Below are 52,033 nucleotides of genomic sequence, written 5' to 3' on the forward strand. Positions count from 1 at the left end.
CTGAAAGCTGGCAAGCTGGATCTTCAAACTCTGCTCGATAAGCGCGTCAACGCCAACAGTGTCAGCTGGCAAGAGAAGCTGGCTGCTGAGCAGGCTGAAAAAGAAGATCTGCGCAAGGCTATCGACAGCGAGCGACTCAAGTTGAAGCAATTCCAGATCAAGCAAACTATTGGTCAGATTGCTCTCAAAAACGAGCACTTCCACCATTCTGCGCTAGACGATCTCATGCCAGTTGCAGGCAATACTTGGCAGCTTAATGAAGCTGGGGAGCTCGAAGCTCGGGACTCCAGCGGCAATATCATCATGGGCAAGACCGGCAGACCTATCACGGCGGACGAATGGGTTTCAGGACTTATGCCTCAAAAGCCGCATTGGTTTAAGCAGGTGCCAGGCTCTGGCTCCCGTAGCGGACAGGGCAATGGCATGACGGTAAGCCTGGGCGACTGGCAGAAGAAACTTGCCATGGCTACGGGCGAAGAAAAAGCTGTATTGCTCGCAAAATACAAGTCTGGCGAGATCAGCATTCAACGTTGATCTCCTTTGCACCGACGTCCTGGGAGCCGCAAGGTTTACGGGGCGTTCAGATCTGCTGGCTGTGCCGGCAACCGCATGAGCTCTGTGAGCCAGCGTAGCTTCAAACCTTCCAAATAATCACCAATAAAAACAATAAAAACAGGTGAAAGTAATGACTGCAATGCTCCCTCTTGTTGCCCTGATCCGTCACGGTAACGACACCGAAGCCCTAATGACTGACGTGTTTTTGCCGCTGGCAATTGATCGCCTCTACGGTCAGCTGACAATGCCGAACCATGTGACGATCAACACCAGCGACGAGGCCAAAAACCACGGCGAGACCGTCCGCATCGCGAAGCCAGTGGAGTTCTCGGATGCCGATGATCACCCAACCGACTCCGCAGGCTCTCAATCTGAGGACATCAACGCTGGCAAAGTCGACGTTGTTCTGAACCGTCATCTGTACAAGCAGTTCGGTATGAAAGACCGCGAGTTCAGCGCACACGCTAACCAGTTCACTCTGCCATCTGCAGCTGAAGGCGCTCTCGATGCGCTGGGTCGCACCATCAACAAGCTGCTGTTCGAAGAGTACAAGAACATCCCTTACGTTTCGGGAAACCCTGGATCGACCTCTGGGCGTGACAAAGCAGACCTAATTGCTGCTCGTAAAGAAATGCAAAATCGCAAGGTCATGGGTGGTCGCAAGCTGATCCTGACTTCTGACACCGAGGCTGACTTGCTTCTTGAGTTCAGCAAGATCAACGAATCTGGTGATGTTGGCGTTGTTAGCCAAGGCTTGATCGGTCAGAAATACGGCTTCGACCTGTACTCTGACGTCCAAGCTCCTTACCACGTCGCGGGTACTGCTTCTGCTAACGCAGGTATCACCCTAGCGACTCAGGCATTGCTCGGCGCAACTGCACTGACTCTGGATGGTGTAAGCGGCTCCACTTTTGTGAAGGGAGATGTTCTGACTATTGCCGGCAGCCCGCAGACCTTTGTTGTCACTGCAGACTCCACTGGCCCAGCGGTTGGTATCTATCCAGCAGTCCTAGAGAGCATTCCAGTTGGCACCGCAGTGACTGTACTGGGAGACCACCCCGTTGACCTGGCATTCACCAAAAGTGCTTTCGTCATCGCTTTCCGCCAGATGGAGACCCCTGACGACACCCCTGGCGTGACCATCGCTTCCATGGCTGATCCGCGCACCGGTATCACCCTTCGCATGCTTCGCTGGTACGAGCCTCGCACCGAATCCACCCAGTGGAAGTTCGAGACGCTGCTGGGGATCAAGACTGTTTGCCCGGAACGCGCCCTGCGCCTCGGCGGCCACTGACAAACTGGGCCCTGCGGGGCCCTTTCTCTTCATCTTGCACTATTTGCCATAATATGTTCCACGTGGAACACGACCTTTTTTGAGAACAAACGTGAAGCGAGAAATCGAGACTTACAGCCTGCAGCTCAATGGGCACACCGTGATTGTCGACCGTGGAACATCTGCTGAAGGTCATTGGCTGGGCCTCGGGTATCAGGATTCGGCTGCTCTCGGATCTGTTCCTGGTGAACCTGGTATTGCTGATGAGAAGCCGAAGCGCCGGAGTCGGAAGGCCGTTGTAGAGGCGACTGGTCATGAGTAAGCGCCTTGGGTTGTTTACTGCTCAGACAAGAGAGCGGGAGCCGTTGCCGATCGTTGCGCCTGCAGAGCTGCTGGGGCGTAAAGAGCTTTCGGGGGCTGAGGTTTTGGTGGCGTTGCCGTGCGAGAGCGAAGCTGCATACCTGTTTTGCAAATCCCTGATCCATGTGTCTGCAGGCGCGGATGTCAGCACTGATTCTTCGCCAATCGATGCCAGGGGTGGGTCATTCATTGCCGTCGATCGAGGCTCTGTTCTCAAGGTGCGGCTGATGGATGGTGAAGAGAATGCGACCTGCTGGGTGCACGCAGTTAAATGATCAAAAACATTGGGCCAGCTGCGCTCTTTGGAATGCGCCTAGCGCCGAAGCAAGCCCACCTTTTTGAGGCCCCTGTTGAAGATGCTGTGCTGTTCGAGATGGCGGCAGGCAGCTTTACGGGTGAGCACACAGACGATTTAGAGCAACTTTTCTATGAGTTCGAAGAAGACAATCAGTGACCTTCCAAGCTGGGGCGGTGATCCGAGCATGCGGATGCACGTGCACAAGCCAGGGAGCTCTCAGGCACTGACCTTGAGCGAGTTTGCGGGCCTAATCACTACCGGAGAGGGCCTGCAGACTGGGGACATTGTTTTGCGGCCAAATGGGTCGTACAGCGATGCTCTGGAGTGCGATGGGAAGCTGAGGCAGACGGCTGATTTCCCGGTCTTGGCGGGCATGCTAAACATCGGGTCGTTCGGTACAACCCCAATCAGCGTCAACGCGAACAGCGGCACCCGCTTTGGCACCGCCAACGTGTACGGCATTGCTCAGTTGGGTCGGGTTAAAGTGGCTGGAGAGGCGGGTCAAAACAGGATTTACTTCGACAACGTTATCAGCTCGTCGATAGCGCAAAGCGGCCAGGCCAATACCGTGTTCTTAAAGTCTGAAAAGGCTCTGTACTTTAAAGAGCGCAAGGCTTCGGGGGCCGAGTCCGTGTACGCAGTGAGCAAGGAAGGTTTGGCATCGATCGTCTGGACAGCAACAGGGCTGACTGACGTTGTAGGGATTGTCTCGCTCAACAGCACTGTCGATGTTGTATTTATCAAGACGTCGACCGCCGTGATTGCTGTGCGATACGACACGACATCGGTCAGCATGGGTGTGCAGATCGGAGCACTGGAGGCCCAAGGATCGTTGATCCCGATTGTCTGTCAGGCTGAAAACGGCAACGGGTACTTTGCTGGGATTGCTGGCGGGGTTCAAGGGCTGCACAAGCTCACTGTGACTGCCAACGCCGTTAGCTCAGCTCTGATCGTTGCCGGGGCTTACGTGCGCCTAGTGGGCGGCAAGTCCAACTACCTGTTGTACGGAACCGGCAACCTGGAATTTAGGCTCAATGCTGAAGACGATACGAGCGTGAAAGTCGTGATGCCAGCCAGTTACTACAGCGGCCTGACCTACGGGGCCTCCTTCGTCGTCCTCAACAGTCTGAGCGGTGCCAGGCCAGTGATGAGTTTCGACGGCGGCAGCAGCTGGGAAAACGTGCCTGAGATGACTGGCTATCGCGCTGTCGACTACGACCACATGGTGGGTGAACTGATCGTTGCAGGTAACGTGGGCACGGCGGGATCGGTGAATGGGCAGTCTGGCTCGATGCAGAATAACGCAATGAATTTTCCGAGCAATGTGGTGTTCAGGACACCCAAACTCAGCAGCGGAGCGGCCGGTCTCAAGGCTTTTATCAAGACATGAAAATCACATACAACGAAGCCAGCGGCTACGTGACCGCGCTCACTTCCACCGGCCTGACAAACCTCCCGAGCCTCGAAATCCCAGACCTCCAAGACTACCTGGAGCAGCTCAACCTCGGCCTGGTACCTAGAGTTTTCAGCGGCGAGCTGGTCTGGGAGACAGACCTGGCAGCGGCATGGGACATGATCAGGACGAGGCGCGACGAGCTCCTGGTGTGTGCTGATCACGCGCTAAACATTGCCTATGATGAAGCCCGCATCGCTCAGGCCGACCCCGACCAGGAACGGATTCGGGCAATTGCTGAGTACAGGCAGGCCCTACGGGACATCACGCTTGCTGCTGATCCTGAGGCTGTTGTTTGGCCGCAAAAGCCTTGGTGATAGCATGTGGCTTCCACTCATTGGAGTTCAGCATGGAAGAGAATTTGCGTCGTCTGTTACTGGCATTCGAGGACTGGCTGGTGCGAGAGGGGCTTTTGGGGGACGCCAAATTCTACACGCCTGCTGAGTGGCAAAAGCGGGGCGAGGACTACCATAACGACGCTGTGGCGATCATGGTATTCGACGGCAGCACTGTCCACCACATGCTGAATTTCGGCTGTGATTTGACAGAGTTTGACGACATCTTCGAGTCCTTCGGTTTCTGGTATGAGCTGGGCCATAGCTGGAATTTGGGGATCTATCCTGAAGAGGATTTTGACTTCACGCCTGTGGCTCGCATGTCCTATTCGCAACTGCTCAGAGATCCTCGGTGGAGGCGCAAAGCTGACTTGGTCAAGAAAGTGGCTGAGCATCAGTGCCAGGACTGCGGGTCAGGAGGCAGGCTAGAAGCGCATCACTGTTACTACGCTCGAATGAGCAACGGATTCCATCCTTGGGAATATCCATTGGGCGCTCTGCGGGCGCTGTGCCCTGATTGTCATGAGAAGCGCGAAAAGGTCGAGATGAGCTTCCGAGCCTGGTCTGCAAAGCTCACTCACCAGCAGCTCGTTCAGCTCCAGACGGGAGTAGATCACGCCGGTTATTGGATGGGGCATAACGAGCTTTTTGAACTACTCAATGAATCTAGTAGAAATGAGTGTGAAGAACTCCAGGAATTACACAAAAGGGTCATGAGTAAGCCTACTCGGTAATATCGGCTGTGGTAATATAATAAGAAAGGGCCAAAGAGCTCTTCTGACTAATAATAAGAAGAATAACAATGTCAGCAAACCCTCCGGCGCCCACCAACGCCTCGAACTTGGTTATTTCCTTATACGCTCTGATTCCACTGCTTTCACTTGTGGTTAGTGGTGTGTGGGCCTATTCCGGGTTAGACAAGAAAATCGAACTCCTGGATCAGCGCGTCGACATCGTCTCAGCTCAAATTCAGACTTATCAAATTGAGCGCAAAGAAGACAGCAAGCGCATTGAAGACAAACTCGACAAGATCAGCGTGAGGATTGATGCCCTGATTGTTAAGGGGGTGTCGAAATGATTGCCATCGTATCTGCCATCTTCGGATTCTTGGGGCCGTTTGTTCCAAAACTCTTTGACTTCTTTCAGTCGAAACAAGATCACGCTCAAGAAATTGAGATGATGAAGTTGCGGATGGAATCGGCCTCCTCTGAGCACATGTGGAAGCTCGAAGAGATCAATGCCCAGGCTGACATTGCTGAAGCTGTCGCGGTGCATAAGCCCGAAGAGTCGTATGCCGACAAGCTGATTTCGAGTGTTGGGGGTGGGGCTCTGCCGGGGTGGGTTAAAGCGTACGTGGCTTTGATCGGTGTCCATGTCGATTTTGTGATTCGGATGTGTCGACCTCTGATCACCTATCTCATGGTCGGCTTCTACATGTTCTACAAGAACGCTGTGTTCCATGCCCTGCAGTCAATGGGATTGACGGGCTATGAAGCACTGAAGGGCAGCTGGACTGAGTTTGATGAAGCCATGCTGGCCGCAGTCATCAGCTTCTGGTTCGGTGGTCGTATCCTGCAACGTCATACGAAGGCCAAGTAATGGCTGGCTCGCTGCTCGAACAAGCGGTTGAGATCGCAGCCAGGTTCGTGAGTCGTCCTGAGTTTGATGGACTACATGATCCGGATCGCTCCACGGCTGTCATTGAGCCTTACTACGACCCAGTAGGGCTTCCGACGATCGGGTACGGCCATCTGCTTTCGCGCAAGGCTTGGGCGCCGTTGGAGCAGTTTCCAGCGATCACGGTTGCACAGGCTGAAGCTCTATTGCGAGCTGACTTGCTGAAGGCTGCCGGTGCAGTGATGCGCCTGGTCAAGGTCAAGCTCAATGCGAACCAGGTCGCGGCCCTGATCGATTTTGTGTTCAACGCGGGGGCGGGGAATTTCGAGATTTCGACGATTCGCAGAGTGATCAATCGAGGGGATTTGGCGGCGGTGCCGGCCCAGCTCATGCGATGGGTGTATGCCAAGGGCGTGAAGCTGCCAGGGCTCGTAAAAAGGCGCCGGGCCGAAGCCGAGCTCTGGGTAGCTTGATGGCGAAGTCACGAACAAAGGAAACCATCACCCGCCACATACAGCTCAGGGGTCAGTACACCCGCATTGCCCGAGGTGCTGTTGCTCAGCTCCAGCAGCTCAAAGAACAGGTTGCTGCGGAGCTTCAGGACGGCTTGAAGCGCAGCTCGATGCTCACGATCTTTCAGTCAAAGGCCAAGCTCAGGAAGATCGACCGGGCAATAGCTGACCAGTACAGCACAATGGAGCGTGATCTGGTAGATGAGCTGACGGAGCTTTACAAATCACAAACGGACTGGAATTCCGAAGCCCTCGAAGTCGACATTGGCGGTGCTCAGACGAGTGAGGACTTCATTCGATCGTTCATCGAGAGTGATCCCTTTGATGGCAAATTGTTGCGGGAGTGGGTCGGGGAGCAGAGCCTGGCAACGCAGAATACCGTGAAAAGGGCTGTTCGACTGGGTGTCGTCAATGGGTTGCCGGTGAGCAAGATCGTCGATGCGGTTACGAGCGATCCAGTGAATCCGTTCAACGCTTCGCGGCGGAACATTGAGATCCTGGTGCGTACGGCCTCGGTACATGTCACGTCGAATGCTGACCTGCTGGGGTTCGAAGAAGCTGGGGTTGAGCAGTACCAGTTAAGCGCGATCTTGGATACCAGAACGACACTGACTTGCGCTGCCCTCAACGGTAAGAAATTCAAGGTCAGCGATCCGAAACGAAAGGTGCCTCCGTTTCACCCAGGTTGCCGAACGACGATGATTGCAGTGTTCGACCCGGATGATGAACCAGTGCCGGACACGTTCGACGACTTTCTCAAGGGTCTGGATGAAGACGACCAAGTGAAGATCCTTGGCCCCTCTCGATTCAGGATGTGGAAAAAGGGTATGCCGCTCGATGGCTTCGTTGATCAAGACTCCTACCACGTCATCCCTTTGACCGAAATGAAAGGCTTGTCGCTGTCATAAAAAGCGGTTCTCTTAACCCAAAGAATCTTACTTCCACCCTCAACCCCCTCTCTTCTATTTAAAAAGAGAAGGTACCGTTGAGGGTAAGAAGCCCAGGCTAGGAGACCATAAACCCATTTCTTTGGTTAAGAAAAACTATGTACGCAACCTACCTTGATTACACCTCAGAATTCCCGAATGACCAGCTCCCCAGCGAAGGCGAAACTCGGATCGCCCGCGTCATCGAGAAGGCCTCCCGGCTCGCAGATAGCTACATTCGGTCTGCCGGCCTTGATGCTCCACTAACCGACGTCGAAGCGATCGAAGACATCAGAGGCTTCGTTTTAGACATCGCTCGGTACTACAGGTGGGACGAGAACCCCACGGACGAGCAGCGGCTCAGGTTCGAAGATGCCCGGCGATGGCTCGAAGGCCTCGGAACTGGCCGCAACCGAATCAGAACTGCGACTCAGGAATCCCGCAAGTCTGGCTTCCACAACGTTCGGTTGATCCGGTCATGATCACATCAGCAACCCAGCCCATCACCCTTGAAGTTGACGCGGCGGCCCTCCAGGAACTCATCAGCAAGGTGAAGCGCCTGGGCCCCGCGAACCCGCACGTCAAGAAAGGCCTGAATCAAATTGGCGTTCGTTGGATTGCCCGAGTCAAAACCTGCTTCCAGCGCAGCATTGATCCGTATGGCAATCCCTGGGCCCCCATTCAGCACCGCCAATGTCAACCATTGCTAGACACTGGCAGACTAAGAAACAGCATCAAACACAACGTCCGAGGCACGAATCTCGAACTAGCCAGCAATCTTATATATGCTGATAACCATCAATACGGCATCACCGTTAAACAAAGACGGTACCTGCCAGACAAACAAGGCCTCCCAAAAACCTGGCTCGCTGAATACCAAAATATCCTCTTGCAAAACATCGAAAATGCCCTAGCCACAACTCCGCCTGTGATAAAATAAGAAGAAAAACATGGCAATCACAGAAACCCTAGAAGCCTACAAATCCCTCATCGAAAGTTTGCCATCAAAGCCGAAGGTAGATCTTTTCTCCGGCAAAGTGGCTGATGAGACGCTGAAGAACATCTCGCTCCAGGGCGACCAGTGTTATGTGCTCTTGGCATGTGGCGGTGGGCCAATTGTCGCCGATACTCCCAAAATGTACTGTGATGCCATCTTCGGCGCGTTCATTATCTCCAGAGCAGACCAAGATACAAAGGGGGTCTCCCGTCGAGCCATGAGTTTGGGCGTTGAGATCTCTAGGGCTCTGAAGAAGTACCGTGGCGTCGCAAGCTCTAATCCAAATCTACCAAAGATCCAGTCATTTGAAGAGCTTCTATCTGGATTTAGGTCTCCAAATAATAACTTTAGCGCCTGGCAGTTGGCGTGGACGCACTATGTTGCGTTCGATTAATAAATGTCCACCACCCAAACAATAAGAACAAAGGTGATTACATGTCTGTAAACGTAAAAGACACAAGTATCGGCTGGATCGGCAACGGAGCCATCCTAATCTCCGTGCTTGATGAAAACGATGAGCCCACAGGTGGCTTTACCGCTGTCGCGCACTCGTCATCGGCTGTGTTGGCCCTGACCTCGGATAAAGTCGAGATGCAGGACACCACTTTTGGCACTCTGTCGACTGCGAAGAGCAAGGTCATCAAAAACTCCGGTGAACTGACCATCAACGCGAAAGATTTCAATTCTGAATTAATGCGCCTTGCTCTCTTTGGATCGCTGTCCAAGGATGCTGCAGTCGCGTCGAAGGTCTGGACTGGCAAAGCCTACCTGGGCAAGAGCGTGGTTGTGCCAGGGGTGATCGCATCCGTAACGACCGTAACTGTTGCCGGCGAGCCGCTGGATGCCGGGCTTTATCGCGTCTCCGGTGGCTCCATTGAGTTTGACGCAGATGCTGGTTTCGAGGATGGCGCTGTGGTCGAGGTCACGTATGCCAGTAAGGCCACCACTCGCCTCGAAGGCCTTGTGAACAGTGGCATCAACGTCCAGATAGTCTTCGATGGTTTCAACCTGGCGGAAGACGACAAAGAGGTGAAAGTGACCTATCACAAAGTCTCACTGTCGCCTGCAGCCCAGCGTCAGCTCATCACCAGCGACTACGGCGAGCAGGAGATCAAGGGCACATTGCTTGCATCTAAAGCCGTCAGCGGTAGCGGGCTGTCTAAGCTATTCCGGGAGGAATACGCCTAAGCCATTGCGGCTCCAAGCCACGGGCCTCAATGGCTTGTGGTTTTCGCATGACTTACCTCCCAGCAGGCGTTATTTTATGGTGTCAGGCCTCAAATGGCCCAAGGTAGACGCTCTGGGGGGGTAATGAGCTCAAAATATTCAGACTTAACGACAAATGATGTTCGCCGTCTCATTAACAAGGGCGAATACACAGTAGAGCTTATCGAGCTGGTGAGAGATAAAGGGGCGATCGTTCGCCACCTTGAGGCCACAGAAATTAGTCCTTTGCCTGGATCGATTGTCAGCTACAACGTCTACAATCAGATAATCCAAGAGATTAACCTGGATGGTGTGGTTCGCGCTATAGCTGAAGACCGTAATAGGGCTATGTCTGAGAGTTTGTCTATTCAGTATGGCAACATTTTAAATAATCTGGCTTATTATAGAGATAACGGTGATCGACTCGACGGCCTAAACTCCAAAAGCCTTGACGCTATCTCGCCCTTTGAGTTCGGAAGCATGAAGGGGTTAGGAAGCCTTAATGATTTTTGGGTCGATCCTGATGATACAGTACGAACTGTTGACTCATATGTGAATATTCTGTTTGTTTACATTATGAGTGGGTACTGGCTGCACGGCCAGGGTTTTTCTGTTGATACTACCAGCACCAATAAGATCGAAAGTCTAGAAAGTGCAGTGAGGGAAATATATCAAAAACTGCTCATCGACTACGATGGCCCCGGTGAGCCAGATAAGGTGGCGCTGATTAATTCCGTATACGCCTATGTTTATCTAGAGCGGGAAGTTGACACTAAGATAATTGAGGATCTGGTGGTTCATGATGGCCGATGTGACACACCTGTCGATTTTTTCGAGAGCTTCAGCAAGCTCTGTCTTGAAAAGAATTGGAATAATGGCAGGGATAGATACGAATATGAAGCTGTTGATAGTTATAGGAAGAATGCTGCAGGCAGACTAAAATACGCTACCAAGCTCCACGATATTCTTACAAAAATCGAGAATGTTAAAGGAATCATTCCTCAGCTGCATGCAGCAGGGGAAATTGATGAGGCCTCGCTAAAGCTAGGGGCTGGTTTTGTAAGATCACCACTTTCAGTAATTAGAGTTTCAGCCCAGAGCGCTACATCTTTGATTGGTAGCGACAACTAACACACAAAGCCGGACGCGTAGTCCGGTTTTTTTGACTCAGTGGTTGTATTTGTACCAGATCTGCCGTGCTGCTGCAGTACACCACGATTCCTTGAACGCCTCTAACTTGTGGAATGCCCTTTCCAGTCCAGCCCTGGCATTCAGACAGAAACCCTCAACACATCCCTGGTCAGCCAACTCATCCAGCAGATGGGTTTCGATGAACTCGGCCAGCTCATCAATCCTTTCACGCTCATAAGCTGGATCATTGCGCTCAACGACATTCCGCTTGCACATGTACTCCATAACTTCCTGAAGAGACATCGAATTCATCTGCTCATCACATAGCAACGGTGGTAGATCAGTGCGAGCATCAAACATGATCATTCTCCTCGTCGAGGGCCAGAAACCTGTATTCCTGCAGAGCCTCTTCCACCATCCAATCGTTTTCAGGCGGAATGAGTAGATCACAACCGATCGAGCCTTCGACTTCTTTGCGGAATTCTACGAAGTTATAGGCATCTGAATTCATGGCAATATCTCTGACTGCGGCATAAATCTCAGACTTGGTGGCTACCAGCTCGGGATCGTATTCAAAGTCGCTGATTTCAAATCTCTCTCTTGTTGTGTATTGCTTATATCTTCAATACTACCGATGCCTACCATGCCGCGCTAGTAGACATCGCCGACAACCGAGGTATACAGCGAAAATAGTTCTACCTCGATTTTCTTTGTTGTCAAACTGGGTTTGGCGCACAGGGGGGGCGGGGTTCGGTATAATGGAAAAAAGCCACACAGAATAATAAGAAGAAACCATGGCACTCTCAGATCTCGTGATCCCCTCGCGGCCCATAACTATTACCCAGGCATCCGCTGACAAGCCGGAAGTCACTATCGATGTGTTCGGGCTCACTACCGAAGATTTCATTTATCTTGTTGATGGGTATAAGGAAGCTCTGGGCGCTATCTTTCTAAATAACGTCAAAAAGTCTTTGGCTGATCCCGATGTATCCAAGCAAGTCTTGATGAGCTTTCCTGGTTTTTCGGCTGCCTGTGTTGCATGTGCTTGCAAACAGCGTAGTGCCGAAGAGTATGTTCGAAATCTCCCTTTCCCCATCCAGCTTGAGCTGCTGGCAACAGTCTTCGCTCTGACATTTCCTGATGGTCTAAAAAAAAGCCTGGAAAAGCTGCTACCGACGATCTTACCCCTGCTCAAAAAGTAGCTCAGTTCGAAGCGGCAAGGAAAAAATCCAAGCCTACCGAAGAACAAGATCCAGAGCAGTTTGCGCTTGTGCTTATCGACTGTTGTGAACTGCTGATAGCAAATGGTCATGCCGGGCTGAATCCCTACCAGTACTCAATCAAGCGCCTATTGCACTTGGTTAGCGTTCATAAAGAGCGTCTGCGTGACCAGCTAATGACCCGGATCATCGCTGACCATATGTCTCGCATTGCAATTGCTACAGGCGACGGGAAAGAATTCAAGAAGCTAATCGACCAATTAAGCCAAAAAGAAGAATAATAAATGGCAGGTTCTACAATTATTCAGCTCGTTCTTCGAGCCCGTGACGACATGTCCAAAGGCCTTAGTAGCGCTACTGCTAAGATCGGTGCACTTATTGCTGCCTTTGCTGGCGCTAGTGCAATCAAGGAAACAGTTGGCCAGCTTACTGAACTGGATGTTGCTGCGAAACGCTTGCAAGTCAGTGTCGAGGATTTGACTGCTGCTCAGTACGCGGCATTCAAAACCAGTGGCGTCGGGGCAGAGCAGTTCGTAGACGCCCTGGAAGAAGTTCGGATCAAGATTGAAGAGATGAACTCAATCCAGTCGGGCGGTGCCATTGATTTCTTCCAGATCATGAAGACATCTAGCGCCGAGTTCATTAAACTGAATCCGCTGGAGCAGCTACAAAAGATTTCAGATGTTATGAAGGGCATGTCCTCTAGTGCCCAATTTACTTTCTTAGATCAGATCGGCTCTGACAACTTACGAAATTTGCTTCCACTGCTTGAGGATGGGTCGGGAAAGTTTAAAGATCTGATGCAACAGGCCAAGGCCGCTGGTTACACACTAAGTAGTTTGGATACGAAGAATGTCCAGCAACTTAGCCGAACGTTCAACGAGCTGTCCACATCAGTCTCTGTCAGCTTTAAAAAGGCTGTGGCTGACGCTGCCCCGGAATTCACTGCACTGATCCAAATGATGCTTCAGGGCACCACTGACGTTAAGACTGGGGTCAGTGAGCTTGGCACGTCTGGTCGAGAGCAATTCCGTGGAATCGTGAACGCAGCAGGTCAGGCCTTTGCCGCGTTCGGTCGGGTCGGCGATGCCCTTTACGCAATCTTCTTCGCGATCGCAAAAGGGGCCACTGACACGGCTGGGGTCTTCGCTCTCGGCTTCGATCAGATTCTGACGTATCTCGGCAAGTTCGTGAGCAGCTTTGTCACGTTCTATCGCAAAGCGTTCGCGGACGTGTTGAGCTTGGTCGGCAACTCGTTTGTCCCTGGCATTCAAGCACTGCTGAACAAGATCCCTGGCAGCCTCGCCAGCTCAATGTCGTCAAGCCTCGACAGCGTCCGCAGCTACATCAACAGATCAGTCGCGGATCTCAACAAGCCAGTCAGCATCAACCTCGGCGGCGGCATCTTCAAAGACTTCGCTGCCCAAGCCGACGGCGCTTCAAAAGTCCTAGACCAGCTCGGCCAGCAGGCAGTGAAGGCAACGCTCACTGGCGTAGGCGGGATCAGCGGCGCCATCTCAACCGCCACCGACAAACTGCTCGATGCCGGCGCCGCGATTGAGGCTCAGAACAAGGCCTTAGTAAAACAGGATGCCGATCGAGCCAAGCTTGGGATCGGGAAAGGCGGTGACGCCAAAAACAACCTGACCAAAACTCAGACTGCCGCAACCCTAGCCGCGACCCAGGCAAAGCTCCAGGCCGATATCGCGAAGATGGCGATCGACAAGAACATCGAGCGTATCCAGACGCAACAGCAGCTCGAACAGAAGGCCCTGGACGCCCGCGTAACTGCAGAAAAACTGACTGCCGGTGAGATCGCCGATCAACGCCTAGCGATCGATTTGAAAGCAAACCGGGAGATCAGCGACCAGCGCAAAGCTTCAATCGGCGAAGATTTGAAGGTGTTGCAGGCCCAGCTGGCGGCACAGCGAAAAGTCCTTGGTCAGTCGACGATCGACAGCGAGCGCGGGACTGCTTTGGGTGCGATTGCTGACCTGGAAGCGCAGATCACGGTCAAGCGCCAGGAGCAGTTGAATTTGACCAGCGCTCTGGCGAATCAGGAGGCTCTGCTCAAGGCTGATAGGGCTTCTGCACTCGCGGATTCGAAGGCCCAAGTTGACGCGATCAAAGAGCAGCTCCAGGTCGATCTGCTGCGCATCAGGGGCTCTGACTACAAAGCTGATTTGCTTGAGATCGAGCGCGAGTTTGCTGACACGAAGCGCATCCTGGAAGCGATGGGGGAAGACTCCACTGCTGCTGCAGACCTTGTTGCCGCGAAAAAGGCCAAGGCCGAATTGGATGAGATTGACCGGCAGTATGCGGCCCTCAAGCGCAAGCTGGAAAACAACCAAATCTCGTCGAAAGACTATCTGACCCAAGTGAGTGCTCTGGGCGAGCGTGGGCAAAAAGCTTCTGAGACCACGGGCAATCAGGAGGATGTTGATCGCACGAAGGACTCCTTGGAAGCGGCCAAGTCTGAGGTCTTCAGCTTCAGCAAAACCTGGAAAGATCTGCAGGGCAGCATGTCGAACGGCCTGGGCGATGCATTCACTTCGATCATCAGCGGCTCCAAAAATGCTCAAGAGGCATTCGCTGACATGGGTGCTGCGATGATCGGCACCATTATGCAAGTCATCGCTCAATTGCTCGTGCAGTACGCCATCCAGTCAATGCTGGGAATGGTAACTGGTGGGGGCTCAACAGCAGTTGGGGCGGCCTCCAGCGCAGCGAGCTCAGTCAAGTTGCCGGTTCACCATGACGGTGGCATCTTCGGCTCTGGTGGTGGTCGATTCCGTACCTTGTCATCTTCCTCTGGACTCAATGCTGATGAGGGACTGGCAGTGCTCCAGGATGGCGAAAAGGTCATGACTAAAGCCGAGCAGCGCAGGAACGAAGACCTTTTGGCCCGTGGGGGAGGAGGCTCAGGCGGTCAGCAGAAGGTGACGATCAACAACGTCTTGGACTCCCCAAGCATCGCATCAGCCCTGGAAGGCCATGATGGCGAGCGAGTAATCATGAACCACATTCGCGCAAATCGTTCCGAAATCAAGAGCATGTAAATGCTATAATAAAGCAAAAGGCCTACAAGAATAACAACATGGCTCTCTACACTTTCACTGCTGCATCACACACCGATTTTGTGACAAAACTCCTTGCCAATGTTGTGGCCGAGGGATGGGTTGTTGAGTCGGATCAGCCTTCTTTTAAAGTCTTGCGCGTGCCTGCGGGTGGGTACGTGGCGCTGTTGATTGACGGCGTGAATATCGAGCTGCAGGCGTTTCGGTCATTTGATCCAGGTCGTGGAATTGGCGATCAGATCGGGGCTATTAAGACGCCAGTCGGGGGTTACAAGCTGCCTCGGTTGCCGCTACATGACCAAAGCTTCCAGTGCTGGTTGTCAGTGTCCGAAAGGCGCTTGGCCGGGGTATGCCGGATCTCCAATGCCTATCACAGTTTTTACCTGGGGTTGCTGCTGCCGTTTGCGAACACTGAGAGCTACCCGTTTCCATGTTTTGTCGGGGGATCGGGTGATGCTGAGCTCTGGTCTTCCACTGCCTCCACAGCCTCAGGCTTCCCTTGGTATGGCGGGACTTCGAGGCCACCGAGGGTTTGCCTGCCTGGCGGCGGGTGGCAAGCAGTAGCCAAAAACGACTCTGGCGACAGCCTTAATTTCACTCCGAACTACGGGTATGACCTGGGCTACGTGTGGCCCTTTGACGGCGGTGTTGCAGGCCTAGGCAAGACCCTTGCCGGGGATCATGTCTTGTACAACGCGATGGTGGTCTCAGGCTCTCCAGCTACTGGTGAAGGTGTAGATGACGGGCTCTGGTGCGGGTACCTCGACGGCGTATTTGCAGTTAGCAATGTCGGGGCTTCGGCTGAGTCTGTGATCACGATCGGCGCTGACCAATATCTCCTCGTCCCGAACATCTTCAGGGGCTCCCAATCCTTCGCTCTGAGGCTCGCATGAAATACCAGACTGGCTCGTTTGCGGGCTCCGAAAACCTCCTGCAGCTTTTGAGAGAGAGGCTTTTCGCCGAGGGCTGGGTCGTTGACCTCCATGCTTACGTCGACAGCGCTGACTCCCGCTTCGGGAAGCGTTTGCACATGCGCAAGGGGTCTACGTACATCGCCATGAGAAGCTTTGACGACTTCAACCCAACTGGTGCGAACTGGAGCAGCGGGTACGGGAAGTCTGGCATCGATATGCGCATCAGTACTGGCTTTGATGCAGCCCAATCCTGGTTCCAGCAGCCTGGCTACTCGAACAGCGGTCGTTATGTGCGAGCTGGGGCTTCAGGGACATACCATCTGTTCACTGCTGGTGAGCGGGTGCTGCTGATTTCTGAATTTGAAAATGGGCGCTACAGCCATGCCTTCTTTGGCGACGCACCTGTCATCGTTGCTGGAACTGGTGGGAGTGTTCTGACGGGGATGGAATACGCAGCTGGAGATGGTAAAGCCGTGCCCTTCGATCACTCCGGTGCCGTCACTTCGCTGTGGGTTTCAAAGGTGGATTACAGCGGCTGGCTGTATTCGTATCAGGACTCCGGAACTCGCGGGTTTGCCTCTGGGCTGTCAGCTGGTAATGGCGTGCGCGTGCCCAACTTCAGTCCTTCTTCGCCTGGGCAAGTTGGCACGATCGGAAGCAGCGCCAGGAGCTCAAATAGACTGAATGGGCTCTCTGCTTTGATGCCGGTGTACACGTACGTCTTGAATGACGGTGCGTGGTCTCCATTCACTGAGTTCGATGACTTGTACTTCGTGAATTGCGACCTTATGAACGCTGGGCAGGATTATGTCGTGGGTGACCAAGCATTCAAGGTGTTCCCTTTCTTCGGGAACGAGATCCCGGCAGTTCGCATTCAACCGTACTTCCAGCTGGGCTTTGCGGTGAAAGTCGATGCCTAAGATTTCCCCTGGATTCCTGACCATTGCAGCGGTTGAGCCTGGATACTGTGGCTATGAGTTTACGCTCGATCCGAAGCCGGTGAGTGCTAGAGCTGGAGTGCGCGGTGGGTACGGATACGTCGGATACGCAGGCCTGAATCTGGTACATCAGGGGCTTGAGGCGGGAACGTGGGGAGACGTGTTTTTCGACAATGTATTTGTATCGCCACCAGTGATTGATGCAGGACTTATCACTGGCGGAGAGTCGTTCGAATTCTCGATTTGGCATTCGTATCGTTCGAGCCTGCAGCTGGCCGGGGTTACTGAATCTGGAGCTGATGGGGTCGACCTAGATGGCATTCGTTCAGGTCGAGTGGCCTCTTTCGTTTCATCAGCGTACTCAGTTTTTCTTAACCAAGCATCCGGTGACTTGAGCTACAGAGCCTCTTTTGATTTTGGTCAGGCAGGCTCATACAGCTTCCAGCTCTCAGCGACGATGGCCATTGTTCTGCATTTCTCAGTCGACTGGAGCATGCAGCCAAAGCTCCGGCACAGCTATCTCACCGAGGTCATTGAGAGCTGGAATGGGTCTGAGCAGCGGATCTCTCTTCGTGACCAACCTCGACTCTCGGCCACGTATCAGTACGGACTTGCTGACGCCGACCAGTACCTCTTCAGCAGCCTAGTCGGGAATTTTTCAGGGCAATATTTGGTTCCTATCTGGCCCATGCAATCTGAGATAGCAGAGCCTGTTGCAAGGTTTGATAGCAAAGCGGTCGTGACCGATCTGAGCGCATGGGTCGTGCCAGGCTGCCGAGTGATGTTGTCTGACGCTGATACGTGGGAGATCTGCGTGGTTGCGTCAGTTGCAGGTGGCGAGGTGATGTTCAGTGATTTGGTTAAGAAAAACTACCGTAGCGGCTCTCGCATTGTTCCCATCAGCCAGGCCTGGATCAGTGAGGATGTTTCGTCCACGACACATGGGATGGACGTCGAAGTTACAGGGGCATCGTTTGATTTCGACGAAGTCGAGCTGCATCGTCCTGAGCCTGTCGACGACTTCACCATTTTCAATGGAAGGCGGGTTCTGGACGTCAGGCCCGACCGATCCAAGGACTGCACTCTTCAGTACAAGCGTCTCCGTGAAACCCTTGATCCCAGCACCGGACGGCGATACATCCATGATCGTGTGCAGGGCGCAGTTAAATATCTCCAGTACAGTTGGAGATTCTTCGGCCAGATTTTCCGAAAACGATTTGATGACTTTGCTGAGCTTGAGCGCGGCGCCCAAGGCGAGTTCTACATCGAAAGCCCTCTAGTGGCTATGCAACTGGCCAAGGATGTCGAAGCCTCGACACTTGAGATAATCATTGTCCAAGCCAACTACAAAAACTTCTTGAAGTCCAACACGTTCGCCCCTGCGATTGCACTCAAGTTGTATAATGGAACTGTGCTATATCGAAACGTCAACAGTGCGATCCAAGGGCAGGACAACACCGAAGTGGTTACGCTTCATGAACCGGTCAATAACATCAGGATGGAAGACGTCGAGTATATAGCACCTCTATTTCTAGGTCGTTTCGAATCTGACGAGTTTGCTCAAACTTTCGATACGCCCGCCGACAGCTCAATCACAAAAATAATAAAGCAGCTGATCTATGTTGACTCTGAAATCGATAGAGCGGTCACTCTCGCTTAACAAGCCTGTCGAGCTATATCTGTTCGAGTTTGGCTCGCAGTTCTTCGCCTACACCTCTAGCTCCAAGGCTCATCTTCACACTGATGGCATTATTTACGAACCGTTGGCAATGAAGCGTGGTAAAGTCCAGAGGACTGCCGAAGACTACAAAAACCAGTTGACGATTGATTTGCCTGGCGACTCCCCGGTGCCCTTGCTGTTCCGCTCGCACCTACCTGCCAAGCACGTCAATCTCAAGATTTTTAGATCCCAGCGCGACGACAAGAACCTGTACGTCAACGTGTTTGCGGGCGAAGTCAGCGCTGTAGCTTGGAACAACTCAATCGCAACCCTCACGTGCAATCCTGCCAGCGCTTTGCTCCGGCGTCAGATCCTTCGTTTCGGCTATCAAAGCCAATGCAACCATCACCTCTACGATGACCTCTGCAGTCTGGATATCACGCAATACCAGGAAAACCAGACAATCCTGAAAGTCGAAGACGGCGGCGCCAAGATCTTCCTTTCATCTCTTAATCATGAAGCTGAATACTACTTAGCTGGTCTTGTCTCGTTTGACGAAACTGACTATCGAATGATCCTGGAAGTAGATCCTGAAGAAAATTCAGTGACGATGATTTCCGGGATGGACTCATTATCAGCCGGTAGCCAAGTCAAACTTGCCAAAGGCTGCGATCGCTCTGCTAAGTCCTGCCAATCTTTCAACAACTTTGACAACTTCTCAGGATGTCTGACCATTCCTGACGAAAACCCATTCCTATAAAAATAAGAAGTAACTCATGGGCGCCCTCGCTATTTTTCAAATAATCATGATGGTCATTGCTGTGGCCATGATGTTTATTGGCAGCAAAGTGAAAGATGACCGCAAGCCTGCCGGATTAGAAGATTTCACTTTCCCGACCGCTGCGGAGAGACCGATTCAAGTTCTGTACGGGACTCGAAAACTCGGTGGAGCCAACGTCCTTTGGTATGGAGATCTCCGCTCAAAAGAAATTACGAAGAAAGTGAAATCTGGCTTCTCGTCAAAAAAGATGACGATTGGTTATAAATATTTCATGGGTGTTCAGCTGGGGATCTGTCACGGGTCGGATGTAACTCTAAAAGAAGTTTGGTTTGACGACGACAAAGCCTGGTCGGGCCAAGTGACCTCTGGTTCTTTCACTATCAACAAACCTGATTTGTTTGGCGGTGAAGAGAGCGGCGGCGGAGTTCAGGGTACCGTCAGCTTCTACAGCGGCGGGCTGCTCCAGAAGGTGAACGCTTACCTGCAGCGGGTGGTTGGTGCCGACCTCGTTTCTGGCTTGCGCGGGGTCTGCTATGCCGTCCTTGAGCAGTTTTACATTGGCAATACTGAGACGCCTGCGAAGGTCTCTTTTGTCTGCAGTCGATTTCCCAAATCCCCTGGAGGAAACAAAGCACTAGAAGTCATCGGAGATGATGCCAACCCTGCCTTCGTGATCTACGAATTTCTGACTGACAAGCGTTTTGGCGCGTCAATTTCAAGCGCATTGGTCGACCAGGCAACGATCGAGGCTTGTGCCCAAATTCTGTTTGACGAAGGCTATGGTGTCAGCGGCGCGGTCGATTCGGCAAAACAAGCATCAGCGGTCATCGACGACATTCTAAAGGTTATCAATGGATCTCTCGTTACTGACGCGGCAACTGGCAAGCTTAAGCTAAAGCTGGCTCGCGAAGACTACGTGATCGCCGACCTTCCAGCTCTAGACGCTTCGAACATCAAAGGCATCAGCAACTTCAACCGGGGCAGCCTGGACACCGCAGTCAACGAAGTCAAAATCAAATACATGTCGATCAGCGATGGCTTCACTGAGCGCACTGCGACTGCGCAAAACCTGGGTCTCCGGATTCACAAAGGTGACAGCGACGGCGTTAGCTACGACTACATGAGCATCTCGACCGGAGCCCTTGCTGCCAGAGTCGCGCAGCGAGAACTCAGGCCTTTGTCAGTGCCCCTGGCTAGCTGTATCGTCGAGTGCAATCGCAGCATGTACGACATCGAAATGCTCGACGTTGTCACTCTCGACTGGCCGCCACTCAATGTCCAAGGCCTGGTCATGCGAGTGATGGGTGTCGACGTCGGGAGCCTGAATGACAGCTCTATAAAACTGACGCTCAGCCAAGACGTTTTCGGTGTTCAAAATACCGTCTACGCAGATGGCGGCGAGCGCACTTGGACACGACCAGTCATCGAGCCAGTAGATCCGCCGAGCGTCCAGATCATCGAGGCGCCAACAATCTTCAACGAGACTGCAGGCCTGACACGCACGCTCATGACACTTGTCGAACAGCCTGCAGCAGGCCAGAACTACAAGCTGATCACGAGACAGGGTATCGAAAGCTGGAGCGAGCAAAGAGATTATCCATTCACTCCAGTCTTTACCCTCAGCGAAGCTCTTCCTGCAAGCCCTGCAAGCCCTGCAAGCCCTGCAAGCCCTGCAACCCTGGCCACCGGGCCCATCATCAGCGGCGACATCAGCATGCTCGACAACTACAGCCAAAATGAAAACCGAGAAGCCCTGGGCATCCTGTACATCAATGGCGAGTGGCTCTGTTACGAGACGTTCATGATCCTCACCAGCACTACCGCGCAGCTCAAAAACGTCAGGCGCGCCCTGTTCGGTAGCACAGCAAAAGACACCCCTGCAGGCACGAAAGTCTGGGCAGTCTCCGAAGGCTATGGCATCACCCTCGGCCAGTTCGCCCAGGGTTCAGCGGTCTACTTGAAGACGCTCGTCAAAACTCAAACCCGCCGTCAAACCGAAGCCGAGGCAGCCGAAAAAAGCTTTGTCGTCAAAGGCATCAATGACCTGGTTTTCCCGCCTGCTCGGGTGTTGGTGAATGGCGTTGAGGGTGGTGAGATTTCTGGGGTGGCTGAGGTGTCCTGGCGGTACCGGAGTGGGGCTGAGCAAGCTGTCGTGTTTTACAGTGATGATCGTGATCAAGCCTTTGCTGGCACCGTGTCGATTGCGGTGTTTAGCGGGGGCGTGAAGGTTGAGCAGGTGGACAATTTGACCGGGAATTTCTGGCGTTTCGAGGGCGAGGCCAGCAGCAATGGCGGGGTGTTGAGGGAGGAGCTGGAGTTCAGGGTTAGCACGTACAGCGCAGGGGTCAGCTCAAATCCCATTGTCGTCATTGTTACTCGTTCTGCGACGACTTGAGCTCAGTCGATTTCGTTACGGCCATGCCGAAGTCATTAGAATCCCCGGACTCCGGGGATTTTTCATTACAGGGCTAGCGCAGGATCCTCTTCCCACGCTATGGCCAGCTCCTGCTCCTGTTCGGCCCTAGGCAGCGTCACCCAGTCGCTACGAAGCTGGTAATAGGGCTCGCCAGGCTTTTTGTCTTCAAGCTCCCAGTTTGCGCGGATGCCCAGCAGGCTCAGGAGCAAGGCAATGATGGCTTTGATGGTGTCTTCGAGCTCCTTTTGCTGACGCGCTTTGAAGCTGAGACGGATGGGTCTTCGATTACGGGCTCTGAGCACGAGATAGAAAACTCGGACTCGCTCTTCGCGTTCTGCATCTCTTCGAGCAGCTTCAATCTCAAGTTCGCGAAAGGTTTCTGGGTCATATTCGATGCCTTCCTGTGTTGTTAGTTTTTGGAATGTGAGTCGGCTGCGTTTGAGCTTACGGCCACTGATGACGGTGCCTTGGTGCTCGTAGCTGATGCCTGTCGGCTGGCCATCGGCGTTCTTCGTGAAGTGAACGTAGACCTGTTGCCGACGCAGGAGTGACACAAGCATGAACATGTCGCCATGAGCCTGCTGGGTGGCTTCGACGGCGCCGGCAATCTTCGCGATCATTTTGTGCTTGAGAGGGATCGTTCCTTCGCGTTCAGCGGCCTCCATCTGCGCACGAGAGATCGCCGTACCCCATGTTTCTGAAGGCGCAGGTGCTTTGCTCAGGCCAAAGTGGTCTTCGATGCGGCCCGTGCTGTCGCAGCTTCTGGAGCGCTCATTGGAGTCCTTTACCATTGAGAACTCTTCGTCCAGGCGGATGCGGTTTGCGACGATGTGGCAGTGCTCGTGATCAGTGTCACCATGAAGTACTGCAACCCACTTATTTGTCTCATCAAAACCGAGGTCGGACAGGAACATATCGATCGCTTCGCTCCATTGTTTGTCGTTTAGGTGCTCACCTGGAGGCAATGCGAGGATTGCGTGCCAGACGGGCTTAACGACTCGATCGCTGTCAATTGCGTTGTCCCGCAGTTTCTCGACAGCATCAAATTCGGCAATCATTCCCTCGACATCGATCTTGTCTTTTTCGTGCCCATTCCGAAGCGGGTCAGGAGAAAAGCAATTCCGACCAATTGTTCTGATAGTTGTCAGTGCGTGCTCGTGCTTCCGCAGTCCGAAGATATATTCGATACGGTTTCTGAATGACCCAATGCCCTTATCTGTGATTTTCCCAATCATCTTATTATTCTCCAAGACCCAATAGGCGGTTATTGATATCTACTAGCTTTTGAACAACTACCTCGCTGTCTTCACCTTTGCTAATAAGGCCAGCAATTCGCTGTAGCTCTAGCGAGAGCTGGATATGCGACAGCGGGATTCGCACCTTGCCCGCTACCTTCGAACCCACTAAGAAGTCACGCACGAATGCCCCTGCGGCTTGGTAACCTGCTTCTTCACACTTGGCTTTTATAATTGTTCGCTCTTTCTCGCTTAGGCGAATGATTAGTGGCTTGTCCCGACGTTTTGAAGCATCAAGAGTTGGCCTGGCTTTTTTATTGTTATTGTCCATCATCGCAACCTCCGAAGGAGAGTGAGCAGCTTAAATGTCTATCATAGACACAACTGGCCACCCATAAGATCTAGTTTTATTATGCAAATGGAGCAAAGTGTGGTGGAAGTGTTTTATGAGAAATATTTGACTTAAGTGGCGATAAAAGTGCCGCAAATGGCAACTCAAGTGCCAGCGCTGGCAACAGAAGTGCCTTAAATGGCCCGATATACTTCTGACTTCGCAATGTGTCAATGCGATATGTCATGGCTGTTACTGTGCGTGAGTGCGGGGAGCGTCAGGGGTCGCTTTGCTGGTGTGCGAAATTATGAATAGTCGCAGTCCGGGAGAGCGAAATGCCCTCATGTCACTAATGGTGAATGCGAAATACCTGGGTGTCGCAGTCGACCGCAGTGACCTAAAGCTGGGTCGCACTCATGCTGAGCGGAGCCTGGTGCTTAAGCGGTGACTTATATGAGTAGTGTCAGTCGGCAGTGCCAGGGGTTGGACAGACTTTTGGGGGGCATTGGCATAGCCAGCGACTGGACTGATGCAGAGCTGACGGAGCTAAAGGGGGTCTTTAGGCGGGCGTAAGGGGTACGACGAGTGGTTCTGAAATTGCACACTGAGTGCACACGAGGTAGCGTGGGGAAAGGCTGTGGCCCAGTAAAATCAAGGCCTGTAGAGGGTTGTGTCGATCCCATCCATCATGGGTGCCACGCTAAACCGCCGAGACAGCGTAGGGCTCGAGTTTACTGGGGCTGTAGCTGAATTCTGGACCATTTTGCTCTACGTGTTTGTGGCGTGTTTTGGGGTAAACCGGCGTTTTCCGAGAAATACTGATTCAAGGTGGCAAGCACTTTTGCACGGATGCCAAGGGACTATTGTCATGATCAGGTTTCGCTTACAGACCGCAGGTGGTATCGGCCAATAGGGCACAGATACGGCTGTTGCGACGCTGTCCGAGTTTATCAAGAGAGTTGGGCTCGCGTCTGAAAACAGCTGGCTCGGGATTTGCGGCGCGCTATATAAGGCCCGGGCTGAAAGGGGGACGTTATCTCGTGACCGAGCGCCAAGTCACCAGCCCATCCAGACCATGGGTGGACTTCAGGTAGTTGAGCATGTTCTGTGCCTCGGCTTTTTCTTCAAACGGGCCGGCGAACGCGTAGGGGGCTTCATCGAGGATGGTCGGTATGTCGATCAGCGTTAGCTGCGCGGCCAGTCGTTCAAACTCTTGATCGCTGTTGGCAGTGAATCGTGCCACCCAACCGCTGCGATCTTTCAACGCGATAGGTTCCACTTCGGCCTTGCAATGTTTGCATCGTGTGTCGGCTGCTTTGATGCTCTGGGTGCAGGCAGGGCAGGGGCGCAGGTCCTCATGCACCAGGGCGTCGACGCCAGTCTTCGCCAAGCGTGGCATCAACAAAACAGCGATCAGGGCAACGCCAGGGAGAAAAAGCCCGATTGCAAACCATCGTGGTCCTGATCGGCCACGTGCGTTCGCCAGGTAGGCGGTCATGCCAGTCAGAATGAGCCAGAGAAGTAGGTGGACGCTCATTGCGACTTCCTTTTGCAAAATCGACCGCGCCCTAGGTGCCGTCGAAGCGTTCAGTTTTCAGTAAGGCGGCGATCCTAGCATTTTTGCCCAAGTATTCGCCCTAGCCGCAGAACCGAGTGATAACCCGCCATAATTCCGAATCGAACCCAAACCCCCGCCGAAACACCCCAGGACAGCAGCCTCGGGTAGTCATCTCGAAAAAACTTGCCATAGAAGCGAATCATTCCGCGGTGTTTGTGCCACTCGACAAACACCGGGCGTGTGCGACTGCAGGCGGCCCAGGTATGAAAGATCCTTGCCTGTGGTACGAAGCAGACCTTCCAGCCTGCCTGACGAAAGCGCATGCACAGGTCCAGGTCCTCGCAGTGCAGGAAATAGCCTTCGTCCCAGCCGCCAACGCTGTCCAGGGCTTTGCGCTTGACCAGCATGCAGGCGCCGGAAATGGCCTCCACGAGTGTCGGATGCAGAGGCAGGGGCTCACGGTGCAGGAGATAGTCCGAAAACAGCCGCGGCGACAGCCAGGCCAGGCCCGACAGGTTGAGGGCGCGCACCACCGCTCGCCGTGGCGTGGGAAAGACCCGGCGCCCTCCGGGTTGTTCGCTACCGTCGAAATTACACAGCAGGCCACCCGCCATGCCCAGGTCGTCGGAGTGACGCAGGGCGTCGATCATTGCTTGCAGCGCTCCTGCTTGCAATACGGTATCGGGGTTCAGGAACAGGATATGCGCCTGCTCGCAGTGCCTGGCGCCCAGATTGCAGGCGGCGGCAAAGCCGGTGTTGCTTGGATTGCGCAGGATGATCAGGCGTTCATCAGCGCCAAACCTAGTTGCAACTCGTTCCAGGCTGTCATCGTGGGAGGCGTTGTCCACCAGCACCAGTCGGTTGACGCCCTGGGCCAGCACCGATATCACGCAGTCTTGCAGCAGCAGGCCGGCGTTGTAGTTGACCACCACCACGTCACAGGATTGCGGCATGGGCCACCTCGAAGCGTTTTGCCCAGGAGTTGGCCTCGCGGAACTTGAGGGTTTCGGCCAGCGGTTCGGTGAACGCCAGCGCTTGGTGGATGACCTGGGGAATGTCGGCAAGACCATCGCTGAGGAACACGCCTTGAATACCGCGCCTGGTGCTCATTTCGCCGAATGCCGTGCTCACCACCGGCAAGCCCAGGGCCCGGTACTCGTAGTACTTGATCGGGTCGACGTAGCGGGTGATGTCATCGCGTTTGAACGGAATCAGGCCGACGTCGAATTCGGTCATGGCATGCAGCGCCGCCTCGTGGGGAAGTGCTGGAAAGCGCCGGATATTGCTGGGCAGTGGGGATGGATATGGACCGTGCTGGGGACCGATCAGGCGTACCTCGGCCTCGGGAAATGCCCGGGCCAGGGTCAGTACAAAATCCCAATCGAACCATTTGGCGAGGGTACCGATATAGCCGAATACGGGGGGCGCGGATTCTCTCCTGGACCGAGACAGCGGCAGCTCGGGCAGCCGTTCGCTGGCACAGCCATTGAGCAGCAGTCGTGTATTGACCTGCTGTTGCAGCCAGTAGTGCTGCAGGGTCGAGCAGGAGCTCAGGGCCGAGGTCACAGCCCTGGCGGTTTGGTGCTGGCGCTGGTGCATGGCGCGCCGTGACCAGCCGTTGTAGAACGCCGGAACGTTGTCCATGGCGTCATAGAAACTGCCGGCAAACAGCGGCTCCTGCAGCAGTTGCAGGGCCAGTCGCGAGGGTTTGCCAATACCCAGTTGCGTGGGGCCCTGGGCGAACTGTCTGACTTGCTGTATCAGGCCCTGCCAGAGCAGGCGATTCAACCACCCCGAACCGGGCAGGGGTTCTATTGGCAGGGCCCGTGGACGGATCAGGCTCAGCCAGTCGGGCAGAGGCTCATGGGCGGTGCTGAGTGAGCGTCGTCGCAGCAGATCTCCCGGCACCGGCAGGCGAGTGGGGTAGGGATCGATCCACAACACTGGGGCCCGGGTCGCGATATGGAATTGTCGGACCAGTTCGTGCGGTCGTTGCGTGAAGCTGTGCCAACTGACGGGTGACAGATAGACCAGTCTCATGGCTTTTCCCGGGCGACGTGAGGAACCCAGGGACGGCCCCATTTGGCTTCATAGAGGGCCTTGTTGCGTTCGAATAGCCGTTGGCGCTGCTTGCCGGGCATCTGCGCGAAGGAGGCTGAAAGGTGGTGATGAATGAACACGTCTTCGGCGAAGGCGCAGGACAACCCCGCCTGCTCGACGCGGCGACAATAGTCATCATCCTCGAAGAAGCCCAGGCCGAAGGCTTCGTCCAGGGGGCCGACACGCTCATAGGTCGACCTGGGCATCATCACCGCAAAGAAACCGAGCGTGGCACAGGGCACGATCAGCCCGGCATGGCGCCAGGTGTACTGACGGGCGCGAATGGCCATCTCTTGCGAGTCCTGATAGTGGATGTCGATCTTCGCTTCGTTGCCAATGTTGTTGGTCACCGCTCCAATCAGTCCAAGCCCGGGGTTGCGTTGCAGGTGGCGACGCAAGGTCTGTGCCCAGCCGGCAGTGACCTGGGTGTCATTGTTGAGCAGCGCCAGGAACTCGCCCCTGGCCCGAGCCAGGCCCTGGTTGTTGGCGGCGGCGAAACCTCGATTGCTACTGTTGAGGATCAGCGTCTGCCCGCAGCTTGCCGCCCATTGTTGGAGGAACTCGACGCTGCCGTCGCTGGAGCCGTTGTCCACGACAATGATTTCCAGCGTCTGCCCCTGAGGATCGGCGGTCAGGCTCGCCAGGCAGTCCCGGGTGAAGGCCAGGTTGTTATAGGTCACCACGATCACGCTCGCCCGAGGCTGTTGTTGAGTGCCTTCGGTCAGGGCGAGCAAATCTTGTACTCGGTGCTGCCAGGTTTGCTGCGCTGCGAAAGCCTGGCGCTGTCGAGACTCGGCGTTGCTTCCGGGGTCCTGCAACGCCCGGGCGATGGCGTCGATGAAGGCGTGCTGGTCTTTGGCGATGGTGACCTGTTGCTTGAACTCGTGCAGTTCGGGGAGATCCACCGTCACCACCGGTTTGCCGGCACTCAGGTACTCGTACACCTTGACCGGATTGGTGGCCAGGGTCAGCGCCTCGATCCGGAACGGCAGGATGCACACGTCGAATGCCTGCAGGTACGCCGATAGTTGTCGATACGGCACTTCGCCGGTGAGCTTGACATTGGCGTGGCGTCGCAGGCGTGCACCAATGCGCGCGGTGTCCGTGCCAATCAGCAGGACGGTGCAGTAGGGGAAGGCCTCGGCGATGGCGGATAGCAGTTCCACGTCGAACCAATGGGCCAGTGCCCCGTAGTAGCCGATAACCGGACCTTCTCCTGGAACTTGATAAGGGTGATGTGCGGGCTTGGAAAAATAGTCGAAGTCAGCGGCGTTGCGCAGCACCGCCCACTGCTGGTTGGGCGTTCTCGAGACCTGTCGGTGCCAATGCTGTTCAAGCCACGCCGAGGCAAACAAGGTGAGATCAGCCACGCCGATAAGATCGCGTTCCAGGTCCTGCAACTCGGCGGCGTTGTTGCCAAACCCCTGATGCAGATCCATGCAGTCATAGACCACCCGGCTGTTGGGCAGTACCCCAGCCACAGGTGTCCAGAAGGGGTGCTGGATCAGCGATATCACCCGGGGGGTGTTCGCCCAGCTCAGCAGTTCACCGATACTGCGGCGCAACTGACAGGTCAGCGTTGCGTCCGGTGCCCTGTGGTAAATGATGGGAGCTGCACGGGCAAAAAGTCGTACTTCGAACAGACGCCCGGCCTGATCAAGAGGGCGTAGTGCAAAGCCGGCGCGAGGGTCGTCCTGCAGAGTGCTCGAAATATAGAACACCCGACGCCCGCCAAGGCTCAATTGCTCGGCCAGGTGTTGCGGGCGCTGGTGGCGGAAGTCCCAGTCGATGACGCCCCAGAATAGATAGTCCGGCAGGTCTCCCAGCGACTCCTGCAAGGGACAATGGGGAGGCTGAAACAGACTCTTGGCCAGTATGCGTTGCTGTATGGCGCGGCGCACCGGCGACCCTATCTGGCGATAGATTCGACCCAGCAAGGCTCGCAGAGCATAAGGCAGCGGCAGTCTCCGATAGAGTTTGCGCAGTGGGCTGAACAGCACCGAGAGATCAGGGAGCGGCATTCCAGGCTTCCTGTCTGGCGATGTTGCAGTCAGTTGTGTCTGCGTAAGGTTCAGTCATGAGGCCCTTCATAGTCATGCAGCGGGGTTTGGTCCGCAGCTGGCCACATCGAACTCAGAGAGCCTGCACGGTAGAAGGTCACGGTCATGCTGCGGCGTGAAGTCCGGCAGTTGTCCGCTACCTTCGATACGGCGTGCCATGAATGGTCGGCACGCACCAGGACTGCTGAGTGACCTACCTGGGGCGGGATCACCGCCACCACGTCCGTCGGGTCCGCTGAGCCGAGGATGTTCAGGCAGCCGCCATCGCTGATGTTCCAGGATTCGTTGAAATACAGGATGTGGGTTACCAACTTGTCGCTCAGGTCCGGGTGAGGACCCAGGCAGGCCTGCGGGCCATAGTGAAATACATTGATCTCCATCGGAGCCGTGCGCAGGTCCATATCGGTCAGCGTCGACATCGCCAGGCGATAGGCCTCTGAGCTGAGTTCGGCGGCGAGTGCGCGCCATGCGGGACTCAGGCCCTCCGGATGAACGATGCGCCCGGTGCCCATTTCCACCAATTGTCTGGCTTGATACTCGTAGTCTTTTTCTCCGCCATATCCGTAGACCCGCTTGAAGGCGTCATGGGGATAGGTGGTGGCCAGTGCGGCGGCGTCTTCGGCTGAGTACAGGCCATCGATCTGCCCCCAGTGGAAGGGCTGTGTATGGAGTGGCTGTTGATTGAGTCTTGTCAGGTCTAGCATCGATTTCATCTCCTCAATAGGTGTCTGAAGCTGCGACGCAAGGAGCGCAGGGGCGCGGTGATGCGGTAGGAACTGGAGTTGTACATGCGTTCGAGCTCGCCGCTGGTCTGGCCGATGAGCTCCTGTTGTTGTGCCTGCAGGTCGGTTAGTTGCTGCACGCGGATTTTCAGCTCGTCCAGTTCGGCCTGCTTGCTCAGGCATTCCTCGCGCCAGTCCAGGCGAGTTTCTTCCAGCAGGCCGGGCAGCGCTTGCCAGAAACGGTCCAGCGCCTGACTGGTGGGGCGTGGGCCCTGACCGATGACTTCAGCCACCCGATCCCAATGGCGATGCACTTGTTCCCGCGCGGCGCTCACCCGGGGGCAGGGCTGCGTTGCGCCCAGGCGTTGCAGGAACCACTGCGGGTCGATGGCCTGGCCGCTGGGCAGGGCGTGGATCCCCCGGTATTCCAGTAATGCGGTGTACTTGCCCAGGCTCAGGTCGGCCGAGCTGAAGATGGGCACGCCAAAGGCCAAGGCGCTGATTGCCAGGTGATAACTGTGGCCGATCACCCCTTCGGCGTGGGCCAGGATTTCGGCCAGAAGCAGTGGCTCCGGCCAGGTATCAAGGCTGACGGCCCGCGGCAGGTCAGTGCCGAGAATGGACTCCTGATCCCCCAGGACTGGGCCAATGGGCAATAGCAGCAACTGCCAGCGGGCAAACGTTGCATTGTGGGTTTTCCACAGGTGCAGGAAGTGCTCCAGGCCGGTAATCGCATGCACCACCAGGTAGGGGCCGTTCAATCCCGCCGTTTCACACAGTCGCCGGTAGGCGGGGGTCGTTTGCTGTGGGTCCACGAGGTCGGGCAGGCCGAAGGCGGTATCCGGCAGCACCTCGACCTGCGCCTGCTCGCTCAGTGTGGACAGCGTGTTTGCTGACAGTGCATCGCGAACCCGAACATGGGGGCTCTGTTCCAGGGCCAGCCTGACCAGCGGTTTGGCCCAGCACGGAACCGGATTGCAGTGCATGCCGGGGGCATTCCAGATCAGCGGCACGTTGTGTTGCAGGGCAATCAGCGCGGGCGACAGCCAATAGCCCGTGGGATGGTGGATCTGCGGGCTGGGAGGGAAGTAGCCGGGGGCGATCACCTTGTCGAAACGAATGATGAAGCCTCCGCCGATCAATACCCCATCCAGGCCGTCGATGAACTGGGGCAGCTCGCTGACCGAAGTAACGTCGTAAGGCCACTCTGGTGTGCTGCGCGAGTGGTAGGAGAACGCTCGCAACTGCACTGCGCCCAGGCGCTTGCGCAGTGCCGCCTCGGCAAGAATGGGGAACAGCAGGTCCCCATAGTTGGCCACGTCAAATGTGCCGAAGATCGCCACCTGCCACGTCTTGTCACTCATGAGCGCTCCTTGGTCAGCGGGTTTGTCTGGCGCTTTGCCGTGACGTCTTCGATATGCAAGTCGACGATCCCCAAAAAGTGCTGGTTGCCCGGCAAGGTGTCGAAGGCCAATAGGGCCACCTGTTTTTCAATCAGTTGGGAGGTTTCCTCGGTCTCGCCGTCCATCAGCTTCAGCGTGATGTGATAGCGCCCGGCGGCGAGGTTGGCGGCGAAGCGCAAGCAGATCGAGGCGCGTCGCCAGCCGGCCTCGGATACATCGCTGTGCAGGGCTGCATTCACCCCGCTGACCACCAGCAGCCGGGCTTCCTGGACGGTCAGGCTGATGTTGGGGCGGGTGACGCTGTCGCTGACCAGGGTGTCGATGACGATCTCAATCATGTCGCCGTGGGCAAAACTCGAGTACAGCGCGCCGGTGCTGCTGAAGACCGCTGAGGTGATCCGCCCTTCAGCGGTGCCGAAGGCCATGCCGCTTTCCGGGTTGAGCGGCGTCTTCGCATGGACCTGGATCGCCCCGGCGCTGGCCCAGCGGCGCTGCTCGTCGCGCATGTCCAGCAGATAGAGTTCAGCGATGGTTTCCGGCGCTCCGCTGGCGCGGATTTCACCGTCACGCAGGTACAGGGCGCGAGTGCAGAAGCGCTTGACCATGCCCATGTCATGGGACACGAACAGCAGGGTCATGCCTTGTCGGGTCAGGCGGTCGAGCCGTTCCAGGCACTTGAACTGGAACGAGGCGTCGCCGACGGCCAGGGCCTCATCGACAATCAGGATGTCCGGTTCCACGCACACCGAGACTGCGAACGCCAGGCGCACCAGCATGCCGCTGGAATAGGTCTTGGTGGGCCGGTCGATGAACTCGCCGATCCCGGCAAAGGCGCTGATTTCGTCGAAGCGCGCGTCGATTTCCGCGCGTTTCAGGCCCAGTACTGCGCCATTGAGGTAGACGTTCTCGCGGCCGCTGAACTCCGGGTTGAAGCCCGACCCCAGCTCCAGGAGGGCGGCGATACGGCCGTGGCTCGACAGGCTGCCGGTGGTGGCGGTGAGGGTGCCGCAGATCAGTTGCAACAAGGTTGATTTGCCACTGCCGTTGCGCCCGATGATGCCCAGGGCTTCGCCCTTGCGAATCTCCAGCGACACCTCCTTCAATGCCCAGAACTCGCGATAGCGCTGTTTGCCGCTAGGCCTGAGCAATTGCAGCAAGCGATCCCGCGGCTGGTCGTAGATCTGATAGCACTTGCCCAGGCCCTGAGTCCTGATCGCCAGTTCAGAGCACATCGGCGAACCCCTGGCGGCTTTTCTCGAACCACACGCGACCGAGAACCGCCACGATGCCGGCTCCCGTCAGTTGTCCCAGCCATGGCCCGAAATCGGGCACCACCCCCCAGATCAGTACATCGCGGGCAGACTCGATCACCAGGGTCAGCGGGTTCAAGTAGAGCCAGTGCTGGTAGGTGGCCGGCAAGGCATTCACCGGGTAGAAGACCCCGGACAGCAGCATCAGAGCCGACGTCAGTACGCCGACGACCTGACCGATGTCCCGCAGATAGACGCCAAGGGCGGACAGCAACCATGACAGTCCCAGGGTGAACAGCACCAGCGGCAGCAGGACCAGAGGCAATAGCAGGGTGGTGAGCGGCGGCAGGCCGAAGACCAGCAGGTGAAAGATCAGCCAGACGATAAAACTCACCAGCGTATGGAACAGCACTGCCCCGAGCATCACGCAGGGCAGGATCTGCAGAGGAAACACCACCTTCTTCACGTAATTGGCGTGGTTCAGGATCAGCCCCGGAGCCTGGACGAGGCATTCGGAAAACAGGTTGAAGACCAGCATGCCGGTGAACACCAGCAGGGCGAACTGGGGTTTCGAGTCGCTGCCGGTTTCCCAGCGCACCTTGAACAGCACGCTGAAAACGAAGGTGTAGACCAGCAGCATCAGCAGGGGATTGAGGAAGGACCACAGGAGCCCGGCGATCGAGCCGCGATAGCGGCCTGCCACTTCACGTTCGATCAGGGCCAACAGCAGTTCTCGATGGCGCCAGGGCCTGAACATGAAGCGATTCAGCGTGTGACTACCAATCAACGTCCACTCCTTGGTAACTCGATTTCCAGCGCTGCCTGTGTGTGACCAAGAGGTTCTGATGAAGGGGAGAACAGGGTACAGCGGGCTGTTTTTATAAGTTGTGTATAGACCAGGAATGCATGAAACGATGGAGTTTCTGCGAGTTTTTTTGCTCGCTCGCGCCTGAGCGGCAAGGATGGCGGGGCAGAGGGCTGGCGAAGGTTGTCAGGGCTCGATTTGTCGCAGTCGCCACCGGGCCGGGCTCTGTACACTGTTGCCCGAGCACCGTCGCCGCCGTTGCCCGATGCCCGGTTTCGCGTGTTCAGGGGGCTTTGGGGCGGATCGGGCGCGGAGGGCGGTCCTGTCTTGGCGGATTGCAGAATGTTGTGGCAGTCGACGGTGCGCGCTTCAGGCATCGCCCTTTGCGGCCGATAACCCCAGCGTGGGGCAGGCCATGTGCACTTGCGTGGGCGCCGTGCCGGTGTTCAAACGTCACGGAAATGATGCTTCGCAGGGTGCTGGCCGTTGCGCCAGTCTCGAAAACAACCAGGGGATGCGCCTTGTTGCCCAGGCCTTTCCCGTCAGGAAGACCCTATTGCCTGTCCCCATCTACGATCCTCAGCATGCCCCCGGCGGCAACCTCAAGCGCCTGCCGCTGCTCAAGGCCGCGGTGGCCTTCATTGCCACGGTATTCCTGTGCCTGTGCGGTTTGCTGTATCTGCAGTTGGAGCAGTCCTGGCGTCATGACCTGGCTCAGGCTGAGGTCAACTCCACCAACCTGACCCGGGCCATTGCCCAGCAGGCCGAGGACACCTTCATGGAGGCCGACCTGGTGTTGATGAGCCTGTCCGAGTGGATCCAGGCCCTGGGGGACGGGCCACGGCAGCGCCCGCGCCTGCAGCAGATCTTTGCCCGGCGGGTGCAGGCCCTGAACCAGCTGAGCGGGGTGTTTCTCTACGACAAGCAAGGCCAGTGGGTGGTCAGTTCGTTCAACGATTCGCCCCATGGCAAGGATGTTGCCGATCGCGACTACTTCCGCTTTCACCAGCAGAACGCCTCGCTGCAAGCCCATATCAGCCCGGCGATTCGCAGTCGCGCCAACGGTGAATGGATCATCCCCATCTCGCGCCGGATCAATGACCAGGATGGCCATTTCCAGGGCGTGCTGATGGCCGGTATCAAGCTGGCGTATTTCGATCAGTTCTTCAAAAGCTTCAATATCGATGAGCGGGGCGCGATGTTCCTGGCCCTGTCCGATGGCACCCTGATCGCGCGGCGGCCATTCGAGGAGCGGCAGATCGGTGCGTCCCTGGCCCGGGGCGAGATCTTCAGCAAGTACCTGCCCGAGGCCACTGCCGGCAATGCCATGATCACCTCGATCGTGGATGGGGTGACACGCCTGTATGGCTATCGCCAGTTGCAGGCCTACCCGCTGGTGGTGGCCGCGGCAAACTCCAAGGATTCGATTCTCAAGGGCTGGTACGCCTCGGCCTATCAATCCTCGGCCATCGTCGCTCTGGTGCTGTTGGGGGTGGGGCTGTTCGGTTGGGTGTTCGTCAGTCAGGTGCGCAACAACGAACGGATCGAGACGGACCTGCGCAACGCCCAGGAGGCGCTGGAGGTGATCGCCACCCATGACAGCCTCACCGGCCTGGCCAATCGGCGTTTGTTCGAGCGTTCCCTGATGATCGAGTTTGGTCGTGGCGCCCGGCAACACAGCCCGTTGAGCCTGATCATGGTCGATATCGATTACTTCAAGCGCTACAACGATACCTATGGCCATGTGGCGGGCGATCACTGCCTGACGGAGGTGGCCCAGGCCCTGAAGGGTTGTTGCCAGCGCAAGGCCGATCTGGCGGTGCGCTACGGCGGCGAAGAGTTTGCGGTGTTGCTGCCCGATACCGATATCCATGGCGCGCTGGCCATGGCCGAACAGATTCGCTGCAGTGTCATGCAGCGCAACATTGCCCACTCCGGGTCCCCGGTGGGATGCGTGACGGTCAGCCTGGGCTGTTATGCCTTCGTGCCCACCGGGCGCGACAGTATCGAGATGTTTATCGAGCGCGCGGACGAGGCGCTTTACCAGGCCAAGGCCATGGGTCGCAACCGTGTCATGGCATTGCCAGGGGCGCGCGCCGGGGAGCCCTTGCAGCGCTCCGATCGTTGAGGTGCTACCAACGCTTGCAGAACACCTGATTGGCGTAGGCGTTGCCGGCAAATTCATACGCGGTGTGGCCGATGCAGGCATATCCCTGGGCTTGATAAAAGGCCTGTGCCCGGTGGTTCTCAGACCACACGGCGAGCCACAGGCACGGGGTATCGCTGTTTTCCACCCGGCTTTCCACCTGTTGCAGAAGCGCCTGGCCAACGCCTTGCCGGTGCGCGTGACGCTGCACGTACAGGCGCACCAGTTCCACGGCATCGGATAACTCCGGGAGCGGCGGGCGGGCCTGGCGGCTGAATTCCGCGAACCCCAGCAGGTGCCCGTTGCGTTCAGCCAGCCAGAGGCTCCTGGAGCGATCTTCGAGGCGCTGGCGGAACTGCTCCGGGGCGTAGACGCTCAGGGCCTCCTGTGCCAGGTCGCTGCGCATACCATCGGTGGCGTAGGTGTCGAGAAAGACCTGGGTGGCCAGGCCGCTGATGCACAGCGCATCCCCGCGCTCAGCGTGACGTAGGGTGAAATCGACCGGCATGGCTACATCCTTGTAAAGGGGGCTGGTTTGAAGGTTCAGGATCGGCTGACACAGTGTTGCAGGTGCTGGCGGATTGTCGTCGATGATGCCAGAGCGCACGTACTTACGCGGGCGCCCATCGGGCATGATGCCTTGCTGTCGTGCCCGGGACGCAGGATCGCAGCGCGAGATTTCACCGGTGATGCACTGCACCCGCCCCCGGGCCTTATGTTCAAGGGCATGGCGCCGCACCAAGCGCTGGGCCTCGACGTTGCCGAAGCGACGCTGCCACTCGAAGGGGGACTATTACAGAGTCGTCCCTGGCGCTTGGCAAGGGGCAATCCAGGGCCAAGGCAATAAAACATATCAATCGAATTTATTGTCTGGATTCCCTGCTTCTGGCTTATACATAGCGCCGACCTGCCAGGGTCGGTTGCGACCCTGGGCGACCCTCATTTCAAGGATTTGTGCATGAGCCAGCCGCACCTGATGGACTTTGACCTGTACCTGCAGCAACTCGGTTACCCGCGCGCGCCAGCGCCGACCCTGGAAAACCTGCGGGAGTTGCAATGGCGTCATGTCTGTCGTTTTGCCTTCGAAAGCCTGTCGACCCTGTTGCGGGTGCCGGTGCCCATCGACCTGGCATCCGTGGAGCGCAAGATTCTCCACGAGGGGCGCGGCGGCTACTGCTACGAGCTCAACCAGAGCTTCCTGGCCTTGCTGCAGCACCTGGGCTACGAGGCCCGGGGCATCACCGGGCGGGTGGTGATGGGAGGGCCGGAGGATGCGCTCACCGCTCGCAGCCATCGGCTTACCCTGTTGCATCTGGATGGGCAACGCTACATCGCCGACGTCGGCTTTGGCGGCATGGTGCCCACCACGCCCTTGCTGCTGGACACCGAAGAAGAGCAGGCCACGCCCCATGAGCCCTATCGCATCACCCGGCGCGAGGGCAGCTACACCCTGCGCGCCAAGGTCGCGGAGCAGTGGCGGGCTCTCTATGTCTTCGATCTGCAGGTGCAGGGCGATGTGGATTACGAGATGGGCAACTGGTACGTCTCCACCCACCCGGATTCGCCCTTCCTCGGCCAACTGAAAGTCGCGCTGATAGGGCCTGGAGTGCGCCGCACGCTGAACAACGGCAGCTACGCCCTGCATCGCATGGGGCAGCCCAGCGAGCGACGGGAGATCACCGAGGCCGGGGAATTGATGCGCCTGCTGCAGGACGAGTTCGCCTTGCGCCTGCCCAACCCTCCCGAACTGCGGCGGGCGCTCGGACAATTGCTTGGGTCCTGATTTTTCCGGTTTTGCAGTGCCCGCCAGGGGCGGGCGCGGAATCGATTCCCGGTTAAATCTGCAGGGTCCTGCTCCTTAGACTGCACCGGCAAGCCGGTCATTTCTCAAGGAGAGAATCATGCACAAAACACCCCGTTCAAGCCTGCTCGACAGCACTGGTGCATCGCTGAGACGTTTCCAGGCAGGGCTGCTCGCAGCCCTGTTGGTCGTGCTCGGCCTGTGGGCCAGCGCCAGCTACGCCGTGCCCAATCCCGACGGCAACTACAACCTGAGCATGGACGCCCGTGCCGGCTCACCCTATCCACCGTCGAACAACTACAACGCCGATCTCACGGCTTCCGGTGCCGGAGCGGCGTACACCGTCCCGGTCAGTCGCCATCACATCATTGCCTACAACCAGCTGCGGGATTTCTACATGTCCGTGGTGCAGCGTGGGCATCTCAAGGAGCTGAAAGGGTTCTGGGACGGCTTTGGCGGGCGCTTGCTCAGCTATGGGCGGGACAACCAGGTCAACGTCACCCCGGCGGTACAGGCCGACTACGACCAGGCCAAGACCCTGCTTGAAGAGATCGGCCGGGGCGTGGTGCGGGCCAACGCCGGCGTGCCGCCACGGCCGCTGGGCTGGGACACCTTCCATGGCTTCTACACCTGGATGCCGTGGAACCTGTTCCTTGGGCCTAACGGTCGCAATGATGACCCGGGTGAGGCGTTCGAGCGCAACGCCCAATACATCATCAACAACACGGACACCTGGAACACCATCATCAATCTGCGGGACAACATGCTGAGCTATACCCGTGATGGCAACCTCAAGACCCTGGCCACCATCAACTCGCAATTGCTGCGCTTGTCGGCGCGGACCAAGGTCTATCCGCTGGTCAGTGATCAGTGGGTCCGTGTCGCCCCTAATGTGTACAAGATCCGGGTTCCGGCCCAGTAATTGTTCCGCGGATGCGGGGCCTGAGCCGATCCGGCAAGCGGATCGGCTTTTTTCATCCTGTTTTTCAACCCCTGGAATGGCGTGAAACAACGCGCGCGAGGGCGCCGCTGGTGTCCGGTGCTCGGCTGAGCGATGGCTCTGGGGCGGCTTTTCAGGCTGGTGAAGGGGAGGCAGTCGAGGGCTTTGCCCGGGGTGTCCGTTGATGGGGGTCAAATAAATCCCGAGTGGCAAACTGTATACAATCCTATGGACAGTTGTCTTGGATGTTGCATACAGTGTGCGCATAACAAAAACAGGGAACCCCACACCATGAATACGCCCCAGGTTTCACAGCAACGGCCCGAAGATGAAAATTTGGGTATTGGCGCGAATATGGCCTATGGCCTGCAACACGTGCTGACCATGTACGGCGGTATCGTTGCAGTGCCCTTGATCATCGGCCAGGCGGCCGGTCTGTCACCGGCGGAGATCGGCCTGTTGATTGCGGCCTCGTTGTTCGCGGGAGGGCTGGCGACGTTGCTGCAAACCCTCGGTGTGCCGTTTTTCGGTTGCAAGCTGCCACTGGTGCAAGGGGTGTCCTTTGCGGGTGTTTCAACCATGGTGGCGATTGTCACCAGTACCGGGGAAGGCGGCTTCCAGTCGGTGCTCGGGGCGGTGATCGCCGCCTCGCTGATCGGTCTGCTGATCACCCCGGTGTTCTCGCGGATCACCAAGTTCTTTCCGCCCCTGGTCACCGGCATCGTCATTACCACCATCGGCCTGACGCTGATGCCGGTCGCGGCGCGCTGGGCCATGGGCGGCAACAGTCGGGCGGCGGACTTTGGCAGCATGTCGAACATCGGCCTGGCGGCCCTGACGCTGGCCCTGGTGCTGCTGCTGAGCAAGATCGGCAGTGCGGCGATTTCCCGGCTGTCGATTCTCCTGGCGATGATCATTGGCACCGTGGTTGCGGTGTTCCTGGGCATGGCGGACTTTTCCGGTGTCACCCAGGGGCCGATGTTCGGTCTGCCCACGCCTTTCCATTTCGGCATGCCGACCTTCCATGTCGCGGCGATCCTGTCGATGTGCATCGTGGTCATGGTGACCCTGGTGGAAACCTCGGCGGACATCCTGGCGGTGGGTGAAATCATCCACACCAAAGTCGACTCCAAGCGTTTGGGCGATGGCCTGCGTGCCGACATGCTGTCGAGCATGATCGCGCCGATCTTCGGCTCCTTCACCCAGAGCGCCTTTGCCCAGAACGTCGGGCTGGTGGCGGTCACCGGGATCAAGAGCCGCTTCGTGGTCGCCACCGGCGGGTTGTTCCTGGTGATTCTCGGTCTGCTGCCCTTCATGGGGCGGGTGATTGCCGCGGTGCCGACCTCGGTGCTGGGCGGGGCCGGTATCGTCTTGTTCGGCACCGTGGCCGCCAGTGGCATCCGCACGTTGTCCAAGGTCGACTACCGCAACAACATGAACCTGATCATCGTTGCCACCTCGATCGGCTTCGGCATGATCCCGATTGCCGCGCCGAGCTTCTACGACCATTTCCCCAGCTGGTTCGCGACGATCTTCCATTCGGGCATCAGTTCCTCGGCGATCATGGCGATCGTGCTGAACCTGGCGTTCAACCACTTCACCGCGGGCAACTCCGACCAGCAGTCGGTGTTCGTCGCCGGCACCGAGCGAAGCCTGCGCTTCCAGGACATTGCTGGGTTGCGTGAAGGCGACTATTTCAGCGGTGGCAAGCTGCACGATGCTGAAGGCAATGAGGTTCCGCTGGTGGCTGAGGTTTCGGGCCAGTCCTCGCCGCAGCCTGGTGACGGTTCTGCGCCAAGCCATGCCCGTGGCAGCGCCGAAGTCACGCATTGAGTGCAAGTGGTGCGGCATGAAGAAACGGCGCCCTGATGGCGCCGTTTTTTATTGGGGCGTGATTATTCGAGGTTTTCCAGGGGCTCCAGGGCTTGCAGGACCTCGGGGTTGTCCTGGTACTGGCTGCGCAGGGCGGCGAGCTGGCGATCATGGCCGACACAGACTGCATTGACGGCTTTCTCCAGTTCGGCCCGGCGCTCTTCGTCGTAGGCCTCCTCGCCGGCAAAGTGCAGGCAATCCTCATGGCGCTGGATAAAGGCCGTGACCTCGTCGGGAAGTTGCGGGCCGCCGTAATGACCGCCCAGCTGCAGGCGCTGTTCCTCGACCCAGCCGCTGTAGTCCTCGCCATCCTTGGCGATGTACATGACCTGGGCCCAGCCAGTGTCGCTGGAGGCGTACACCGTCAGGCCGTCGCCAGGGAGTACATAGAGTTTCTTGTTCACACAGGCGGTGTCGGGCCCGCTGTGGAAGTGCAGCCGTCCTTCGCCGATGACCTTGGCCTCCAGGGGCGGACGGTATTGGCCGGCCTCCAGGGAGGCGTTGTCACTCAGGGTGGCGCAATCCACCGCTGGGCTGGCCAGGGCCGGCAGAGGCAGCAGTGACAGCAGTCCACACAGAGGCAGAAGGCGCAGAGCTCGGTCCATGGCAGGGGTATCCGTTGGGGGGCGTCGAAGGGCGCGATGGTAATGACAAAAACGCGGCCTGTGAATGATCAGAGGCCGCGCCGGCAGACGGCCGCCTGACTATTGCGCCACTTTGTCGAGTTGCTCCTGGCGCACCAGGGACAAGGCAAACCCCACGACCACCGCGGCGGCGGCCGACAGGGTCAGGGGCAGGCCATAGCTGCCGCCGCTCATGGCGGCCCCACTGAGCAGAGGGCCCAGCAGGCTGCCGATGCCCCAGAGCAGGCCGGCACTGGCATTGGCGGTGACCAGGTCCGCTCCGCTGAAGGATTGACCGATCAGCACGATGGCCAGGGTGTAGATACCGCCTGCCGCCGCCCCGAGGATGACCAGGCTCGGCCAGAGCAGGCCGGGGGCGCTCATCAGCAGGGGCAGGCACAGGCCGATCAGCAGGGCGATGCAACCGCAACCCAGGTAGATGCCGGGGCGCCCCAGCTTGTCCGAGAGCCAGCCCAGGGGAAACTGGAACGCTGTATCCCCCAGGAGAATGATGGTCACCATCAGCGCCGCCAGCTTGATGCTGTAGCCGTGGCCGGCGGCGTACACCGGAAACAGCGACAGCACCACGCTGTCGAAAAAGGCGAAGAACAGGATGCCCACGCATAAGGCCGGGGCGATGCGGATAAAGCCCAGAACCGAGAAGCTCCGGCTTTCCTCTTGGAGGTTCGCGGCGTCTGTCTGCGGCAGGGTCAGCCAGACCACGGCAATCGCGATGGCATAACCGACGCTGACGATCGCCAGCACCGCCGGCCCCTCGGTGCCCAGCCATGACACCAGTCCAGGGCCCAGCAATTGGAAGAAGGTGAAGCAAGTGGTGTAGACCGCCACCAGGCGTCCACGGCTGGCGTCCTCGGCCATTTCATTGACCCAGGTTTCCCCGAGAATGATGATCAGCCCGGCACCCAGCCCCATGGCGACCCGGGCCAGGCCCAGGCTGTAGAGACTGGCGTCGGGCAGTTCCAGGGCAGCCACGCTTAGCGCACAGAGGCTGAAGCACAGCAGATAGATCTGGCGTCGGGTCAGGCGCTGGCCCAGGGCATTGACCATAAAGGCCGAGAGCATCATTCCCGCTGCCGGCAGTGCCGACATGATGCCGATCTGGTTGTTCGAAGCGCCGGCCTGATACAGGCGCAGGGCGAGGATCGGCACCGTGGAACCTATGCTCAGGCCGACAATGGAAATGCCCAGGATCAGGGCGGCTAACAAGGCTTTGTTCATGTTCAAGACCCGCGCCCGGCACTTCAGGCGCTGAAAAATAGAGGTGTGCGGACGCGGCGTGACAGCATCCGCCGAGGTACGGGCGAGAGCCGGGTTTGTGCCCTTGGCGTTGGGGCCGGCTTGCCGGCGAAGCGCTGATTGACTGATGCGTTGCTTTTCAGCGCGTCTTCGCTGGCGAGTCGGCCCCGACAGCTGGCGCCCAAGGTGGCGTGGCGGCGCCGGGCTCAATCGCGGTTAGCGACGGCCCTGGTGCGGGGAGAAGGTGAAGGCGAACAGGACGCTGCGACGACGACGGTTGATCGCGCAATCATGCTGGGCAACGGCCAGGGTTGCCGAAGGGCTCATCGAAGGGGAGAGGCACGGGAACTGTGCTGGCAGGAACATCGTTGTCTGACTGGCCGGAAAAATAGGCGCACAGCCTACGTCAGGCCATTGCGACAAGGCAACCCGACCTTGGCCTGAGTCTTTCGGCTCGACAAAGCATTTCATCCGCATGCCTGGCTGACATGCGGATAGGGAAATTTATTGGGGGACGCGTTTGAGCTGATTGGCCGAAAGAGCAGGGCGCTCTTGTAGGGTTTGAGGCAAATCAGTGTAGGAATATGGCTCCACGACCTGGACTCGAACCAGGGACCCAGTGATTAACAGTCACTTGCTCTACCAACTGAGCTATCGCGGAATGCGCCGTATCTTACTGATTCAAAAAGGGAAGTCAACAAGTCATGAAGATTTTTTTCAGCGCGGCGAGGATCTGAATGAACGGCCGACATGACTTCGAGGGTTTTATCGGCTGGCGGGCCGTTACGTGATCCGATAGGGGCTACCATGGCTGCCCGGAAGTGGTTCCACGCGCTACCGGCCTCAAGCCCGCATAGGTAAGCCTTTATGATCCGCTTCGATGTATCCCAGGTTTCTTCCGTGTTTTTCGCCGCCCGCTGCGGGGTGCTGTCATGAGCATCGAGCAGATCAGCCTGCCCAAAGGGGTGGGGCCTCAGGCCAGCAAGCTGTTGGACGCCATTACCCAGGCCGCTTCGACGCCCGATCTGAATCGTGCCGGCGGCAAGGCCGAGGGTTTTGTCCTTGGACTGGAAAGCGCCAAGGCCATCAAGAGCCAGGTGGCCGAGGCGTTGTACGTGGCGTTCGATGATGCCGCCAGCCACCGCTTGGTTGAACTGACGGGGTGAGGCTGTTCAGCCGCCGAAGGTCAGGGTGCCGAGCATCAGCTTGGCCATCAGCGAGCTGGCTGCCAGTTGTACCAGCCACAAGGCCAGTCCGCCGAGAAACACCCCGAGAGCAATTTGCAGGACCAGGCTTTTCTCGCGTTTCTGCGAGCGGGGCCGGTAATGCTCCAGTTCGTCGCGGTCAGCTCGCAGGTCATCGTCTTTCATCGGTTTCTCGATCAGCAGGGGAATACAGGGTCACAGTCTAGAGGCTGTGGGACCAGGCAGGGGAATGGTGCGACGCCGACAAAAAAGGGGAAGCCTGTCGGCTTCCCCTTCGGGTATCGCTGCGGTGAATCAGATCACTTGCAGGATGGCCTTGGTCACGGCGTCGATGTTGTTCTGGTTCAGCGCGGCCACGCAGATACGGCCGGTGTCCAGCGCATAGATGCCGAACTCGTTGCGCAGGCGGGTCACTTGCTCAACGGTCAGGCCGGAGTAGGAGAACATGCCGCGCTGGCGACCGACAAAGCTGAAGTCGTGCTCAGGGGCGCCTTTGGCCAGCAAGTCGACCATCTGGGTGCGCATGCCGCGAATCCGCAGGCGCATTTCCGCCAGTTCCTGCTCCCACTGGGCGCGCAGTTCCGGGTTGTTCAGCACCGCGGCGACGATGGTTGCGCCATGGGTTGGCGGGTTGGAGTAGTTGGTGCGGATCACGCGCTTGACCTGGGACAGCACGCGAGCGCTTTCTTCCTTCGAGCTGCTGACGATGGACAGGGCGCCAACGCGCTCGCCGTACAGCGAGAACGACTTGGAGAACGAGCTGGACACGAAGAAGGTCAGGCCCGACTCGGCGAACAGGCGCACTGCGGCGGCGTCTTCGTCGATGCCGTCGCCAAAGCCCTGGTAGGCCATGTCGAGGAACGGCACGAGGTTTTTCGCCTTGACCACTTCCAGGACGTTTTTCCAGTCCTGCGGGCTCAGGTCGACACCGGTCGGGTTGTGGCAGCAGGCGTGCAGCACCACGATCGACTGGGCCGGCAGGGCGTTGAGGTCTTCCAGCAGGCCGGCACGGTTCACGTCGTGGGTGGCGGCGTCGTAGTAACGGTAGTTCTGTACCGGGAAACCTGCGGTTTCGAACAGCGCGCGGTGGTTTTCCCAGCTTGGATCACTGATGGCGACCACGGCGTTGGGCAGCAGTTGCTTGAGGAAGTCGGCACCGATTTTCAGGGCGCCCGTACCACCAACGGCCTGGGTGGTGACCACGCGGCCAGCGGCCAGCAGGGGCGAGTCGTTGCCGAACAGCAGCTTCTGTACCGCCTGGTCGTAGGCGGCAATGCCGTCGATCGGCAGGTAGCCACGGGAAGCGTGTTGAGCGGCGCGAATTGTCTCGGCTTCGACAACGGCGCGCAGGAGTGGAATGCGTCCCTCCTCGTTGCAGTACACGCCCACCCCAAGGTTGACCTTGTTGGTACGGGTGTCGGCGTTGAATGCTTCGTTGAGGCCCAGGATTGGATCGCGTGGTGCCATTTCGACAGCGGAGAACAGGCTCATTTTTACGGCGGCTCTGAATGGAGTGTGGAGGGACGTGTCGCGCTCCAGCCGAATGCACTAGAGCGGTGCACAAACGGGGAGCTAGTATAGAGGCCATCATCGCGGGGGGCGACAGCCGATTGACCTTTTGCGACAAGTTTTTCGCTTTATTTTTCGACCGTTAGTCTTATTGCAACATTCCGGGTGTTAGCGGGTGTAAGACCTTTACCTTGAAAGCCGTGGTATCTGCCTCCACATCCAGCTCATTCCGGTTTTTTCCTCGGCGACATGGGTCGTACGCGGTCTTTCTTGTTCCTGTACGGTATCGCCGCGCACCAATGATCCCAGAGGTAGGTTTATGTCCGAATTCCAGCTAGTCACTCGCTTCCAGCCCGCCGGCGACCAGCCGGAAGCCATCCGCCTGCTGGTCGAAGGCATCGAGGCCGGACTGGCCCACCAGACCCTGCTCGGTGTGACCGGTTCGGGCAAGACCTTCAGCATCGCCAACGTGATCGCCCAGGTGCAGCGCCCGACCCTGGTGCTGGCGCCGAACAAGACCCTGGCCGCCCAGTTGTACGGTGAGTTCAAGGCGTTTTTCCCGAACAACGCGGTGGAGTATTTCGTTTCCTATTACGACTACTACCAACCCGAAGCCTATGTGCCGTCCTCGGATACCTTTATCGAGAAGGATGCCTCGATCAACGACCACATCGAGCAGATGCGTCTCTCCGCGACCAAGGCGCTGCTGGAGCGCAAGGACGCGATCATCGTTACCACGGTGTCCTGCATCTATGGTCTGGGCAGCCCGGAAACCTATCTGAAAATGGTTCTGCACGTGGATCGCGGCGACAAGCTCGACCAGCGTGCCTTGCTGCGCCGCCTGGCGGACCTGCAATACACCCGCAACGACATGGACTTCGCCCGTGCCACCTTCCGCGTGCGCGGTGATGTGATCGATATCTACCCGGCGGAATCGGACCTGGAAGCGATCCGCATCGAGCTGTTCGACGACGAGGTGGAAAGCATCAGCGCCTTCGACCCGCTGACCGGCGAAGTGATCCGCAAGCTGCCGCGCTTCACCTTCTATCCCAAGAGCCACTACGTGACCCCGCGGGAAACCCTGCTGGACGCCATCGAGGGCATCAAGGTGGAGTTGCAGGAGCGCCTGGAATACCTTCGCGCCAACAACAAGCTGGTGGAAGCCCAGCGCCTGGAGCAGCGCACCCGTTTCGACCTGGAGATGATCCTCGAACTGGGCTACTGCAACGGCATCGAAAACTACTCGCGCTACCTCTCGGGCCGTCCTGCAGGGGCCGCGCCGCCCACCTTGTACGACTACCTGCCGGCGGATGCGCTGTTGGTGATCGACGAATCCCACGTCAGCGTGCCCCAGGTCGGGGCCATGTATAAGGGCGACCGTTCGCGCAAGGAAACCCTGGTGGAATACGGCTTCCGCCTGCCGTCGGCGCTGGATAACCGGCCGATGCGTTTTGACGAGTGGGAAGGCGTCAGCCCGCAGACCATCTTCGTCTCCGCCACTCCGGGCAACTATGAGGCGGAACACGCCGGGCGCGTGGTGGAGCAGGTGGTGCGTCCCACGGGGCTGGTGGACCCGCAAGTGGAAGTGCGCCCGGCCCTGACCCAGGTGGACGACCTGCTGTCGGAAATCACCAAGCGCGTGGCGGTGGAGGAGCGGGTCTTGGTCACCACCCTGACCAAGCGCATGGCCGAGGATTTGACCGACTACCTGGCCGACCACGGCGTGCGCGTGCGTTACCTGCACTCGGACATCGACACCGTTGAGCGGGTGGAAATCATCCGCGACCTGCGCCTGGGCACTTTCGACGTGCTGGTGGGGATCAACCTGCTGCGTGAAGGCCTGGACATGCCGGAAGTGTCGCTGGTGGCGATTCTCGACGCCGACAAGGAAGGCTTCCTGCGTTCCGAGCGCTCATTGATCCAGACCATTGGCCGGGCCGCGCGTAACCTCAATGGCCGGGCGATTCTCTATGCCGACCGCATCACCGGCTCCATGGAGCGGGCGATTGGCGAAACCGAACGGCGGCGTGACAAACAGATCGCCTTCAACCTGGCCAATGGCATCACCCCCAAAGGGGTGTTCAAGGATGTCGCCGACATCATGGAAGGCGCCACCGTGCCGGGCTCGCGGAGCAAGAAGCGCAAGGGCATGGCCAAGGCCGCCGAGGAAAGTGCCCGCTACGAAAACGAACTGCGCTCGCCGAGCGAGATCACCAAGCGCATTCGTCAGCTCGAAGAGAAGATGTACCAGTTGGCCCGGGACCTGGAGTTCGAGGCCGCAGCACAGATGCGCGACGAAATCGCCAAGCTGCGCGAGCGCTTGCTCACCGTCTAACGCCACTCGATCCCTAGTAGGAGCCGGCTTGCCGGCGAAGAGGTCCTCAAATCCTGTGCAAGGGTTGAGGGTCGATTCGCTGGCAAGCCAGCTCCTACAGGCCATTTGTGGGTCAGTGGGCTTCGCCGGCCTTGAGGCCCTTGGGTAGGGCCTTGGTCAACAGCACCGCCAGCATGCTGATGCCCAGGGCGATGCCGACAAAATGGAAGGCATCGTTGTAGGCCATGATCTGCGCCTGCTGGTGGGTGATCTCGCTGAGCTTGCCCAGGGCCGCGGTTTCACTGCCGAATTTCTCGGTCAGGGTCGCCAGGCGTTCCGCCACCTGCGGGTTGCTCGGCACCAGCGCCTCGCGCAGGTAGTCGAAATAGGTCTTGGTCCGGGCATCCAGCAGGGTCGCCAGCAAGGCGATGCCGATGGCGCCGCCGAGGTTGCGCAGGATGTTGAACAGGCTCGAAGCCGAGCCGGCATCCTGGGGCTGTATATAAGCCGTGGCGATCAGCGAGATGGTGACCATGATCAGCGGCTGGCCCAGGGCGCGGATGATCTGGATCTGGTTGAACTGCGGCCCGGCGAAGTCCGGGTTGAGCACGCCTGAAGAGAAACTCGCCAGTCCGAACAGGCCGAACCCCAGGGCGCACAGCCATTTGGGCGAGATGAACTGCATCAGCTTGGGCACCAGGGGAATCAGGAACAGCTGCGGTATGCCCATCCACATGATGACTTCGCCGATCTGCAGGGCGTTGTAGTTCTGGATCTGGGCCAGGTACAGCGGCAGCAGGTAGATCGAGCCGTACAGGCCAACCCCCATGCCCAGGCTGGAAATGCTCGACAGGCCGAAGTTGCGATTGCGCAGGATGCCCAGGTTGATCAATGGATTGGGCTTGGAGATCTGGACGATGACGAAGGTGATCAGGCTGATCAGGGCGATGCTGCCCAGGGTCACGATCAGGTTCGACTCCAGCCAGTCCTTGCGGTGGCCCTCTTCAAGAAACACCTGCAGGCAGCCCAGGCCCAGGCCGAGGGTGAGGATGCCGGTGTAGTCGGTGCTTTTCAGCAGTTCCCAGTGGGCTTCCTTCTTTTCCAGGCCGTACAGCAGGCCGGCGATCATCAGCAGGCCCGGGGGCACGTTGATGTAGAAGATGTATTCCCAGCCCCAGTTTTCCGTGAGCCAGCCACCCAGGGTCGGGCCAATGGAGGGGGCGAAGGTGGCGGTCATGGCGAACATGGCCATGCCCTTGGCCCGGTGGTGTTCGGGGAGCTTGATCAGGGTCAGGGTGAAGGCCAGGGGAATCAGCGCGCCGCCGGTAAAGCCCTGCAGGGCGCGGAACACGATCATGCTTTCCAGGCTCCAGGCCATGGAGCAGAGCAGGGAGGCGATCAGGAAACCCACCGACACCCAGGTCGCCAGTCGCCGGGCCGAGAGCAACTGCACCAGCCAGGCGGTGAGGGGGATCATGATGATCTCGGCCACCAGGTAGGAGGTGGAGATCCACGAGCCTTCCTCCAGGGTGGCGGACAGCGCGCCCTGGATGTCCTTGAGCGAAGAGTTGGTGATCTGGATATCGAGCACCGCCATGAAGGCGCCGAGCATGGCGCTCATCACCGCAATCCAGTCGCGTCGCGAGGGTTCTCCTGTCGGACGCAGCAGTTGATCACCGGCCATCGACAGGGTCTTTGACGTTCACTTTGACCGTCACCGACATCCCCGGGCGGATCTTGCCTTGTAGGGGGTTGTCGGCAGCAAAGGTCAGTTTTACCGGAATGCGCTGTACCACCTTGGTGAAGTTGCCGGTGGCATTGTCCGGTGGCAGCAGACTGAACTGCGCCCCTGAGGCGGCGAACAGGCTGTCGACCCGGGCCTGGATCGGGGTGTCGCCGTAGGCGTCGAAGGTCAGCTCGGCCTGTTGCCCGGGTTGCATGTGCCCGATCTGAGTCTCCTTGAAGTTGGCCTGAACCCAGATGTCCTGGTCCGGAACGATCGACAACAGGTAGGCGCCGGCCTGCACCACCTGGCCGCTGCGCGCCGCACGCTGGCCGATGATGCCGCTGATGGGGGCATGGATTTCGCTGCGGGTCAGGTTCAATTGCGCCTGGGCCAGCTCGGCCTGGGCATTGGCAATCTGTGCGTCGAGGCGCTTGATCTCGGCGTTCAGGGCGTTGACTTGCTGGCGCTGGCCTTGCAGGTCGGCTTCGGCCTTGGCCACCTGGGAGCGGGCGATGTGGTTGTCGGCGGAAAGGGTGGTGACCCGTTCTTCGGATACATAACCGGGCTTGCGCAGGGTCTGGGCCCGGGACAGGTCGATCTGCGAGCGGCCGAGGCTGGCCTGGCTCGATGCCACCTGCGCCTGGCTGGCGGCAATCAGGCTGGCTTGTTGGGTCAGTTTGCTCTGGGCCTGCAGGCGGTCGGCCTCGCGAGTGGCCAGGGCCGCCTGGGCGCGGTCCACCGCCAGTTGGAAGTCCTGGCCTTCCAGGCGTACCAGTAATTGGCCTTTCTCTACGTGTTGGTTGTCCTGGACCAGCACTTCGTCGATCCGTGCGCTCAGTTGACTGGAAACCCGGGTGATTTCGCCCTGGACGTAGGCGTTGTCGGTGGTTTCATAAAAACGGCCGTGGAACCACCAATGGGCGAGGAAGCCCAGGGCGACCAGCAGGACCAGGGACAGGAAAACAAACAGGCGACGCTTGAGTTGGGCAGGCATGGGCAGACTGTAGTCGAGAAAAGTGTAAGGAAATCTATCAGCCGGCGAATCTGGCATATAGCCACTGGGTGGTAAATGCCGCTTGTTGATTATTGGTCATTCAGCGGGCTGGCAGCGGCCTGTAGTCGCAACCTTGGCTTAAATGCCCTCCTTACTGGAGCGGTGCTGGTGTCGCCTGTTACCATTCGCCCCCTGTTTTATTCCTCGTTTTTCTATCTGTTCGAGACCAGCCATGACCACCGTTCGCACGCGCATCGCGCCATCGCCTACCGGGGACCCCCACGTAGGTACCGCTTACATCGCTTTGTTCAACTATTGCTTTGCCAAGCAGCATGGCGGTGAGTTCATCCTGCGTATCGAAGACACCGATCAGTTGCGCTCGACCCGCGAGTCCGAGCAGCAGATTTTCGACGCCTTGCGCTGGTTGGGCATCAACTGGAGCGAAGGCCCGGATGTGGGTGGTCCTCATGGCCCTTACCGTCAGAGCGAGCGCGGTGACATCTACCAGAAGTACGCCCAGCAACTGGTGGACCTGGGGCACGCCTTCCCGTGCTTCTGCACCGCCGAAGAGCTGGACCAGATGCGTGCCGAGCAGATGGCTCGCGGCGAAACCCCGCGTTACGACGGCCGTGCCTTGCTGCTGTCCAAGGAAGAAGTAGCCCGGCGCCTGGCGGCCGGCGAGCCGCACGTGATTCGCATGAAGGTGCCGACCGAAGGCGTCTGCGTGGTGCCGGACATGCTGCGCGGCGACGTCGAGATCCCATGGGATCGCATGGACATGCAAGTGCTGATGAAGACCGACGGCCTGCCGACCTACTTCCTGGCCAACGTGGTCGATGACCACTTGATGGGCATCACCCACGTGTTGCGCGGTGAGGAATGGTTGCCGTCGGCGCCGAAACTGATCCTGCTCTACGAGTACTTCGGCTGGGAGCAACCGCAGCTGTGCTACATGCCGCTGCTGCGCAACCCGGACAAGAGCAAGCTGTCCAAGCGCAAGAACCCGACTTCGGTGACCTTCTACGAGCGCATGGGCTTCATGCCCGAGGCCATGCTCAACTACCTGGGGCGCATGGGCTGGTCGATGCCGGACGAGCGCGAGAAGTTCTCGTTGCAGGAAATGGTCGATAACTTCGACCTGTCGCGGGTATCCCTGGGTGGGCCGATCTTCGATATCGAGAAGCTGTCCTGGCTCAATGGCCAGTGGCTGCGGGATCTGCCGGTGGAAGAGTTCGCCAGCCGGGTCCAGACCTGGGCGCTGAATCCCGAGTACCTGATGAAGATCGCGCCGCACGTGCAGGGCCGGGTCGAGACTTTCAGCCAGATCGCACCGTTGGCCGGCTTCTTCTTCGCCGGTGGCGTGACCCCGGATGCCAAGTTGTTCGAATCCAAGAAGCTTTCTGGTGATCAGGTGCGGCAATTGATGCAACTGATCCTGTGGAAGCTCGAAAGCCTGCGCCAGTGGGAGAAAGACAGCATCACCGCGACCATTCAGGCGGTGGTTGAATCCCTGGAATTGAAGCTGCGCGATGCCATGCCGCTGATGTTCGCCGCCATCACCGGTCAGGCCAGCTCGGTATCGGTGCTCGATGCCATGGAGATCCTGGGGCCGGATCTGACGCGTTTCCGTCTGCGTCAGGCCATCGACCTGCTCGGTGGTGTGTCGAAGAAAGAGAACAAGGAATGGGAAAAACTGCTGGGCGCCATCGGCTAAGGCGCCTTTGCGGGACGGTTGCGCCTGGGGCGGCGATCTTTTCGACTACGCTTGAAGTCCAGGCGCAGATGGTTTGATCGTCGCCCTTGGCGTTTTCTGTCGGCTTGTAACGGAGCTTTTGCGGGAGTCGAGGTGGCTCGGCAAGGCCGCAAAAGCCAGGGTTTTCGGGGCGGGGCGGTAAGTGGTTGTTATCCCGGCAGATTTTTTTTCAAAAAGCGGAAAAAAAATTGACAGCCTTCAGATCCCCCCTTAAGATTCGCCCCGTCCTCAGCGATGAGGGGCTATAGCTCAGCTGGGAGAGCGCTTGCATGGCATGCAAGAGGTCGACGGTTCGATCCCGTCTAGCTCCACCAATTTACAGTTCAAGGCCTGGCCACACCGGCCTTGAATAGACCAGTACTCAGCACTGGTCAGCTGTCAGAAGGTTTGTGTCCCCTTCGTCTAGTGGCCTAGGACACCGCCCTTTCACGGCGGTAACAGGGGTTCGAGTCCCCTAGGGGACGCCAGTTTCACACAAGCGATGTTGCAAGATGTCGCTGCGCCGCGAGGCGAAAATCCGGGGCTATAGCTCAGCTGGGAGAGCGCTTGCATGGCATGCAAGAGGTCGACGGTTCGATCCCGTCTAGCTCCACCAATTTACAGTTCAAGGCCTGGCCACACCGGCCTTGAATCGACCAGTACTCAGCACTGGTCAGCTGTCAGAAGGTTTGTGTCCCCTTCGTCTAGTGGCCTAGGACACCGCCCTTTCACGGCGGTAACAGGGGTTCGAGTCCCCTAGGGGACGCCAGTTTCACACAAG

At 57.7% G+C, this 52,033-nt stretch carries 49 protein-coding genes and 5 tRNA genes (1 of these 54 cut by a window edge); 34 read left to right on the plus strand and 20 right to left on the minus strand.

Translation table 11 applies throughout. From position 1 onward, the window contains the following. The 16 genes from GWQ44_RS04800 to GWQ44_RS04875 all read left to right on the plus strand — a co-directional run. Window positions 1-534, plus strand: the 3' portion of a protein-coding gene (locus tag GWQ44_RS04800; protein ID WP_275926747.1) for a hypothetical protein. Its footprint begins 240 nt before the window's first position; only the last 534 of its 774 coding nucleotides appear in the window; its start codon lies beyond the left edge, outside the window; the stop codon is at window positions 532-534. A gap of 151 nt (window positions 535-685) precedes the next feature. Next, window positions 686-1,849, plus strand: coding sequence for a P22 phage major capsid protein family protein (locus GWQ44_RS04805; RefSeq protein ID WP_275926748.1), 1,164 nt, complete (start codon window positions 686-688; stop codon window positions 1,847-1,849). A gap of 293 nt (window positions 1,850-2,142) precedes the next feature. Next, entirely contained in the window at window positions 2,143-2,463 is a 321-nt protein-coding gene (locus GWQ44_RS04810; protein WP_275926749.1) for a hypothetical protein, read from the plus strand. After that, on the plus strand, window positions 2,460-2,642 hold the full coding sequence (locus tag GWQ44_RS04815) for a hypothetical protein (protein WP_275926750.1): 183 nt from the start codon (window positions 2,460-2,462) through the stop codon (window positions 2,640-2,642). The genes GWQ44_RS04810 and GWQ44_RS04815 overlap by 4 nt, the downstream gene beginning before the upstream one ends. Beyond that, window positions 2,617-3,876, plus strand: coding sequence for a hypothetical protein (locus GWQ44_RS04820; RefSeq protein WP_275926751.1), 1,260 nt, complete (start codon window positions 2,617-2,619; stop codon window positions 3,874-3,876). The genes GWQ44_RS04815 and GWQ44_RS04820 overlap by 26 nt, the downstream gene beginning before the upstream one ends. Further along, window positions 3,873-4,256, plus strand: coding sequence for a phage tail assembly chaperone (locus GWQ44_RS04825; protein ID WP_275926752.1), 384 nt, complete (start codon window positions 3,873-3,875; stop codon window positions 4,254-4,256). Before GWQ44_RS04820 ends, GWQ44_RS04825 begins: the two co-directional genes overlap by 4 nt. A gap of 32 nt (window positions 4,257-4,288) precedes the next feature. After that, on the plus strand, window positions 4,289-5,008 hold the full coding sequence (locus tag GWQ44_RS04830) for a hypothetical protein (protein WP_275926753.1): 720 nt from the start codon (window positions 4,289-4,291) through the stop codon (window positions 5,006-5,008). Window positions 5,009-5,076: 68 nt separating this feature from the next. Further along, the gene (locus GWQ44_RS04835; protein WP_275926754.1) at window positions 5,077-5,352 is read left to right on the plus strand and encodes a hypothetical protein; all 276 of its coding nucleotides are present in this window, start codon (window positions 5,077-5,079) and stop codon (window positions 5,350-5,352) included. Beyond that, complete coding sequence (locus GWQ44_RS04840) at window positions 5,349-5,873, plus strand: hypothetical protein (RefSeq protein ID WP_275926755.1); 525 nt, start codon at window positions 5,349-5,351, stop codon at window positions 5,871-5,873. Before GWQ44_RS04835 ends, GWQ44_RS04840 begins: the two co-directional genes overlap by 4 nt. Then, window positions 5,873-6,364 (plus strand): lysozyme, encoded by a 492-nt coding sequence (locus tag GWQ44_RS04845; RefSeq protein WP_275926756.1) that lies wholly within the window; start codon window positions 5,873-5,875, stop codon window positions 6,362-6,364. The genes GWQ44_RS04840 and GWQ44_RS04845 overlap by 1 nt, the downstream gene beginning before the upstream one ends. After that, the gene (locus GWQ44_RS04850; protein WP_275926757.1) at window positions 6,364-7,311 is read left to right on the plus strand and encodes a minor capsid protein; all 948 of its coding nucleotides are present in this window, start codon (window positions 6,364-6,366) and stop codon (window positions 7,309-7,311) included. The genes GWQ44_RS04845 and GWQ44_RS04850 overlap by 1 nt, the downstream gene beginning before the upstream one ends. Window positions 7,312-7,448: 137 nt before the next feature. After that, the gene (locus GWQ44_RS04855; RefSeq protein WP_275926758.1) at window positions 7,449-7,811 is read left to right on the plus strand and encodes a phage protein Gp36 family protein; all 363 of its coding nucleotides are present in this window, start codon (window positions 7,449-7,451) and stop codon (window positions 7,809-7,811) included. Further along, window positions 7,808-8,269: a phage virion morphogenesis protein gene (locus tag GWQ44_RS04860; RefSeq protein WP_275926759.1), complete on the plus strand. Its 462-nt coding sequence runs from the start codon at window positions 7,808-7,810 to the stop codon at window positions 8,267-8,269. The genes GWQ44_RS04855 and GWQ44_RS04860 overlap by 4 nt, the downstream gene beginning before the upstream one ends. Window positions 8,270-8,279: 10 nt before the next feature. After that, entirely contained in the window at window positions 8,280-8,720 is a 441-nt protein-coding gene (locus GWQ44_RS04865) for a hypothetical protein (RefSeq protein WP_275926760.1), read from the plus strand. Window positions 8,721-8,761: 41 nt separating this feature from the next. Next, on the plus strand, window positions 8,762-9,514 hold the full coding sequence (locus tag GWQ44_RS04870) for a hypothetical protein (RefSeq protein ID WP_275926761.1): 753 nt from the start codon (window positions 8,762-8,764) through the stop codon (window positions 9,512-9,514). Between the two features lie 123 nt (window positions 9,515-9,637). Beyond that, a complete protein-coding gene (locus GWQ44_RS04875) occupies window positions 9,638-10,663 on the plus strand; it encodes a hypothetical protein (protein ID WP_275926762.1) in 1,026 nt (341 codons plus the stop codon). A gap of 36 nt (window positions 10,664-10,699) precedes the next feature. Here GWQ44_RS04875 and GWQ44_RS04880 read toward each other — a convergent pair whose 3' ends face one another. Then, entirely contained in the window at window positions 10,700-11,023 is a 324-nt protein-coding gene (locus tag GWQ44_RS04880) for a hypothetical protein (RefSeq protein WP_275926763.1), read from the minus strand. Continuing rightward, window positions 11,016-11,174, minus strand: coding sequence for a hypothetical protein (locus tag GWQ44_RS04885; RefSeq protein WP_275926764.1), 159 nt, complete (start codon window positions 11,172-11,174; stop codon window positions 11,016-11,018). The genes GWQ44_RS04880 and GWQ44_RS04885 overlap by 8 nt, the downstream gene beginning before the upstream one ends. Before the next feature lie 283 nt (window positions 11,175-11,457). Here GWQ44_RS04885 and GWQ44_RS04890 point away from each other — a divergent pair, with 283 nt between their 5' ends. From GWQ44_RS04890 to GWQ44_RS04920, 7 genes are all read left to right on the plus strand, one after another. Then, window positions 11,458-11,865: a hypothetical protein gene (locus GWQ44_RS04890; protein ID WP_275926765.1), complete on the plus strand. Its 408-nt coding sequence runs from the start codon at window positions 11,458-11,460 to the stop codon at window positions 11,863-11,865. 302 nt (window positions 11,866-12,167) lie between these two features. After that, window positions 12,168-14,942 (plus strand): phage tail tape measure protein, encoded by a 2,775-nt coding sequence (locus GWQ44_RS04895; protein WP_275926766.1) that lies wholly within the window; start codon window positions 12,168-12,170, stop codon window positions 14,940-14,942. 38 nt (window positions 14,943-14,980) lie between these two features. Continuing rightward, the gene (locus GWQ44_RS04900) at window positions 14,981-15,853 is read left to right on the plus strand and encodes a hypothetical protein (RefSeq protein ID WP_275926767.1); all 873 of its coding nucleotides are present in this window, start codon (window positions 14,981-14,983) and stop codon (window positions 15,851-15,853) included. Next, the gene (locus tag GWQ44_RS04905) at window positions 15,850-16,794 is read left to right on the plus strand and encodes a hypothetical protein (protein WP_275926768.1); all 945 of its coding nucleotides are present in this window, start codon (window positions 15,850-15,852) and stop codon (window positions 16,792-16,794) included. Before GWQ44_RS04900 ends, GWQ44_RS04905 begins: the two co-directional genes overlap by 4 nt. Then, window positions 16,787-18,472 (plus strand): hypothetical protein, encoded by a 1,686-nt coding sequence (locus tag GWQ44_RS04910; protein ID WP_275926769.1) that lies wholly within the window; start codon window positions 16,787-16,789, stop codon window positions 18,470-18,472. Before GWQ44_RS04905 ends, GWQ44_RS04910 begins: the two co-directional genes overlap by 8 nt. Continuing rightward, window positions 18,432-19,232, plus strand: coding sequence for a phage BR0599 family protein (locus tag GWQ44_RS04915; RefSeq protein ID WP_275926770.1), 801 nt, complete (start codon window positions 18,432-18,434; stop codon window positions 19,230-19,232). Before GWQ44_RS04910 ends, GWQ44_RS04915 begins: the two co-directional genes overlap by 41 nt. Before the next feature lie 16 nt (window positions 19,233-19,248). Further along, window positions 19,249-21,648: a phage tail protein gene (locus GWQ44_RS04920; RefSeq protein ID WP_275926771.1), complete on the plus strand. Its 2,400-nt coding sequence runs from the start codon at window positions 19,249-19,251 to the stop codon at window positions 21,646-21,648. 65 nt (window positions 21,649-21,713) lie between these two features. Here GWQ44_RS04920 and GWQ44_RS04925 read toward each other — a convergent pair whose 3' ends face one another. The 10 genes from GWQ44_RS04925 to GWQ44_RS04970 form a co-directional block, all read right to left on the minus strand. Then, a complete protein-coding gene (locus GWQ44_RS04925; RefSeq protein ID WP_275926772.1) occupies window positions 21,714-22,904 on the minus strand; it encodes a relaxase/mobilization nuclease domain-containing protein in 1,191 nt (396 codons plus the stop codon). 4 nt (window positions 22,905-22,908) lie between these two features. After that, window positions 22,909-23,238 (minus strand): hypothetical protein, encoded by a 330-nt coding sequence (locus GWQ44_RS04930; protein ID WP_275926773.1) that lies wholly within the window; start codon window positions 23,236-23,238, stop codon window positions 22,909-22,911. A 1,030-nt stretch (window positions 23,239-24,268) separates the two neighbouring features. After that, complete coding sequence (locus GWQ44_RS04935; RefSeq protein ID WP_275926774.1) at window positions 24,269-24,772, minus strand: zinc ribbon domain-containing protein; 504 nt, start codon at window positions 24,770-24,772, stop codon at window positions 24,269-24,271. 74 nt (window positions 24,773-24,846) lie between these two features. After that, window positions 24,847-25,746: a glycosyltransferase family 2 protein gene (locus GWQ44_RS04940; RefSeq protein ID WP_199011602.1), complete on the minus strand. Its 900-nt coding sequence runs from the start codon at window positions 25,744-25,746 to the stop codon at window positions 24,847-24,849. After that, complete coding sequence (locus GWQ44_RS04945) at window positions 25,730-26,833, minus strand: hypothetical protein (protein WP_275926775.1); 1,104 nt, start codon at window positions 26,831-26,833, stop codon at window positions 25,730-25,732. Before GWQ44_RS04945 ends, GWQ44_RS04940 begins: the two co-directional genes overlap by 17 nt. After that, complete coding sequence (locus tag GWQ44_RS04950) at window positions 26,830-28,914, minus strand: glycosyltransferase (RefSeq protein ID WP_275926776.1); 2,085 nt, start codon at window positions 28,912-28,914, stop codon at window positions 26,830-26,832. Before GWQ44_RS04950 ends, GWQ44_RS04945 begins: the two co-directional genes overlap by 4 nt. Before the next feature lie 50 nt (window positions 28,915-28,964). Continuing rightward, entirely contained in the window at window positions 28,965-29,657 is a 693-nt protein-coding gene (locus GWQ44_RS04955) for a 2OG-Fe(II) oxygenase family protein (protein ID WP_275926777.1), read from the minus strand. 5 nt (window positions 29,658-29,662) lie between these two features. Beyond that, a complete protein-coding gene (locus GWQ44_RS04960) occupies window positions 29,663-31,039 on the minus strand; it encodes a polysaccharide pyruvyl transferase family protein (RefSeq protein WP_275926778.1) in 1,377 nt (458 codons plus the stop codon). Beyond that, window positions 31,036-32,310 (minus strand): ABC transporter ATP-binding protein, encoded by a 1,275-nt coding sequence (locus GWQ44_RS04965; RefSeq protein ID WP_275926779.1) that lies wholly within the window; start codon window positions 32,308-32,310, stop codon window positions 31,036-31,038. Before GWQ44_RS04965 ends, GWQ44_RS04960 begins: the two co-directional genes overlap by 4 nt. Then, entirely contained in the window at window positions 32,300-33,115 is an 816-nt protein-coding gene (locus tag GWQ44_RS04970) for an ABC transporter permease (protein ID WP_103739358.1), read from the minus strand. The genes GWQ44_RS04965 and GWQ44_RS04970 overlap by 11 nt, the downstream gene beginning before the upstream one ends. Before the next feature lie 574 nt (window positions 33,116-33,689). On the opposite strand from GWQ44_RS04970, the gene GWQ44_RS04975 reads away from it, so the two are divergent. Continuing rightward, window positions 33,690-35,261, plus strand: coding sequence for a GGDEF domain-containing protein (locus tag GWQ44_RS04975; RefSeq protein WP_275926780.1), 1,572 nt, complete (start codon window positions 33,690-33,692; stop codon window positions 35,259-35,261). Window positions 35,262-35,265: 4 nt separating this feature from the next. Here the strand turns inward: GWQ44_RS04975 and GWQ44_RS04980 are convergent, their stop codons facing one another. Continuing rightward, window positions 35,266-35,787 carry a GNAT family N-acetyltransferase gene (locus GWQ44_RS04980; protein WP_275926781.1) on the minus strand — a complete coding sequence of 174 codons (522 nt, stop codon included), beginning with the start codon at window positions 35,785-35,787 and terminating at the stop codon, window positions 35,266-35,268. Between the two features lie 450 nt (window positions 35,788-36,237). Here GWQ44_RS04980 and GWQ44_RS04985 point away from each other — a divergent pair, with 450 nt between their 5' ends. The 3 genes from GWQ44_RS04985 (at window position 36,238) to GWQ44_RS04995 (ending at window position 39,853) form a co-directional block, all read left to right on the plus strand. Beyond that, a complete protein-coding gene (locus GWQ44_RS04985) occupies window positions 36,238-37,062 on the plus strand; it encodes an arylamine N-acetyltransferase (RefSeq protein WP_275926782.1) in 825 nt (274 codons plus the stop codon). 118 nt (window positions 37,063-37,180) lie between these two features. Further along, complete coding sequence (locus GWQ44_RS04990) at window positions 37,181-38,002, plus strand: hypothetical protein (protein ID WP_275926783.1); 822 nt, start codon at window positions 37,181-37,183, stop codon at window positions 38,000-38,002. A gap of 309 nt (window positions 38,003-38,311) precedes the next feature. Then, window positions 38,312-39,853: a nucleobase:cation symporter-2 family protein gene (locus GWQ44_RS04995; protein WP_275926784.1), complete on the plus strand. Its 1,542-nt coding sequence runs from the start codon at window positions 38,312-38,314 to the stop codon at window positions 39,851-39,853. Window positions 39,854-39,915: 62 nt separating this feature from the next. Here GWQ44_RS04995 and GWQ44_RS05000 read toward each other — a convergent pair whose 3' ends face one another. The 3 genes from GWQ44_RS05000 to GWQ44_RS05010 all read right to left on the minus strand — a co-directional run bounded on the left by GWQ44_RS05000 (window position 39,916) and on the right by GWQ44_RS05010 (window position 42,433). Then, window positions 39,916-40,497 carry an SH3 domain-containing protein gene (locus GWQ44_RS05000; protein WP_275926785.1) on the minus strand — a complete coding sequence of 194 codons (582 nt, stop codon included), beginning with the start codon at window positions 40,495-40,497 and terminating at the stop codon, window positions 39,916-39,918. 99 nt (window positions 40,498-40,596) lie between these two features. Further along, window positions 40,597-41,754, minus strand: coding sequence for an MFS transporter (locus tag GWQ44_RS05005; RefSeq protein WP_016965553.1), 1,158 nt, complete (start codon window positions 41,752-41,754; stop codon window positions 40,597-40,599). Window positions 41,755-42,357: 603 nt separating this feature from the next. Further along, window positions 42,358-42,433, minus strand: a tRNA-Asn gene (locus GWQ44_RS05010). A gap of 271 nt (window positions 42,434-42,704) precedes the next feature. On the opposite strand from GWQ44_RS05010, the gene GWQ44_RS05015 reads away from it, so the two are divergent. After that, window positions 42,705-42,938, plus strand: coding sequence for a hypothetical protein (locus GWQ44_RS05015; RefSeq protein ID WP_047303100.1), 234 nt, complete (start codon window positions 42,705-42,707; stop codon window positions 42,936-42,938). A 6-nt stretch (window positions 42,939-42,944) separates the two neighbouring features. On the opposite strand, the gene GWQ44_RS05020 is transcribed toward GWQ44_RS05015, so the two are convergent. Continuing rightward, on the minus strand, window positions 42,945-43,142 hold the full coding sequence (locus GWQ44_RS05020; RefSeq protein ID WP_016965551.1) for a hypothetical protein: 198 nt from the start codon (window positions 43,140-43,142) through the stop codon (window positions 42,945-42,947). 129 nt (window positions 43,143-43,271) lie between these two features. Beyond that, window positions 43,272-44,468 carry an amino acid aminotransferase gene (locus tag GWQ44_RS05025; protein ID WP_199010377.1) on the minus strand — a complete coding sequence of 399 codons (1,197 nt, stop codon included), beginning with the start codon at window positions 44,466-44,468 and terminating at the stop codon, window positions 43,272-43,274. Between the two features lie 337 nt (window positions 44,469-44,805). On the opposite strand from GWQ44_RS05025, the gene uvrB reads away from it, so the two are divergent. Next, window positions 44,806-46,821 carry an excinuclease ABC subunit UvrB gene (uvrB, locus tag GWQ44_RS05030; protein ID WP_016965550.1) on the plus strand — a complete coding sequence of 672 codons (2,016 nt, stop codon included), beginning with the start codon at window positions 44,806-44,808 and terminating at the stop codon, window positions 46,819-46,821. A gap of 112 nt (window positions 46,822-46,933) precedes the next feature. Here uvrB and GWQ44_RS05035 read toward each other — a convergent pair whose 3' ends face one another. Next, complete coding sequence (locus tag GWQ44_RS05035; RefSeq protein WP_275926792.1) at window positions 46,934-48,424, minus strand: MDR family MFS transporter; 1,491 nt, start codon at window positions 48,422-48,424, stop codon at window positions 46,934-46,936. Between the two features lie 49 nt (window positions 48,425-48,473). Continuing rightward, entirely contained in the window at window positions 48,474-49,520 is a 1,047-nt protein-coding gene (locus GWQ44_RS05040; protein ID WP_275926786.1) for an HlyD family secretion protein, read from the minus strand. Window positions 49,521-49,752: 232 nt separating this feature from the next. Between GWQ44_RS05040 and gltX the strand changes: the two genes are divergently transcribed. From gltX to GWQ44_RS05065, 5 genes are all read left to right on the plus strand, one after another. Beyond that, entirely contained in the window at window positions 49,753-51,234 is a 1,482-nt protein-coding gene (gene gltX, locus GWQ44_RS05045) for a glutamate--tRNA ligase (protein ID WP_016965547.1), read from the plus strand. A gap of 277 nt (window positions 51,235-51,511) precedes the next feature. Then, window positions 51,512-51,587, plus strand: a tRNA-Ala gene (locus GWQ44_RS05050). A 77-nt stretch (window positions 51,588-51,664) separates the two neighbouring features. After that, window positions 51,665-51,740: transfer RNA gene (locus tag GWQ44_RS05055), tRNA-Glu, on the plus strand. A 52-nt stretch (window positions 51,741-51,792) separates the two neighbouring features. Beyond that, a tRNA-Ala gene (locus GWQ44_RS05060) sits at window positions 51,793-51,868 on the plus strand. Window positions 51,869-51,945: 77 nt separating this feature from the next. Beyond that, window positions 51,946-52,021, plus strand: a tRNA-Glu gene (locus GWQ44_RS05065). Window positions 52,022-52,033: the final 12 nt, after the last annotated feature.

The sequence above is a fragment of the Pseudomonas sp. 3MA1 genome (assembly GCF_029237275.1).
In the GTDB taxonomy this organism is placed as follows: Bacteria; Pseudomonadota; Gammaproteobacteria; order Pseudomonadales; family Pseudomonadaceae; genus Aquipseudomonas; species Aquipseudomonas fluorescens_AP.

Bases quoted from the DNA above. Each gene is read 5' to 3' on its own strand.
- GWQ44_RS04835 (WP_275926754.1), top strand. From the start codon at position 5,077: ATGTCAGCAAACCCTCCGGCGCCCACCAACGCCTCGAACTTGGTTATT.
- GWQ44_RS04915 (WP_275926770.1), top strand. From the start codon at position 18,432: ATGTTGACTCTGAAATCGATAGAGCGGTCACTCTCGCTTAACAAGCCT.
- GWQ44_RS04850 (WP_275926757.1), top strand. From the start codon at position 6,364: ATGGCGAAGTCACGAACAAAGGAAACCATCACCCGCCACATACAGCTC.
- GWQ44_RS04840 (WP_275926755.1), top strand. From the start codon at position 5,349: ATGATTGCCATCGTATCTGCCATCTTCGGATTCTTGGGGCCGTTTGTT.
- GWQ44_RS04995 (WP_275926784.1), top strand. From the start codon at position 38,312: ATGAATACGCCCCAGGTTTCACAGCAACGGCCCGAAGATGAAAATTTG.
- GWQ44_RS04920 (WP_275926771.1), top strand. From the start codon at position 19,249: ATGGGCGCCCTCGCTATTTTTCAAATAATCATGATGGTCATTGCTGTG.
- GWQ44_RS04965 (WP_275926779.1), bottom strand. From the start codon at position 32,310: ATGTGCTCTGAACTGGCGATCAGGACTCAGGGCCTGGGCAAGTGCTAT.
- GWQ44_RS04905 (WP_275926768.1), top strand. From the start codon at position 15,850: ATGAAATACCAGACTGGCTCGTTTGCGGGCTCCGAAAACCTCCTGCAG.
- uvrB (WP_016965550.1), top strand. From the start codon at position 44,806: ATGTCCGAATTCCAGCTAGTCACTCGCTTCCAGCCCGCCGGCGACCAG.
- GWQ44_RS04945 (WP_275926775.1), bottom strand. From the start codon at position 26,833: ATGAGACTGGTCTATCTGTCACCCGTCAGTTGGCACAGCTTCACGCAA.
- GWQ44_RS04950 (WP_275926776.1), bottom strand. From the start codon at position 28,914: ATGCCGCTCCCTGATCTCTCGGTGCTGTTCAGCCCACTGCGCAAACTC.
- GWQ44_RS04925 (WP_275926772.1), bottom strand. From the start codon at position 22,904: ATGATTGGGAAAATCACAGATAAGGGCATTGGGTCATTCAGAAACCGT.
- GWQ44_RS04855 (WP_275926758.1), top strand. From the start codon at position 7,449: ATGTACGCAACCTACCTTGATTACACCTCAGAATTCCCGAATGACCAG.
- GWQ44_RS04830 (WP_275926753.1), top strand. From the start codon at position 4,289: ATGGAAGAGAATTTGCGTCGTCTGTTACTGGCATTCGAGGACTGGCTG.
- GWQ44_RS04865 (WP_275926760.1), top strand. From the start codon at position 8,280: ATGGCAATCACAGAAACCCTAGAAGCCTACAAATCCCTCATCGAAAGT.
- GWQ44_RS04935 (WP_275926774.1), bottom strand. From the start codon at position 24,772: ATGAGCGTCCACCTACTTCTCTGGCTCATTCTGACTGGCATGACCGCC.
- GWQ44_RS05025 (WP_199010377.1), bottom strand. From the start codon at position 44,468: ATGAGCCTGTTCTCCGCTGTCGAAATGGCACCACGCGATCCAATCCTG.
- gltX (WP_016965547.1), top strand. From the start codon at position 49,753: ATGACCACCGTTCGCACGCGCATCGCGCCATCGCCTACCGGGGACCCC.
- GWQ44_RS04990 (WP_275926783.1), top strand. From the start codon at position 37,181: ATGCACAAAACACCCCGTTCAAGCCTGCTCGACAGCACTGGTGCATCG.
- GWQ44_RS04885 (WP_275926764.1), bottom strand. From the start codon at position 11,174: ATGAATTCAGATGCCTATAACTTCGTAGAATTCCGCAAAGAAGTCGAA.
- GWQ44_RS05015 (WP_047303100.1), top strand. From the start codon at position 42,705: ATGAGCATCGAGCAGATCAGCCTGCCCAAAGGGGTGGGGCCTCAGGCC.
- GWQ44_RS04940 (WP_199011602.1), bottom strand. From the start codon at position 25,746: ATGCCGCAATCCTGTGACGTGGTGGTGGTCAACTACAACGCCGGCCTG.
- GWQ44_RS04880 (WP_275926763.1), bottom strand. From the start codon at position 11,023: ATGTTTGATGCTCGCACTGATCTACCACCGTTGCTATGTGATGAGCAG.
- GWQ44_RS04870 (WP_275926761.1), top strand. From the start codon at position 8,762: ATGTCTGTAAACGTAAAAGACACAAGTATCGGCTGGATCGGCAACGGA.
- GWQ44_RS04985 (WP_275926782.1), top strand. From the start codon at position 36,238: ATGAGCCAGCCGCACCTGATGGACTTTGACCTGTACCTGCAGCAACTC.
- GWQ44_RS04875 (WP_275926762.1), top strand. From the start codon at position 9,638: ATGAGCTCAAAATATTCAGACTTAACGACAAATGATGTTCGCCGTCTC.
- GWQ44_RS04820 (WP_275926751.1), top strand. From the start codon at position 2,617: ATGAGTTCGAAGAAGACAATCAGTGACCTTCCAAGCTGGGGCGGTGAT.
- GWQ44_RS04980 (WP_275926781.1), bottom strand. From the start codon at position 35,787: ATGCCGGTCGATTTCACCCTACGTCACGCTGAGCGCGGGGATGCGCTG.
- GWQ44_RS04895 (WP_275926766.1), top strand. From the start codon at position 12,168: ATGGCAGGTTCTACAATTATTCAGCTCGTTCTTCGAGCCCGTGACGAC.
- GWQ44_RS04900 (WP_275926767.1), top strand. From the start codon at position 14,981: ATGGCTCTCTACACTTTCACTGCTGCATCACACACCGATTTTGTGACA.
- GWQ44_RS05000 (WP_275926785.1), bottom strand. From the start codon at position 40,497: ATGGACCGAGCTCTGCGCCTTCTGCCTCTGTGTGGACTGCTGTCACTG.
- GWQ44_RS04825 (WP_275926752.1), top strand. From the start codon at position 3,873: ATGAAAATCACATACAACGAAGCCAGCGGCTACGTGACCGCGCTCACT.
- GWQ44_RS05020 (WP_016965551.1), bottom strand. From the start codon at position 43,142: ATGAAAGACGATGACCTGCGAGCTGACCGCGACGAACTGGAGCATTAC.
- GWQ44_RS04960 (WP_275926778.1), bottom strand. From the start codon at position 31,039: ATGAGTGACAAGACGTGGCAGGTGGCGATCTTCGGCACATTTGACGTG.
- GWQ44_RS04910 (WP_275926769.1), top strand. From the start codon at position 16,787: ATGCCTAAGATTTCCCCTGGATTCCTGACCATTGCAGCGGTTGAGCCT.
- GWQ44_RS05005 (WP_016965553.1), bottom strand. From the start codon at position 41,754: ATGAACAAAGCCTTGTTAGCCGCCCTGATCCTGGGCATTTCCATTGTC.
- GWQ44_RS04810 (WP_275926749.1), top strand. From the start codon at position 2,143: ATGAGTAAGCGCCTTGGGTTGTTTACTGCTCAGACAAGAGAGCGGGAG.
- GWQ44_RS04845 (WP_275926756.1), top strand. From the start codon at position 5,873: ATGGCTGGCTCGCTGCTCGAACAAGCGGTTGAGATCGCAGCCAGGTTC.
- GWQ44_RS04860 (WP_275926759.1), top strand. From the start codon at position 7,808: ATGATCACATCAGCAACCCAGCCCATCACCCTTGAAGTTGACGCGGCG.
- GWQ44_RS04890 (WP_275926765.1), top strand. From the start codon at position 11,458: ATGGCACTCTCAGATCTCGTGATCCCCTCGCGGCCCATAACTATTACC.
- GWQ44_RS04955 (WP_275926777.1), bottom strand. From the start codon at position 29,657: ATGCTAGACCTGACAAGACTCAATCAACAGCCACTCCATACACAGCCC.
- GWQ44_RS04805 (WP_275926748.1), top strand. From the start codon at position 686: ATGACTGCAATGCTCCCTCTTGTTGCCCTGATCCGTCACGGTAACGAC.
- GWQ44_RS04815 (WP_275926750.1), top strand. From the start codon at position 2,460: ATGATCAAAAACATTGGGCCAGCTGCGCTCTTTGGAATGCGCCTAGCG.
- GWQ44_RS04930 (WP_275926773.1), bottom strand. From the start codon at position 23,238: ATGATGGACAATAACAATAAAAAAGCCAGGCCAACTCTTGATGCTTCA.
- GWQ44_RS05040 (WP_275926786.1), bottom strand. From the start codon at position 49,520: ATGCCTGCCCAACTCAAGCGTCGCCTGTTTGTTTTCCTGTCCCTGGTC.